This is a genomic window from Collinsella aerofaciens (assembly GCF_015670795.1).
Taxonomy (GTDB): Bacteria; Actinomycetota; Coriobacteriia; order Coriobacteriales; family Coriobacteriaceae; genus Collinsella; species Collinsella aerofaciens_Q.
On sequence record NZ_JADPCJ010000017.1, the window covers coordinates 1 to 49,669 of the forward strand.

The window sequence follows — 49,669 nt, forward strand, 5'->3', positions numbered from 1 at the left end:
GGAGCATGGCCACCGGACCCATCGAAACACATCTCCACCATTCCTTCAACTGGGAAAATGCCGCCCCCGGGGCCCGGATAGGACCTCGGGGGCGTTCGGTTAACTGCGGGAGCGTGCCGTCAGCTCAATGTGTTCGGTTGGGATCGGAAATCAACCGCCTTGATCTTCCTGAACCGCGCCAAATACAACCAGGTGCCGTGCTTGAGGGTTGGCTTGCTTACGAGCTGATTGACGAAACGACGCCGGTTGAATGTGAAGCTGGCGGCCAAACCACATCCTCTGGTGATGAAAATCCTTTCTACGGCTTGACCAATCCGCAGACAATTGATTTGAGCACTCTTTAATCCCTGCTCATAGTATAAAAGCTGTCGTAATCCTCGCGAGGGGTCGCGCTTGAGCCCCGTCGATTGTGGTTTCCGCTTGGGAGGCCGCGGTTGGCGGGGCTTTTTGTTGAGTAGGGGAGTTGCCGGCGGCGTTGTGCTTGGATTGGCGGATGTGCGTCCGAAATCGGCAACAAAAAAGCCGCCATAGGCGGCTATCTTGTGCAATGGAGCCAGCGACCGGGCTCGAACCGGTGACCCCCGCTTTACGAGAGCGGTGCTCTACCAACTGAGCTACGCTGGCGGCCATGTGGTGACGCAACTGAGGCGTCAACGGCTGTCTATGATACGGGACATCGCACATCCGCGCAAGTGTTCTGACGGCTTTTCTCACTTTAAATGCACTAATATTGGAGACGCGATGTCTTGCTCTTACGGGTCTCAAACAGAATGGGGCAGCGATGGCACAACCCAAGATTCTTCTCACACGCATCGACGATCGTTTCATTTACGGGCAAGACGTTGAGCTGTGGAACGAAGCCGTGGGTTCCAACCTTGTCTTAATCGTCAACGACGAGATTGCGGCGGATTCGCGCCAATGGGCACCCATGAGGGTGGCGGCGCCAGAAGGCGTTTGGACACGGTTTTTCTCGGTGCAAAGGACCATCGACATCATTCATACCGCAACGCCGCGTCAATGGATTCTGATCATGGTGGCCTCACCCACCGATGCGCTCGCGCTGGTTAAGGGCGGTGTGCCGATCACCAAGATTAGCATTGGCCATATGCAGGCAGGGGATGGCAAGCGTCCCGCGACGCCCGCAGTCGCCGTAGACGATACGGACATCGCCGCCTTCAAAGAGTTGCAAGAACTCGGCAAAGAGCTAGAAATCCGTTATCTCCCCGGCTCCGACCCCGATCCCATCGAGAACCTGCTTACGTGTTCCCCTGGGGGCGGAGGAAAAACGGATCATTTAGCCCACATAGAGGGCCTGTGTTGCGCCGCCTGCCAAAACTATGCCGGTTTACTACGGTGAATTGTCAATCGCTGAGCACGCTGAATATGCGAATAATAAAACCGCAGGTAGACGTGGTGTTCATTTCCTAAGAACCAGCGTGTGGTCGGATATCGCGGGTTTATCGTAGTAAACTGGCATAGTTTTGTTATGCCATCAATTCAGTAGCAGCAATAATAAGCCAAAAGAATGAAAAAGCGCCCGTCGGTGGTGCCGGCGGGCGCTGCTGTGCGATATGTCGCGTTGTGGGCTTAGTGCCTCATAAAGTGATATTCGATCACATTGCTATAGGGGTGACCTGGGCCCACGATGCCCTGCGGGAACAGCGGCTGGTGCGGCGTGTCGGGGTACATCTCGGCCTCGAGGGCAAAGCCGGCGCCCCAGCCATAGTTGGCATCGTCTTTGGCGTGCTCGTCGCCCAGCCAATTGCCGGTGTAGAGCTGCACGCCCGGGGCGGTGGTGTAGTAGTCCAGCTCGCGACCGGTCCACATCTCCTCGACATGTAGGGCGCGACGCAGGTTGCGGCCGTACTGATAGCCATCGATGCACAGGCAGTGATCGTAGCCACGGGCCTGCTTAATCTGCGGGTCGTCGGCCTCCATGCCGGGTGCGATGGGGCGCAGCTCGCGAAAGTCAAACGGTGTTCCCTCGACCGGAGCGATTTCGCCGGTGGGGATGTTCTGCTCGTTAATGGGCAGGTAGTGGGCAGCGTTAGCAACAAAGAAGTGCTCACAGTCCATGCCGGCGTTATGACCGGCAAGGTTAAAGTACGTGTGGTTGGTCATGGACACGTAGGTGGCGCGGTCGCTCTCGCAGCCGTATTCGATACGGAAGCAGCCGGTGCGCGTCACGGTGAACACGGCCGTAAAGGTGCGGTTGCCGGGCAGGCCCAGCTCGCCATCTTCAAGCGAGGTGGTCATGCGCACGGCATTGTGGACCTCGTCGAGTTCAACGTCCCACACGCGCTTGTGTAGGCCGTGCTCAAGATCGCTGTGCAGGTTGTTGATGCCTTCGTTGGTGGGCATATGCCAGTCCGTGCCGGCGATGGTGATCGTGGCGCCCGCGGTGCGGTTGGCCACGGGGCCGATGGTCGCGCCAAAGCAGGCGGGGTTGTCAAAGTAATCCTCGAGCTTATCGAAGCCCAGCACCACATCGCGCACGTTGCCGGGAATGTCGGGCACATCGATACCCAGCACGGTGGCGCCATAGTCCATAATGCGAACGCAGATCTCGGGCCCGTTGAGGGTGTAACGATGAACGGGGGTACCGCACGGCGCGGTGCCGAAAAGCTCGGAAGTGATCATTTGGTTCCTAACATCGAGATATTTCGGACAAACTGTAGCGCGAACAGGTGAGATTATCACTACACCCCACTAAAGCAGGGAGTATTTTTCTCAAAAAAGTGATGATTGGAGCTGTGCGGGCGTTCATTTCTGACGCGCGCGAGTCTGATACAATTTGTTCGTTATTGTTTGAATTGACGTGAGCGTGGAACAGCGAGGACTCATCGTGATTAAAGCGGAGCGACAGGATAAGGTTCGGCAGCTGCTCGAGGAACAGGGAACGGTCTCGGTCAAGGAGATTTCGGATGCGTTAGGTGTCTCGGATATGACGATCCGCCGTGACCTTGAGGAGCTTGCGAGCCTGGGCGAGATCGAGCGCGTGCACGGCGGAGCCCGCAGTGCGCAGGGCCGTCCACACGCTATGCTGCGCCATGAGTATTCGCACAGCGAAAAGCGCACGAAGCATGCCGAGGAAAAGTTGCAGATTGCGCGCCGTTCTGTGGAGCTTATCGAGGAAGGCTCGACCATCTTTTTGGGCACGGGCACCACGGTTGAGCAGATGGCCTCGATGCTGCCGGCGTTTCGCCTGCGCATTGTGACCAATTCGCTTTCGGTGTTTAACCTGCTCGAGGCGCGCGAAGACTGCGACCTGTGCCTGGTGGGCGGCATGTACCGTCGCCGCACCGCCGCTTTTGTGGGACCAACGGCCGAGGATACCCTGCGTGCGCTGGGCATCGACGCGGCGTTTATCGGTGCCAACGGCATTCTGGACGGCGACGTGTCTACATCCAATATGGAAGAGGGCCGCATCCAGCAGCTCGCCTTTAGCAAGGCCGACTCGCGCTATCTGATCGCCGACTCCAGCAAGATCGGCAAGCGCGACTTCTACACCTTCTGCCGCCTGGACAATTTGGACGCCGTGGTGTGCGAGCCGGGTATCTCGGCCGAGGACCGCACTGCCATCGAGGAACACACGCAGGTCATCTGTTAGCTAACGCTGCAGACGATACTTCTGTCCTCTGCCGGCGCGGGGATTATCGCTTCACAATGACGCGCAGAATGACACGTAAGAGTAAAAACACCATTTGTGCGACAAATTTGATGACGCGCAAATCCGTTTGGGCTACAAGGAGGGGCCATTCTAAGGCAGGGTCAGATTCCGTATTTCGCTTTGATATCTCTTGAGAATGAATCGTAGTCTTCGTAGAGTTCGTCTCTGCTTTCATCTTCGGCGCGGTTCATGCGTTCAAGGAGTTTGTCCTTTGGGGACTCTTTTGTAATTTCTGACCTGCCGTCGGGTATTGTGGATTGCAAGAATAGTTCTAGAGCATGGACGTCTTTGAGTATGTAGCCCGTCGAACGGCCCGCTCCTGTTTTTTCGATTGCGCTGCAACTAACAAGCTGACCGAGGGTTCGTTTAACGGTTACCTCGCTGATATCGGGGCAGTTGGACCGGATGTCGGATTTCTTAATGACGCCGGGTCTCTGTTGAAATAGAACAGCGATGCGCGCTTGCTTCGACATGGGACGAGTGCTTGATTCAATTAAGGTACGCTGCTCGAGCTGTCGGTAGGCGGCTAGGGTTGTTCCGAGCATGAAACGGATAAAAGGTGCTTCGGTGTTTTGATTTTCATTCCATCCAGTGGAGCTTGCAGCGAGGGCGTTGTAGTAGAGCGCCTTGTTGTCTTCAATAAGTCGTTCGATGCTGATGTAACGCGCAACGTCGTATCCAGTCTTTTCGAGCAGCAGCGTTGTAAGGAGCCGGCTCATCCTGCCATTGCCATCGTTGAAGGGATGAATGCTAACAAAATCGAAGATAAAGCGGAGCGATATAAGGAGGGGATCGCAAACTTGGCGAGATACAGCATCGTTGAGGGACTGGCAGGCTTCTTTAATAAGTCCCGGGGTTGCTAGAGCCGAAGGGGGCCTAAAGCGCACAAATCGATTACCTTGATCGTCAATGGAGACGATTTCGTTATCGCCATCTTTCCAATGGCCTCCATACGAGATTGCCGTGTGCGCCATGAGGTCACGATGCAACTGCAGAATGACCGATGGCGTTACGGGAATGGAATCGTGTTGCTCGTGAATAAGTGACAGCACATCTCGGTATCCAGCGATTTCTTCCTCTGCGCGGGAGCTTGGCTTGGCGGAATACGCCATGATTGCTTTGAGTCTTTTTTGGGTGGTAACAATTCCTTCAAGTTCGTTGGAGGATTGGGTGCTTTGGATCTTAGCTTCCTCCATAAGTGACGATAGAAGTTCGGGTTTGACTTGACTCAGAGCAAGCTGTCGGCCTTTATGCTCGCGTATCGAGAGGAGGAGGTTGGTGATTGGAGTTGCCTCGAGTTCCGCTGGGACTGTGGTGTAATCGAACTGGCGCATGCGGCTCCTTTCGGTATCACGAACATACTTTCGATATCATAATACTATTAAATGATACCGAAAGTATGTTCGTGATACCGAAAACTAGAAACCATGCTTCATAACTGCTTGGAAAGTTCGGATTCGACTATCTTATTGTCTTGATCTGTAACAGGTAGGGCCGAAATACTCGACTAGATGTTACAGATCGAGACAAACGTGCGGCGCGGCTCGGTTAAAAACAAAAAGGCCGCATGCGAACCCGTGGAGGGATTCGTATGCGGCCGACGGGTGGCATGCGGCGGAAACTAGGCCATGAGCAGGCCGGTCTCCGCGACGTTCTTGTACCAGTACGCGCTCGCCTTGGGGTAGCGCTTCTGGGTCTCAAAGTCGATGTAGAACAGGCCGTAACGCTTGTTATAGCCGTTGGTCCAGGAGAACTGGTCCTGCAGCGACCACACAAAGTAACCGTCGACGTTTACGCCGCCGTCGATTGCCTTGAGGATCCATGCGAGATGCTGGCGCATGTAGTCGATACGAGGGGCGTCGTCGATAAAGCCATCCTCGAAGTCGTCCTTATAGCCCATGCCGTTCTCGGTGATGTAGATCTTCTTGTAGTTGGGGTAATCGTTCTTAATGCGGAGCAGCAGGTCGTAGAGGCCCTCGGGATAGATGATCCAGTCCCAATCGGTGGTGGGTATGCCTTCGCGCACGCATGACTCGCCCACGCCCTTGAGGAACCAGCGCGAGGAGCCCTTGTCGCCGGTGCCATTGTGGTTGATGTCGTTTTCGCCCTCGGCGGCACGCAGGAACTGGCACTTGTAGGTGTTGACGCCCAGGCAATCGTTGTAGGGGAGCGCGGCGGTCAGCGCGGCGATGTCCTCGTCGCGGACGTCGAGCTCGCCGCCGGCGATATGAGCCAGCTTGGTCGCAGCCTCCATGGTATCGGCTGCATAGTGGCCGCGGAAGGTGGCGTCGAGTACCCAGCGGTTGTTGATGACGTCGGCCATGCGAGCTGCCTCGCAGTCGGCGGCGTTGTTGGGGTCGAGGGGATACTTGGGCTCCAGGTTCTGGACAATGCCGATCTCGCCCTCAAAGCCGCCCTCATGGAAGGCGACGACAGCCTTGGCGTGGGCCACCATCATGTTGTGCATGAGCTGGAAGGCCTTGTCCAGGCGGTACTTCTCGCCGTGCGGCCAGTTGCCGACGATAAAGCTGCCCTCGGCGGTTGCGGGAATCTCGTTAAAGGTAAACCAGTGCTTGACCTCGGTGAACTCGGCAAAGCAGAACTTGGCGTACTCGACGAAGGCGTCGATGGTCGTGCGCGTCAGGAATCCCTCGCCGCCGTTCTGGTAAAAGGCCTCGGGCGTATCGAAGTGATCGAGCGTGACATAGGGGATAACGCCAGCTTTGTTGCAGGTGGCGAAAAGCTCGTGATAGAAAGCGACGCCCTCAGGGTTAATCTCACCGGTGCCACTGGGGAAGATACGGCTCCAAGCGATGGAGACACGGATGCCGTTGATGCCGAAGCGCTGGCACAGGTCGATATCGACCGGATACTTGTTGTAGAAATCGCTTGCGGGGTCGGGGGAGAAGCGACCCTGGGCAGCCAGGAAATCGTCCCAGGGCACTTTGCCCTTGCCGTGCGTACGGGTCTCGCCCTCAACCTGGTAAGCGGCGGTGGCGCCGCCAAACACAAAGCCGTCGGGGAACTGCATGGGGTTGGTCATGAGTCATCCTTTCTGTGGGATACGAATAGGGAGAGGTGCCCGAACTGGGGATCCGGGCACCAACAGAGGGAGGAACTAGTCGAGGTTCTCGCGGAGCCACTTGATGGCGCCAGCGGGGTCGCGGGTAAGGTCGATATATTCCTTACCGCGGGGAGCGAGCAGCTTAATGCCCAGACGATCGGTGTCGGCCTTCATGTCGTTGTAGTAGCTACGAACCTGCGGGGCGAGCACGATGACGTCGTACTGATCCATGATGGCAGTGTGCTGGCCATAGGCGCCTGCGGAGGAAGCGATGTTCTCTCCGGTCTGTGCGGCACCTTCCTTGATGGCGTTGGCGAGCATGGCAGAGGTGCCGGCGCCGGCGCACAGGACGAGGACCTTCAGACCATCGACATCCTTCTTAGCGGATGCGTCGGAGGCGGGCTCGGGCTGATCGGCGACAGGCTTGCTGTCGGCGGCAGCGGCGGTCGGCTCGACGGCAGCGGCGGTCTGCTCGATGGCGGGCGCAGAGGTGCTGGCGGCGATGGAAGCGGCACCATCGGACTCGAGACCCAGCTCGGCGGCGCGCTCGGCCTCCTGGTCGCAGAGCAGCTTATCGTATGCCTTCAAGAACGGCAGGTAAATGATGGCGTCCAGCAAGATGATGATTGCGACAAACACCAGGGCGATAAGCTGGAAGTTCGTGGTGATGAAGATACCGATGGGGGCAGGGGTAGCCCAAGGCACCACGAAGGAGAAGCCGTTCATGCCCACATTGTCGATAAAGAACTTGGCAACACTCACGTTGACGCAGCCGGCGGCAACAAAGGGGATGAGCATGTAGGGGTTAAGAATCATCGGCGCGCCAAAGAGCAGCGGTTCGTTGACGGCGAAGGCAACAGGAACAATCGAGGCCTTACCGACGGCTTTGAGCTGCTTGGACTTCATAAAGAGAATCAGCAGAAGCGGTACGATGAACGTGGCGCCGGTGCCGCCGAACTCACCCACGAGCGACATGTTAAAGGTGAGGGAATGGGCGGGGTGACCACCGGCCAGCAGAACCTGCAGGTTCTCAGCCTGGTTGGCAAGACGGATGGGGTCGATGCCCGGCTGGACAATCGAAGGACCATGGACACCGATGAACCAGAAGAACGCAGTGGCTGCCTGGATAAGGATAAGGCCAGGATAGGTTTCTGCAGCGGTAAAGAGCGGGGAGAGCAGTTTGATAAGCAGCTCGGAGAACGGAACGCCCATGAGGTTGCGCACGACGACATCGATGATGCCGCAGATGATGACGGCGCCGCCAAAGGGGATGATGTCGCGGAAGTTCTGAGCGATGGCGCCCGGAACCTCCTTGGGCAGCTTAATGGTCAGATCGCGCGAGACGCAGAACTTATAAACCCACACGGTAATGAACGCGGCGATATAGGCCGAGAACAGACCGCGCGTACCCATGCTGGTGCAATCGAAGACCGAAAGCTCGGAGCCGTCGAACTTGGTGGTGAACTGCGTAACAGCGAGCAGCAGCATGCTGCACTGGGCAGCCACCATGGTGGAGCCGTCGTTGAGCACCTTGCCGGCGGGCATGCGACGGTTCATGGAAGCCGTAAAGTTCTTGGCGGTGGTGCCGGCAACCATGATGCCCATGACGCCCATGGTGAAGTTGTACAGCTTGTTGCACCAGTCGATGAGCGGCTGGGGCAGCGTGATGCCAACTACGCCGGGAAGGGTGGCGATCAGCAGAAAGATCGAAGAGGTAAGGACGATGGGCATGCACCCAAGGAATCCGTCTTTGATGGCCTGGAGGTAGATGTTTCTCGAGATCTTCTCGAAGAACGGTTGATGCTTTTCGAGCATCTTTACGATGGCGTCCATAGAGCTCCTTTGCTGCTCGATGCGCGATGCATGTGGATGGAACTGGTCGTCGATGGATGGTCAGGACTGCCCGGAAACCTTCCTGCTTAAGGAAGGCATTGCGAAATGACAACGTTGTCATTTCGTTAATGACAACGTAAGACATTTTTGGAAGAGCAACAAGGATATACGGGTGAGCGGTCGATATTGTCCGGTAAACGGTTGATTTGTCAGTCGAGCAGGTAGTGTATGCTAGAACACAAAAAAACAAGCGATAGAGAACCGAGTGGAGAAGCAGTGGCAACGATGGACAAGAAAAATGTCTCAATGAATGATGTGGCAGTTGCCGCAGGCGTTTCTCTCAAGACGGTTTCGCGTGTGATCAACGAGCCCGATAGCGTGCGAGAGTCGACACGCGATAAGGTTCATTCGGCCATGGAGGTGCTCGGGTTTCGAACCAACTTTGCCGCGCGTTCGCTCAAGTCAGGCCGTTACGGGTGCATCGGCGTCGTGCTGTTTCACTTGTCGGGCGGTGCCGTGGACATGATTGCCGGTATCGCCGATGCCGCCGAAGAACGCGGCTTTGCGCTCACGATGATCAAAAAGCGGGCAGGGGAGAAGATGACCCTTGCCGATGCGGCGCGTAGGATGTCGCAGCTGCCTGTTGATGGCATGATCTTCAACCTGCGTCAGATGGTCGATGACTTTGATACCTTTGAGGCACCGAAAGACCTCAAGACGGTGATTATCACGCCGATGGAGCATCCTGCCTGCTCTACCGTTAGTGACGATCAAGAGGGCGGTGCGCGCATGGCGTGCGAGTACTTCTTAAATCGTGGGCACAAGAACGTATACTTCGTCTCTGGTAAGAAAGAGGCGCTGTCGAGCCAGTGTCGTATGAAAGGTTGGCGTGCGGCACTCGAGGCGCGTGGCATTGAGCCGCCCGAGCCTCTGCAAGGCGATTGGAATGCGGATAGTGGCTATGCCGCGGGCCTTGTGCTTGCCGATAAGCCCGATTGCACGGCGGTCCTCGCTGCTAACGACTGCATGGCAAACGGCGTGATGATGGCTCTACGTGATAAGGGTTTGAGTGTGCCCGATGATGTGTCCGTGATCGGCTTTGATGACGAGCTATACAAGACGATACCTAATTCGATTTTGACCTCAGTAAAGTTTCGCCATCGCGAGTTGGGTGTTCGTGCGCTCAACGAAGTCGTTGCAGGCCTTGAGGCTCCGAGCTCAAGAAGCCGCACGCTTGTGTCGGGCGTGCTGATCGAGCGTTCCAGCGTAAAGGACTTGCGGGCGTAGACGTGCTCGGCCTATTCCGTTTGTCTCAATCTGTAACAGCTAGGACCCAAAAACTCGGCTAGATGTTACGGATCGAGATTTTTGGCCCGGCTTATTCCGTTTGTCTCGATCTGTAACAACTAGACGGTCAAAAGTGGTCTACATGTTACAGATTGAGATTTTCGGCTTGGCCTGTGCGTTCATCTCGATCTGTAACAGCTAGGACCGAAAAACTCGGCTAGATGTTACAGATTGAGATGAACAGGAGGACGGGTGCGGTCTAAACAAAATGGCCCGCGCATCACACATCGATGCACGGGCCATTTATTGTCTGCAAGCGGCAGGTGGTGTCAGCGTCTTATGCCTCGAGGTTTTCCTCGATCCAGGCGACGGCACCCTTGGGATCCTTAGTGAGGTCGATGTACTGTTTGCCCTTGGGCGACAGCAGCTTGATGCCCAGGCGGTCGGTGTCGGCCTTCATCTCGTTGTAATAGGTGCGAACCTGCGGAGCCAGGACGATGACGTTGTACTGGTCCATGATGGCGTAGTGGCTGCCGTAGGCACCGGCGTTGGCGGTAATGTCGATGCCCAGCTCGTCGGCGCCTTCCTTAAGCGCGTTGGCGAGCAGTGCAGAGGTGCCGGCGCCAGCGCACAGAACCAGAACCCTCAGATCCTTGCCCTTAAGGGCGGACGGAGCTGCGGAGGCCTCAGTGGCAGAAGCGGTCTCGACAACAGGAGTCTCAACGGCGGGGGCGGCAGCGGTCTTGACGGCCTTGGTCTCCTCGGCCTCTTCTTCGGCCAGGGTCTCGGCCTCCTGCTTGCACAGGACGTTGTCGTAGGCCTTGCAGAACGGGTAGTAGATCAAGAAGTCAACGACCAGCAGGACGACAACCAGGACCAGAGAGATCGGCTGGAAGTTGGTGTCGATGAAGGTGCCGATCGGTCCGGGGAGTGCCCACGGCATGGCATAGACAAAGCCGTTCATGCCCAAAAAGTCGATGAAGAACTTACCAATGAGGACGTTGGCCACGGGGGCAAACAGGAACGGGATCAGGAAGTACGGGTTGAGGATGATGGGCGCGGCGAACAGCAGCGGCTCGTTGACGGCGAACATCACGGGCACGACAGAGGCTTTGCCGACGGCCTTGAGCTGCTTGGAGCGCATAAAGAGCAGGAAGATGATCGGGACAATGAACGTGGCGCCGGTGCCGCCGAGTTCGCCGATGTAGTTACCGAAGTTTTCGGTCAGGGCGAGGGCGGGGTGACCGCCGGCCTGCAGCGTGGCGAGGTTGGTGGTGATGTTGCCAAACAGCGCGGCGTTGAGGGCAGGCTTAACGACCGAGGGGCCGTGGATGCCCATGAACCAGAACAGCGGGATCATGAACCAGATGAGGGCGAGGCCGGCGTAGGAATCGGCAGCGGCGAACAGCGGGCTCACCAGCGTGGAGATGACGTTGGCAAACGGGACGGCCAAGCAGGTGCGGCAGATAACGTCGATGACGGCGACAAACAGGATGGAGAAGCTGAAGGCGAAGATGTCGCGGAAGTTCTGGGCGATGGCGCCGGGGACTTCTTTGGGCAGCTTGATGGTGATGTCTCGCTTAATGCAGAAGGCATAGATGTTGACCGTGGCAAATGCGGCGACAAAGGAGCTCAGCAGGCCCTTGGTGCCCATGTTGTCGGTAAAGAACACCGAGACATCGGCGCCGTCGATCTTGGCACTCGTCTGGGTAACGGCCAAGATGAGCATAGCGCACATGGCGGCGACCATGGTGCTCGTGGCGTTGATGGCCTTGCCGGCAGGCATGCGGCGGTTCTTGGAGCCGGTCAGCGCGCTTGCGGTGGTGCCGGCGACCATGATGCCCACGACGCCCATCGTGAAGTTGTAAACCTTGTTGCAGAAGTTCACGACGTCGACGTTCCACCAGTCGGGCAGCGTAAAGCCGCCGACCGTGGCGACAACGCCCGGCAGGGTCGAAATAAGCAGGAAGACAGAAGAAGACAGGATGATGGGCATTGCTGCCAAAAAGCCGTCTTTAATGGCCTGAAGGTAGATGTTCTTAGAGACCTTGTCGAAGTACGGCTGACCTTTCTCCAAGAACTTAACGATCGATTCCATAGTTCACGCTCCTCTTTGCATGAAATCTTAATGGCATGGACGTTGAAAACCTATATGGTCTCCCGCTTGCTAAAAGCCCGGGTGCAGGCGGGGTCGGTCCCAGGGGGAGAGAGGGGAGCGGCTGGGTTTGTATCGCATAGGGCCGCTCCCTTCTCGGGGGAAAGCGAGGCGATGCGCTACTGCGCGTCCGCCATAGTGTCGGCGAGCTCCTTGTACCAGAGTGCCGACTGCTTGATGTAGCGTTTTTGCGTGTCGAAGTCGATGTAGAACAGGCCGTAGCGCTTGTTATAGCCATTGGCCCACGAGAACTGGTCCTGCAGGCTCCAGATAAAGTAGCCCTGGACGTCGACGCCCTCGGCGCGCGCCTGGAGCACCTTCTCCATGTGCTGGTCGACAAAGTCGATGCGCTCGGGATCGGCGACGATGCCGTTTGCGTCGGGCTCGGGGTCCTTGTGGCCCAGGCCGTTTTCGGTGATATAGATGACGGGGAGGTTGGGATAGGTGGCGCTGATGTGCTTGAGCGTGTCGTAGAGGCCTTGCGGGTAGATGAGCCAATCCCAGTCGGTGGTGGGGATACCCGGCATATCGACCTGCTGCCCGACGCCCTTAAACTTAAAGCACGAGGTGCCCTTGTCTCCGGTGCCGTTAAAGCTGTTGGTTGACTCGCCATCGTAGGCGGCGATAAACGCCGACTGATAGTAGTTGAGGCCGAACATATCGTTGCGGGGCGCCGCCTTGGCGAGCTCCTCCATGTCGCTGTCCTCAACCGTAAGTGTGGCGTTGTTGGCACGCAGAATCTCGTTGATGAGTGAGAGGGTGCGCGCGGAGTAGTGACCCAGGAAGGCGCCGTCCATGATGAAGTCGGTGTAGAAGGCGTTGTACAGGTCGGCGGCGTGCTGGTCGGCGGGCGAGTCGGTGGCAGGATATGCCGGCGTCAGGACGTTGACCATGCCAATGCGTCCGCCCAGGTGCTCGGTCTCGTCAAGATCCTTATACAGGTTGACGGCGCGGGCGTGGGCAACGAGCTCGTTGTGCTGGCTCTGGATGCCGCTCGTCACATCAAAGTGATGGTTGGGCGGGAAGTTGCCTTGGATGTATTGGGAGTGCGAGAGGCTGATGAGCTCGTTGATGGTGAACCAATTCTTGACCTCGCGGAACTCGCGGAAGCAGAACTCGGCATAGCGCACATAGGCGTCGACGGTCTTGCGGTTGAGCCAGTCGCCCTGGTTGAACAGGGCGGCGGGGGAGTCAAAGTGATGCAGGGACACATAGGGCTCGACGCCATACTTTTTGCAGCAGGCGAACAGCTCGTGGTAGTGCTTAACGCCCTCGGCGAGGGGTTCGGCATCGTCGCCGTTGGGGAAGATGCGGGTCCAGGCGATGGACACACGAATGGCGTTGAGTCCATGCTCGGCAGAAAGGCGGATATCCTCCTCGTAGCGGTTGTAGAAATCACTGGCCGGGTCGGGCAAAAAGCGACCCTGGGCGACAAGGTAATCGTCCCACATGGTCTTACCCTTGCCTGCCACCTTCGTGGAACCTTCCGTTTGGTACGCGGCGGTTGCGGCGCCCCAAACAAAGCCCTTCGGCAGCTGCTGTACGCGGTTTAGCAAAGACATATGCATACACCCTCTCGTCTCGCTGTTCGATATTGTGCGTTTGCGCTCAGGAGGCTCCCTGGTTAGCGTTCAGCGGTGAAAAAGCCCGATAAACACTATCTTAAAATGATTAGAACCAAAATGAGCACGTGAACATTTGACAATGAGCACGTTAACATCCGGCTGGGATGTATAGAAACAAAACAACTTCAAACAGCCGCGAACGGTTGTATTTGTTCGGTAAGCGGTTTTGATTGACAGAAGTTTTCATGTTGTGGTATATGGCTCGGGTATCATGAGCACGTTATCAATGTATGTACGATGCGCCATGGGCGCGGGGAATAGTTGGGAAGCAGGTTAGCGTGGAAGGCATGGATCAGCAGACAAGGAATGGTCGTTCGGCGAGCGCGGCAGAGGTTGCGGCGCTCGCTGGCGTGAGCCGCCAGACTGTGTCTCGCGTGGTCAACGGTATGCCCAACGTGACGGAAAAGACGCGCAAGCGTGTGCTGGCCGCCATGGAAGAGCTGGGCTTTCGTCCCAATTTTGCTGGAGCGGCGTTGCGCGGCGGGTCGTATCGTTCTATTGGCCTGTGCATGTACAACATCACACGTGTCGGTAACCTGGCGACGCTCGAGGGTATCATGCAAGCGGCGCGCGAGCACGATTTTGCCGTCACTATGATCGAGATGGGCGGCGACAAGCCCTATGCACTTGCCGATGCCTCGCGCCGCATGGTCGAGCGACCCGTCGACGGCATGATTCTCAACATGAACCGCATGGCTCCCGATTTTGAGGAGTTTGTTCCCCAGCCGGGAGTGCGAACGGTCATCCTGTCCATGTATGCGCATCCGCGCTGCACGACGATCGACTCCGACCAGTATGGTTCGTGTGAGCTGTTGACCAATTATCTGCTGGAACATGGTCACTCGAATATGCGGTTTGTGGCGGGTCCGGAAAACTCGATTTCCTCGCGTTTTCGTGAGGCCGGTTGGCGCGATACGCTGGGTCGTGCTCATGTCGATGCCGCTCCGATGCTGCGTGGCGATTGGAGCGCGGACAGTGGGTACGCCATGGGCGAGCGGATTGCGGCCGAGGTGCTTGCCGGCGGGTCGCAGGCGCCGACTGCCGTGCTTGCGGCAAATGACCAGATGGCGCTGGGCGTTATCGCCGCGCTCGAGAACGCGGGCCTGTCCGTGCCCGACGACGTGAGCGTGGTTGGTATCGACGACGCACTCGAGGGACTTGTTCCTCACAATCGGCTGACGACGCTGCGATTTGATTTGCGCGGTGTCGGTAAGCTTGCGTTTGAGGCGGCGATTGGAGAGAGCTCGTCTATCGAGGCGATTCATGTGCCGAGCACGCTGGTCGAACGCTCGACTGTTAGGGACATACGGGGTTAGGTCCTACTCCGTTTGTCTCGATTTGTAACAGGTAGACGGTCAAAAGCGGGCTACGTGTTACAGATTTAGATTCTTCGGAAAGAGCAATCCTGTTCGTCTCAATCTGTAACAGCTAGGACCAAAAAACTCAGCTAGATGTTACAGATTGAGACGAACGGCTTCCGACCTGAACAAAAAGGTCGGGGGCGGCTCGCCGTGTGACGTGCCGCCCCCGGCTGAGAAATGGGGACAGGTTATGTGGGCGGTGCAATTCCGCCAACCGCTCGTCGCAAGCCGCTAGTCCAGACGACGGGTCTGCGCCACGTGCTTATACCAGTATGCGCTTGCCTTGGGCGTGCGCTTCTGGGTTTCAAAGTCAACGTAGAAGAAGCCGTAACGCTTGTTGTAGCCATTGGTCCAGGAGAACTGATCCTGCAGGCTCCACAGGAAGTAGCCGCCTACGTTGACGCCAACCTCCATGGCCTTGAGCAACCAGCGCAGGTGCTGCTCGATGTAGTCGATGCGCGGCTGGTCGTCCACAAAACCGTCCTTGTAGGGGTCCTTGTAGCCCATGCCGTTCTCGGTGATGAAGATCTGCTTGTAGTTGGGGTAGCGCTGCTTAATGTAGACGAGCAGATCGAACAGGCCCTCGGGATAGATGATCCAGTCCCAGTCGGTGGTGGGGATACCAGGCTTGTTCACATGCTCGCCAATACCCTTAACGCGCCAGCGGCCGGTGCCCTTCTCGCCCGTACCGTTGTGGTGCAGGTCGTTCTCGCCATCGTAAGCCTTGAGGAAGCGGCACTGGTAGTTATTGACGCCCAGGTAGTCGTTGTAGAGCGCTGCCTTGCGCATAATCTCGAGGTCCTCGTCCAGGATCTCGATGGTGCCGCCCGAGACGGCAGCCAAGCGGTTGGCGCACTCGAGGGTGTCGGGCGCGTAGTCGCCGCGGAAGGTGGCGTCGAGCAAGAACTGGTTCTGCAGCACGTGCTCGTTGTTGGCGGCTTTGATGTCGGCGGGGTCGTTCTCGTTGAGCGGATACTTAAACTCCAGCGACTGGATGACGCCGATCTTGCCCTTAAAACCGCCGTTGTGGAAGGCCAGTACTGCCTTGGCGTGGGCGAGCATCATGTTGTGCTCGCACTGGAAGGCCTCGGCCAGATGCGCCTTAACACCACCGGGGAAGGTGCCCTCGATGTAGGTGTTGGAGGCGTCGGCCCAGATCTCGTTAAAGGTGAACCAATAGGTCACCTGGTCGGCGTACTCCTTAAAGCAGAAGGTGGCAAAGTCCACAAAGGCATCGATGGTCTCGCGGTTGAGGAAGTCGCCCTTCTCAAAGAGGGCAAGCGGCGTGTCAAAGTGATGCAGCGTGACGAACGGCTCAACATGGTGCTTATGGCACTCGGCGAAAAGGTCGTGGTAGAACTGAACGCCCTCGGGGTTAATCTCGCCGGTACCGTTGGGGAAGATGCGGCTCCAGGCGATGGAGAGGCGAATGCCGTTGATGCCAAACTCCTCGCACAGCTCCAGGTCGACGGGGTACTGGTTGTAGAAGTCCGAAGCGGGATCGGGGGAAAAGCGCCCCTGGGCCTCCAGGAAGTCGTCCCAGGCAACCTTGCCCTTACCGTGAGTGCGGGTCTCGCCCTCTACCTGGTAGGCAGCAGTGGCGCCGCCAAAGACAAAGTCCTCGGGAAACTGCGCGGGCGGGTTGGTTACGCTAGCAGGGTTAACGGACATGATGATCCAATCGTCTAAATCGAAGGGCCAGCCGGTCTCGGATAGTCGGCTGGCCCTGAGCGTTACTTACTTCGAAAGTTGTTCGGCGACGAAGGCGAGAGACTTGTCGCCGTTCTGGGAGAGCTCGATGTACTGCTTACCACGGCAGGCGACGCACTTGTTGCCCACGCGCTCGCAGTCCTTCTGCAGGTCGGCCAAGTAGCTGGCAGCCTGCGGGGCCAGGACGACCAGGTCAAAGTCGGGGAGCATGTCAACGTGGTTGCCATAGGCCTCGGCAGCGGTCTCAAGATTGATGCCGCGCTCTTTGGCGGCCTTGGCCAGCGCGTTGGCGAGCAGGCCCGAGGTGCCGCCACCCTGGCAGAGCACGAGCACACGCTTGCCGTTGAGGTCACTGGCGGTCGTTGTCTCAGTGGCGACAGCGGCGGGAGCGTCGGCCCTCACGGCCTCGGCAGCAGCGCCGGCGGCAACGCTCTTGGCGTCAGCCTTGCCCTGGAAGGCATCGTTGAGCTTAGCGGCCTTCTCGGCGTTCTTGGCGGCGAGCTCCTCCTGGGAGATCTCGGCCTCCTCGGCGCACTTCTGGGCGTCATAGGCACGGAAGAACGGATAGTACAGGACGAAGTCGACGACCAGGATAAGGGCGAGCATCACAAAGGCGAGCGGCTGGAAGCCCAGGCCCATGATGGTGCCGATGGGGCCGGGGACGGTCCAGGGCAGGGTGTACATAAAGCCGTTCATGCCCAGGAAGTCGATAAAGATCTTGAGGATCCAGATGTTGGCGATCGGGGCAAAGACAAACGGGACAAAGAAGACGGGGTTGAGCACGATGGGTGCGGCGAACAGCAGCGGCTCGTTGACGGCAAAGCACACGGGAACGATAGCGGCCTTACCGACGGCGCGCATCTCCTGGGACTTGGCCAGGAAGCAGAACATAAAGACCAGGACGAGCGTGGCGCCGGTGCCGCCCATGCAGACGACGAAGTACTGGGCACCCTGGGTCAGGACAGCGGAAGCGTGCTGGCCAGCCTGGAACGCAGCCAGGTTGTCGGTCATGTTGGCAACGAGCGCGGCGGCGATGGCTGGCTCGACGATCGAGGGGCCGTGGACGCCCACGAACCAGAACAGGCTCATGGCGCCGTAGATCACAGCGAGGCCGATGTAGCCATCGGCAGCGGTGAACAGGGGCTGGAACACCTGGATGACGCCCTGGGCAAAGCAGAAGCCAAAAGCAGCGCGGAAGACGATGTCAAAAACCCAAAAGACGGTGATGCAGACGGAGAAGGGGATGATGTCCTTGAAGGTCTGCGAGATGTTGGGCGGAACCTGCTCGGGCATCTTGACGGTGATGTTGCGCTTAATGAAGAACTTGTAGATGATGCCGGTCACAAACGCAGCGATGAAAGCGGTCAGCAGGCCCTTGGAACCAAGGTAGGTGGTGTTGAAACCGCTGGCGGCGTCCGTGGCGATCGTGTCGCTCGAAAGGAGCAAGAAGCCGATGATGGCCGCGCACATGCACGAGATGAAGTTGATCTGGTTGTTCTTGGGCAGATCGCGGTTTTGAGCGTCGGCGAAGTGCTTGGCCGTGGTGGCGGCGCAGGCGATGGCCAGGATGCCCATGGAGTAGTTGTAGCACTTCCACAGGGCGTTGTTGATGTCATCGGGCCAGTAGAAACCCCAGATGTTGGGGACCGAGGCTACCAGGCAGAAGATGGACGAGAAGATGATGATGGGGATGACGGAGATAAAGCCGTCGCGAATCGCCTTGAGGTACTTGTTGCGGGCGATCGCGTTGAAAAAGGGCTGGCCCTTTTCGATGATGGCGATAAGTTGCTCCATGCAATGCTCCTAAGAGTCGGTGGGTTAACAACGATGGTAGCTTTTGGCGTTCGGTTGCCAAAATGTTGACGTTGCCATTTTGCGACACAAAAAAAGACGCGAACCGGTGGTTCCTGTGCCTGCGAACCGTCGATTCCCTATGCGTAAACGTTTGAGCCGCCCGGTGGCTCTGTGTTTGCACAATGGCAACGTTAACATTTGGGTGACAAAAGCCGTTCGGTGAAGCAAAAATGTCGGTGAACGGTAGGTTTTGGGTGGTGAGCGTATGGTGGGGGAGGCGTTGGATATACTTGAAGGCGGTAAAAATGACTGCGCAAGGTGCCACCAATGGCATCGTTGACATAGAAAGATCGACCTATGGCCGCTGTTAAAAAATCGGTATCCGTTAAGGATGTGGCGCGTCTCGCGGGCGTCTCGGAGCAGACGGTCTCGCGTACCGTGCACGATTCTCCCAGCGTGCGCCCCGAGACCAAGGAACGCGTGCGTGCCGCCATGCGCGAGCTGGGGTATCGCCCCAATTTTGCCGGTCGATCGCTGCGCCGTGGCAAGTTTAAGACCGTCGGCGTCGCCATGTTCAACATTACCGGTACCGGCAACCTCGACCGTATGGAGGGCTTTGCCGCCGCGGCCGACAAACATGGCTATGCCATCACCCTTACTAAAGTAGACGGGCATCCGTATACCCTCGAGAGCGCATCGTCGCGCATGAGCGCACTGCCAGTGGACGGTATGGTTGTGATCATGAATCGCATGCCGGCGGACTTTGGCACCTTTGAGCCGCTGCCTGGTATGCAGACGGTGCTCGTTACCATGCTGGAGCACCCGCTGTGCTCGACGGTCGATAACGATCAGTTCGATTGTTCGCGCCAGGTTGTCGAGTACTTGCTGGGGCAGGGGCACAAGACCGTGCACTTTATCTCGTGTCCCGAGCGCTCGCTTTCGGGCATGCAGCGCGAGGAGGGCTGGCGCGAGACATTGCGCGCGCATGGTATTGAGCTGCCGCGACTCATCCGTGGCGATTGGACGGCGCAGAGCGGATATGCCGCAGGCCAGGCTCTGGCGGACGATCCGACCTGTACTGCCATCTATGCCTCCAACGACGCCATGGCCTACGGCTGCATTCGCGGGCTCGAATCGCGCGGAAGGCGTGTGCCCGAGGACGTGAGCGTGGTGGGTGTTGATGACAGCCTGGGCGATATCGTGCCCGACCGTCGCCTGACCACGGTGCGCTTTGACAACAAGCGCGTCGGCATGTGGGCGGTCGACAAGATTGCCGGCGCCGATGGGGGTGCGTCTGGCGTGGAGCACATGCTGATCCCCGGTGTGCTTGTAGAGGGCGATACGGTGCGCGATTTGCGTTAGGGTGCGGCCCTGTTTGGGTTGCCGCTAATTGTGTTCGATATTGTTCAGATTGGTTTAAAAACCGTTCACGGGCGAAAAGTGACCGTTCATAGTTCGAAATTACGTTTTGAGCTGTTCTTTTTTGTTTGAATGTTATTGTTTCTGTCATACACAACGCAGCGCGTATGCCCGGACGCGATGCTCTCCATTGGTTCATATGTGAAAGGAACGCAATATGGCAACCAAAGAAGAAATCTCGATGGTTGGATTCGAGATCGTCGCATACGCAGGTGACGCCCAGACCGATCTGCTTGCAGCGCTCGATGCTGCTCGCGAGGGTGACTTTGAGAAGGCCGAACAGCTGCACAAGGATGCCAGCGATGCGCTCATCGGTGCCCACGACACGCAGACCAAACTGCTTTCGCAGGAGGCCGGCGGTGGCGAGATGGAAATGACCTTCATCATGGCTCACGCTCAGGACACCCTCATGACCACTATGATCCTGGAGAAGCAGACCCGCTTTACCATCGATGCCTACAAGCGCATCGCCGAGCTCGAGGCCAAGCTCGCCTAACGAGCCCTCACAACCAAGTCCCCTTCCAAAAGCTCTGCCGCTACCCGCGGCAGGGCTTTTTCTGTCCTCCTCCAAGTTGCGGTGAAATGGGGACTGAATAGGGGCCGGCGGGCGCAAAACAATCCCTATTCCACCGCAACTCATTCCGTGATAGTCATTGGGGACAGTCTTGGTGCGCTCCGTTCGTCTTGCCGTTCGGTTTTTCGCTGGGTGGGTATACTTCCATCCGCAATACAGGCCGGACTGAGGAGGTATCCAAATGCCGGGTAACGGGTCAATACAAAAAAGAGACGCGCATGAGATGGCTCATGGGCGTCCTGTCCAGATAACCGAGCACACGGCGGTAACCGAGCTGCAGCCCAGTCTGTCCGATGTCGTGTGCGCAAACAAAAAGCTGCAGATTGGCTTTATCGTTGCGCTCGTGGTACTGGCGCTGCTGTCGGGCTTTGTAGCTCGTCCGCATTTCGCCGATACCAAAACATGGGACTCCACCATCGAGGTTATCGACCAAAAGAAGGGCAACGTTTTGGCGCTCACGACCTCGTGCGTTGCCCTATCTGCGGGTATTACCGCGCTGCCGGGCGATACGGGAACGCCAGTCGCCGAGCAGCTCGCGCAGCTTTCAGGCAACCTTGGTATCGTGCTTGCCGTGCTATACCTCGAGAAATACCTGCTAACCATTTTGTGGTCGGTTGGCTTGGGCATCTTAATCCCGTTTGCGTTGGTGCTCTTTGCGGTGTCGCTCGGCATTCACGGGCGCTGGAGCACGAGCACTGTCCTGCGCCGTGTGGCGACACGCGTACTGGTGGTTGCCGTGATCGGCATGGCGCTCGTGCCCGCGAGCGTATGGGTGTCGCAAAAGGTCGATGAAACGTATCGCGTAAGTATTGAGCAAGCTGAGCAAAAGGCTGCGGACGCTGCGGACGCGGCCGACACCACGGACAAGTCAGCCGAGACCAGCTCAAAATCGAACAAGAAAAAATCCGAGACCACGGCGTCCAAAAACGTGCTCGAGCAGTTGACCGATGGGGCATCGAGCCTTGTTACGTCGGTGACCAGCGGCGCCAAGCAGATGACCGATGAGATCGTGCGGCAGGTGACCGACCTCATCGAAGGCGTCATCGTGATGATCGTGACTTCGTGCGTTATCCCGCTGCTGGTGCTCGTGGCGTTCCTGTGGCTGGGACACGTACTGCTGGGGATCGATATTTCCGGCCCGGCGAACTATTTGACGGGCCACTTTCTGAGTGCTCCGTCCAAGCACGCCAAAAAGGGTGGGCAGTCCGAGTAGCTAAAACAGCTGTATATACCGGGGAATACCGCCGAAGGGCGGCCGAGACACGTTCTTGGCCGCCCTTTTGTTTGTTGAACACATGGTCGCTACGTCCGCGCCCGGCTCAAACGGTCAGCAATCATCCGTGAACGATATTTGTTCAAAAAAGAACAAAGATAAACAAATAGTTGTTGCAGTTACTGTTCGAATGTGTTCAAATAAACATGAACAGTGAAGAACCGCACATTCAGATGCCCGGACCTGAACGCGATTCAACACTTCCAAACAGAAACTACGCACCTGCGTATCTCTCAAGGAGGATGTCATGAGGGTTGTAATCGCTTCCGATGCCGACGGTATGTCGATGAAGGAGTCCATCAAGGAGATGCTCATCGCCGACGGTCACGAGGTCGTCGACTATTCCGAGACCCCTGCCGCGGACTTTGTCGATTCCGCGACCGCCGTTGCCAAGGACCTGCTGGAGCACAAGGATTCCCAGGGCTTCGCATTCGATAAGTACGGCGTCGGCTCCTATATGGCCGCCGTCAAGATTAAGGGCATGGTCGTCGCCAACATTTCCGACGAGCGTTCCGCCTACATGACCCGCGAGCACAACGGCTCGCGCATGGTCACCATGGGCCCGGGCGTTGTGGGCACCGAGGTCGCCAAGAAGATCGCCCGCGAGTTCCTGCGCGCCCAGTACGCCGGCGGCCGTCACCAGATCCGTGTCGACATGCTCAACAAGATGGCCTAACGAGAGCCACCGAGAACTCGAACTTCTACCTCAACTTGTGAATTCAGACGAAAGGACGTTCTGATGAAGAAGACCATCGCAATCGGTTGCGACCATATCGTTACGGACGAGAAGATCTATCTGGCCGACCGCCTGGAGCAGGCTGGCTACAAGGTGCTCGACTGCGGCACCTACAGCCACACCCGTACGCACTATCCCATCTACGGTAAGGCCGTGGGCGAGGCTGTTGCCAGCGGCAAGGCCGACTTTGGCGTGGCCCTGTGCGGCACCGGCATTGGCATCACCAACGCCGTCAACAAGGTTCCCGGCGCCCGCTGCGCCCTGGTTCGCGACATGACCTCTGCCCTGTACGCTCGTCGCGAGCTCAACGCCAACATCGTGGGCTTTGGCGGCAAGATCACCGGCGAGTTCCTGATGGCTGACATCATGCTTGCCTTCCTGGAGGAGCCCTACGAGAAGACCCCCGAGCACGATGCCCTGATCGCCAAGATCGATGCCTGCAACAAGGCCGACGCCGAGGCTCAGACTGATCCGCACTTCTTTGACGAGTTCCTCGAGAAGTGGGACCGCGGCGAATACCATGATTAGCGGGTATCCGGCGTAATTAACTAGTCCGTTGACGGCTCGCGTTTCTGTGAGGGGGCGCGGGCCGGTTTTCTATCAGCCCCACTGACTTGGCGGGCTGGCGTACGAAAGGGAAGGCTCCTATGGAGTTTGTTCTTGATAACGGTTCTATTCGTGTGGCACTGAGCACGGCTGGCGGATCGTTCACTTCGATTAAAGCCAACGGTCGCGAGTACCTGTGGCAGGGCGATCCTTCGGTCTGGTCGGGCCAGGCACCCATTTGCTTTCCGATTTGCGGCGGCCTTCGCGACGGTCACGCAATGACCATGGGCGGCCGCGAGGTTAAGCTCGCCCGCCACGGCTTTGCGCGCAAACAGGAGTGGAAGCTCGAGGAACAGAGTGACAACATGGTTGCGCTGAGCCTAAGCTCTGCCGACCATGCCGAGTTGCTCGAGCAGTACCCGTATCCGTTTAAGATCGTTGCTCGTTACACGATTGATTCGGAAAAGGTGGCCGTGTCGTACGAGGTGACCAATGAGGGCACCGAGGACATGCCGTTCTTTGTGGGCGGTCACCCTGGCTTTAAGTGCCCGCTCGACGAGGGCGAGTCCTATGACGATTACGAGCTCCGTTTTGAGCAGCGTGAGGCCGCTGAGCTCTGTACTGCCGTTCCCTCGACAGGCCTGATTGATGTTGAGCATCGCAGCAAGAACCCCATGATCGGCCAGAACCTGCCGCTTACCCATGAACTCTTTGACTTCGCGGAGACCATCTTCGACGTGCTCGAGAGCCACGTGGTTACGCTGACCAAGAAAACCGAGGACAAGGGCGTGCGCCTGACGTTCCCCGATATGCCATACCTGATTGTGTGGAGCAAGCCCGAGGGCGACTTTGTGGCCGTGGAACCGTGGGGTGGTCTGTCCACCTGCTCCGACGAGGACGATATTCTGGAGCACAAGCGTGGCTGCCTGGTTGCCAAGCCGGGGGAGATCGTCACCCGCGGCTTTGAGATCGAGATCCTTTAACGAGCTATCGTATGTTTGGGGTGGGTCATGCCGCCCCGGAACAGGAGTTCAATATGATTCTGACCGTTACCATGAACCCGTCGATTGATACGCGCTATCAGCTCGACAAGTTGATTATCGACGATGTTAACCGTGTGACGCCCGAAAAGACCGCTGGCGGCAAGGGCCTCAACGTGAGCCGTGTGCTGCTGCAGTTGGGCGACGATGTGCTCGCGACCGGTCTGCTCGGCGGACACATGGGTGCCTATATGGCCGAGCTTATGGATGCCGATGGCGTCAAGAACGACTTTGTGCCCATTGCCGGCGAGACGCGCATTTGCCTGAATATCCTGCACGAGGGTAATCAGACCGAGCTGCTGGAGAGCGGCCCGCAGATCACCCCGGCCGAGCTCGAGGCCTTCACGGCCAAGTTCGCCGAGCTTGCAGCGAAGGCGGACGTTGTGACGCTTTCGGGCTCGCTGCCGCGTGGCGTCGATGCCGGCTACTATGCCGAGCTCGTCAAGATCGCCGAGGAGGCGGGCGCCAAGGTGCTGCTCGACACCTCGGGTGCATCGCTGGAGGCCGCGCTGGAGTCCGACGCTAAGCCTGAGCTCGTAAAGCCCAACCTGACCGAGATTAACGGCCTGCTGGGTACGTCCTTTACGACCGATGATGTCGATGCCCTGCGCGAGGCGCTCGCCGTCGATGGCCGCTTTGCCGGTATTCCCTGGGTTGTCGTTTCGATGGGCGCTGCCGGTTCGGTGGGCTTCCATGAGGGTCGCGCGTTCCGCGCCAAGACGCCCACGATTGCGGCTGTGAACGCGACGGGTTCCGGCGACTCGACTATCGCCGGCTTTGCGCATGCCATTGCTGCTGGTGCCGACGACGTCACCGTGCTCAAGACCGCCAATACCTGCGGCAAGCTCAACGCCATGGATCCCAAGACCGGCCACCTGGTCATGGATCGCTGGGACGAGGTCTACAACAGCGTTGTCGTGACTGAACTGTAGGGTTACGGCGTTTTACCAAACGCCGTAACGGCTCAACGCTGCAAACGCCCCTAAGCGGCAATCTGACGTTCAATCGTCGGGCATGACCAGAAGGTCAATGCCCTCCTCTTTCACGTCACCTTGCTCGCTTAGGGGCGTTTTCGCTGACAATGCCAAGACATCGGCGTTGCCTTGGTCGCAAGTAGTCATTGGGGATGTTCTTGTTTGACTAGTCGTTTAAGAACGTCCCCAATGACTAGCCAATAAAACGGCGCCCGCTGGCGATGTTGCTGGCGGGCGCCGTTGTCTTGAAGACGAAGCGATCCGTTTTCCTCCGTCCCCAAGGGATCATTACAGTGAGTCGATAAAGCGCTGCTGGGCGGCGCGGCCGGCTTCGTCCCACTTAAAGACGCCGGCGTTGTCGAGCACGTGGCCAAACACCACGCCGACCTCCTCGTGCAGGATATCGATGGCGTTGTCCGCCGTAAGCTCGTCGGCACGGCGGGCATAGACATCCTCGGCCCACGCGGCATGGCTGCGGCAAAGATCATCGCCCTCGAGCGCGCCGGCAAGGTCGTAGCTGGCATCGGCCTTGGCTGCCAGCAGGTGCTCGCGAACGGCACCAAGCTCGGGAACCAAACGCGGCGGTAAAATGGCCAGGCCCATGACCTCGATCAGGCCAATGTTCTCCTTCTTAATGTGGTGGTATTCGGCATGCGGGTGGAAAACGCCCAGCGGATGTTCGTCGGTCGTGATGTTGCAGCGAAGCGCCAGGTAGGCCTCGTAGATCTCGCCGCCGGCATTGCCGCGGGAGTCGACGCGGCGGATGACGGGCGTCACGGTGTTGTGTGCCACGCCGTCGGCCGTGTGCGCGATGACGCCAACCGATTCATCGGTCCACTCGCGCCAGGCGAGGATAATCTTCTCGGCGGCATCGAGCAGCTCGCCGCGGTCGTGCGAGCGCAGGCGCAGTACCGAAAGCGGCCACTGCAGCACAGAGCCGGTAACCCGGTCAAAGCCGGGCACGCTAAACTGCGAGACCTCGGCTGCGTGCATCATGGGGAACTCGTGCGCGCCGCCCTGGAAGTGGTCGTGCGACAAGATCGAGCCGCCCACAATGGGCAGGTCGGCGTTGGAGCCGATAAAGTAGTGCGGGAACAGGTCCACAAAATCGAGCAGGCAGGTCAGCCCCTTGCGGTCGACGTGCATCGGGCGATGCTCGGAGCTCATAGCAATGCAGTGCTCGTTAAAGTATGCGTACGGGCTGTACTGGAAGCCCCAGCGCTCGCCGTTGAGCTGGATGGGGATAACGCGCAGATTCTGGCGAGCGGGGTGGGCGCCGCCGTCGGCTGCGGCGGAGCGTCCGGGGTAGCCCTCGTTTTCGATGCAGAGCTGACAGGCGGGATACTTCTCGCCCGTGTTTTTGGCGGCGCCGGCCGCGGCAATATCGCGCGGGTCCTTCTCGGGCTTCGACAGGTTGATGGTGATCTCCAGGTCGCCCCAGTTGGTGGGGGTGCTCCATTTGATGTTGCGCGCGATGGCGGCACGGCGCACGTAGCCGGCGTCGCAGCACAGACCGTAGAACCAGTCGGTCGCAGCGCGGGGCTCGTTGACGCCCATACGTCCGTTGAACTCCTCGTTTACAACCGAAGGCCTCGGCATGAGCACGCCCATGATGCGCATAGCGATGCGGTCGCGGCCCGACGTCGTGTCCTCGGCGGCGCCGTTGGCAACGGCAGCCTCGGAAAGCGAGGCAAGCGTGCCCTCCAGGTCAAAGTCGGGCAGGGTATCGGGGTGCAAGAGCGAGAGCTTCTCGTTCTGCAGCGCCCAGGTCATGTCGAGCGCGGGGCCCGTGGCGCCGATGCACTCCAAAATGGTGTTGTATGCCCAGATGCGATCGTCCTGTCCGATCATCGATCGGTGGATGGCATATTCGATAAGGCCCTGGGCAGCCTCGCGCACGTCGGTCATTACAGCCATGCCGCGTAAGCCCCCTTGTCAGAAATTGCGTAGTGGCGGGCAGAGCCCTCGCCCAGCCAGTCGTTCATCTTGGTGATAAAGGTGTCGACCAGGTCGAGGGGCACGAAGGCCTGGATGGTGCCACCAAAGCCGCCACCGTGGATGCGGACGGCGCCGCGGCCGTCGAGCACGTGCTCGGCCAGCGCCAGGGCATACATGGAAGGCTGCTCGGAGCCCAGCTTGGCAACGACATTCTGCAGGTACATAGCAGAGCTGGCGCCGGACTCGCGCGTCAGGATCAGGAACTGGTCGATGTCGCCGGCGTTCAGGGCGGCCCAGCGCTTGTCGACCAGGCCATTCTCGTACCAGTAGTGAACGGCGCGTAGGCAGGCACGGTCGCCCAGCTTGGCACGCAGTTCGGGGAGTTTGGCGTCAAAGTCGGCAACGTTTACCTCGCACAGGCGTGCCTTGCCAAACTCGGCGGCAACGTCCTGCATCTCGCGCGGAACGGCGGCGTAGTCGTCGGTGGCTGCCACGTGGTCGGCGCCGACCTTGACGAGCACGAGCGCGTAGCCGTGATCCTCAAAGTTGAGCTCGAGCTTCTGGGTCTTAGGCTGGGCCTGATCCTCAAAGTCCATGTAGGCGAGGCCGCCCAAGCAAACGGCGGCCTGGTCCATCAGGCCGCAGGGCTTGCCGTAGTAGTTGTTCTCGGTGCGCTGGCTCATCTGGGCGAGTGCGACGGGCTCAATGGCGGGCGCTCCCCAGAGCGTCTCCATGGCACGACCGTATGCCGCCTCGACGGCAGCGGAGCTCGAAAGACCGCCGCCCGAGGGGACGGAGCAGGTGAAGGCGAAGTCGAAGCCCTGGGGCTCAACGCCAAGGGCTGCAATCTCATGGGCCATGCCGCGGACGAGGCTTGCGGACGTGCCCTTCTCGGACTCTTGAATATCCAGCGTGTCGAGCGTGATCTCAAAGGTGGGGTAGCCCTCATCGGCAACGCGGACCTTGTTGGTGTCGGTCGCTACGGCGATGCCGTCAACGGCGACATCGAGCGAGCCGGCGATGACGTGGCCGCCCTCGTGGTCGGTGTGGTTGCCACTGATCTCGGAACGGCCGGGCGCGTGCACATAGAGCACCTGGCGATCGCCGATGGTGCCAAACTCCTCCTCAAACAGCTTGGTGAGCGTGGCGAGTGTCTTTTCGTCGGGGGTGGTCATGGGGGGTCCTTTCCTTGACGCGGGAGAGACTGGTCCGTGTCATTATGAGTACGTTAACAATTTTGAGCACCACAAACCAGACGGTCGCGGTGCCGCACGTTAATGGGTATGTTAACGTACTCATAACACAACGCATATCTATTTTTGAGAATCTGGTAATCGGTAGATTTTCGGCCGTGAACGGTGTGGCTGTATGGACATATGGAGCAAAAGAACCGCCGATAGAAAAAGTAGAGTACGTTAACATGCGTCCGACGATAGCGGGCCTCGGCGCGGGATGTATTTCTGCCCGGGCCGGCATTCACGCTATTCAAATCTCGCAAGGGTGAAGGTGATCCTGTGGCAAGGCGCCCGTCCAACGATACCAGTTCGCGTCCGGTCTCCATGGCCGACGTCGCCCGCGCTGCCGGCGTTTCGCAGCAGACGGTTTCGCGCGTCGCCAACGGCTTGCCCAACGTTAACGAGCAGACGCGCCAGCGCGTGCAGGCCGCTATGCAAGAGCTCGGCTTTCGTCCGAGTTATGCTGGTCGCTCGCTGCGCGACGGCCGTTACCATTCGGTCGGCCTGTGCGTCAACGATGTCACCAAGTTTGGCAACCTCTCAATGATCGATGGCATCGCCAGCGCTGCTCGCGAGCATAATTGCGCCATCACGCTGGTCGAGATGTCCAAGACCGAGGAATTCTCGCTTGCCGAGGCCACGCGTCGTATGGCCGCATTGCCGGTGGACGGCATCATCATCGGTATGAGTCGCATGGCGCCCGATTTTGAGACGTTCGATCCACTGCCGGGCATTGGCACGGTCATCGTTACCATGTATGCGCACCCGCGGGTGACCACGGTCGATTCCGACCATTACGGCTGCTCGCTGTTGCTTATGGATCACCTGTTTGAGCTAGGGCACGAGCAGATTCGCTATATTGGCGGCCCGTCATTCTCGGTCGACGAGCAATTTCGTCGCGCCGGTTGGCAGGATGCACTCGAGCGTAAACACATCGAGCCGGCAGAGCCGCTCGAGGGCGACTGGTCTGCCAACAGCGGCTACGAGGCCGGCAGGTACCTGGCCGAGCACGATCGCACCATGACGGCGATTTACGCGGCAAACGACCAGATGGCAAATGGCGCGATTGCAGCGCTGCGCGATAGCGGTCTGCGCGTGCCCGAGGACGTGAGCGTGGTGGGCGTCGACGATTCGCTCGATGATTTTGTAGCACACAACGAGCTCACGACCGTGCGATTCGATTTACATCAGCGTGGACGCGAAGTATTCGAGCATGCGGTTCCCGAGGCGGGTACGGCGGGCAAAACCGTTGCCATTCGTATTCCCGGCCAGCTTATCGTTCGACATACCACGGCAGCTCCGCGCACATAGTTTTTGCAGGTTAATGGCGATATATTCCGCCTCAATAACAATCGATAAGGATGCTGGCAGATAGCCGTGGCTATGAAGACGAGTGCTATGATAGACGGGCTCTTTTGTCTATCTAGGAGGCTTTGCCTGATGGAGATCACCAAGGATATCCGCTACATTGGCGTTAACGATCACGACATTGACCTGTTCGAGGGCCAGTACGATGTGTCCGAGAACGGTATGGCATACAACAGCTACGTTATCTTGGGCGAAAAGATCGCTGTCGCCGATTCAGTCGACGGCGGTTTTGTTGACGAGTGGCTCGGCAACCTCGAGGCCGTGCTCGATGGCCGCACGCCCGACTACCTGATCGTCCATCACATGGAGCCCGATCACTCCGCCGGCATCGCCGCCTTTATGGAGCGCTATCCCCAGGCGCAGATTGTTGCCAGCATGGGCGCCTTCCGTATGATGGTCAACTACTTTGGCACCGACTTCCCCGAGCGCAAGATGGTCGTCAAAGATGGCGACGTGCTCGACCTGGGCGGCCACAGCCTAACCTTTGTCGGTGCCCCCAATGTTCACTGGCCCGAGGTGCTCTTCTCCTACGAGTCCACCGACAAGGTGCTCTTTAGTGCCGACGGTTTTGGCAAGTTTGGCGCCAACGACATCGAGGATCCCGAGGGCTGGGCTTGCGAAGCGCGCCGTTACTACTTTGGCATCGTCGGTAAGTTCGGCAAGTTCGTGCAGGCCGTCCTCAAGAAGGCCGCCGACCTGGACTTCCAGATTATCTGCCCGCTCCACGGCCCCGTGCTGACTGAGAACCTGGGCTACTACCTCGACACCTATAACACCTGGTCGAGCTATCAGCCCGAGGACGAGGGTATCACGATTGCCTATGCGAGCGTGTACGGGCATCTGAAGGCTGCCGTCGAGGAGCTCGCATCTGCGCTTGAGGCTCGCGGCCAGAAGGTCTCCGTCTTTGACCTGGCTCGTGACGACATGGCCGAGGCCGTTGAGGATGCGTTCCGCTACGACCGTCTGGTGCTCGCCTCCATCACCTATCAGGGCGAGATCTTCCCGTGCATGAGCACCTTCATCCATACGCTCGCCGAGCACGCCTACCAGAACCGTACGGTGGCGCTCGTCGAGGCCGGCTCTTGGGCACCCGCGGCTGCCAAGGTTATGACCAAGGAGCTCGAGGGCATGAAGGACATCACCCTGACGCAGAACAAGGTGACTGTGCTGGGCTCGCTCAACGAAGCCTCGCGCGCCCAGATCGAGGCCCTCGCCGACGAGCTGTCCAAGTAGCGACACGTTCACTTTTGACGCTCAGCCATCACAACCACCACAAAGGGGACAGGCACCTTTGTGGTGGTTTTTGTTTAAGCGCCGGCGATGATGAGGGCTGGACGTGCGCTGTCGGTGGCCTCGGCGATTGAGGTGGCGACGGCATGATCGGGGTCACGGTCCATCACGATGGTGTCGACATCAGTCAGCTCGGCAAAGCGGTACATGCCGCGTCCGTTAACCTTGCTAGCGTCCATGAGGGCGACGCTTTGATGGGCTCCGGCGATCATAGCTGTTTTGGTCTCGGCCATCTGGGGAAAGTCGGTCGTAAAGCCGCAGCCGGGAACAAAAGCGCCAGGGCACATGACGGCAAGATCGGCGTGGACCATTTGGAGAGCCTGCATGGTAAGTGGGCCGTACAGATAGCGATGACCTTTGCGCAGTGCCCCGCCCAGCATGACGACATCGACCGAGGGCATGCTCTCGTCAATATAATCGGCGATGGTAATGTCGGCCGTGATAACGGTGATGCCGTCGCGCTGATCAAGGAGCCGGACGAACTCGAGCGCCGTGGTGCCCGAGTCGACGAGCAGCGTGTCGCCGTCATTGACGAGCTCGATGGCGCTTTGCGCGATGGCCTGCTTGGCGGCGACGTTGACATTGATGCGGCGATCCTGCGTGGAGACGGTCAGGCGCTTGTGAAGCGAAACGGCACCACCATGTGTGCGGCGCAGCTTGCCTGCTTCGGCGAGCGCGTCCAGGTCGGCGCGGGCGGTGACGGAGGACACGCCAAAGGTCTGGGCGATTTCTGCTACCTGCACCGAGGCGTTGTGCTCGAGCATTTCCATGATGGCGGCGCGGCGTTCGTCGGCAAAAGCACGGTTGGTAGCTTGGGTCATGTCTGCTCCATTCTCGGCTAAATTTGCAGGAATTGTGTTGACTCTATTTTCGTTCATTTTCTTTTTGAGTAAGAAAACACCTTTCGATTACTTATCTTTTCTATAAAAGAAAGACGCTCAACGCCCAAAATTCAATATCGAACACGCCCACTCGGCTCCAATTCCTTCCGTTTACTTTTCAAAAACGACGGTATTGACCTGCATGGGCTCAATATCTCGCACGTGCAAAGACGCTGAATTTCATACAATGAGCGCAGTAAAACGCAAGGTAAAACGCCTTGTGAACAACTACGCCCGATGTCCAGATGCGGGCGAGGGAGAGGAGCAAACGCTCATGGCACTTGTTACCACCGAAAAGATGCTCAAGGACGCTCAGGCCGGCCACTACGCCGTCGGCGCGTTCAACGTCGAGAACCTCGAGTTTGTTATGGCCGTTCTGGCTGCTGCCGAGGAGACCAAGTCCCCCGTCATCATGCAGACCACCCCGGGCACCATCAAGACCGCTGGTCTGGACTACTTCTACGGCATGGTCAAGGCTGCCGCCGAGCGCGCTTCCGTGCCCGTCGCTCTGCACCTCGATCACGGCGATGGCTATGACCGCTGCATGCAGGCTTTCCGCACTGGCTACACCTCTGTCATGATTGACGGTTCGCACGAGTCTTTCGAGGACAACATCGCTCTGACCAAGTCCGTCGCCGACGCTGGCCGCGCCATGGGCGTGCCCGTCGAGGCTGAGCTCGGTAAGGTTGGCGGCAAGGAGGACGACGGTCCCGCGGTTGAGGGCGAGAGCCCCTACACCGATCCGGCCGAGGCCAAGGAGTTCGTCGAGCGTACCGGCTGCACCTCCCTCGCAATTGGCGTTGGCACCAGCCACGGTGTGTACACGAGCGATCCGCACATCGAGCAGTCCGTGGTCAAGGCCATCCGCGACGCCGTCGACGTGCCGCTGGTCCTGCACGGCACCTCCGGTGTGCCCGATGAGCAGGTTGCCGAGGCTGTGAAGAACGGCATCTGCAAGGTTAACTACGCCACCGAGCTGCGTCAGGCCTACACCAAGGGCTTCATGGCCTACATGGCCGAGAACCCCGCCTGCTTCGATCCCAAGAAGCCGGCCAAGGAGGGCATGCGTGAGATCACCGAGCTGGTTAAGATCCGCATGACCAACCTCAACTCTGTGGGCAAAGCAGAGTAACAGCAAGGGTACTCTGATCCCACCGGACGGCTTGGGCGGGTCCCCGTACTTAGTTTCCAAAACGTCCTCGCGCATGAAGGCCCCCGTTGCCTCGCTTCTACGAAGCGTTGGCAACGGGGGCCTTCGCGCTGCGGAATGATTTTGGAAACTAAGTACGGGGACCCGCCCAAGCCGTCCTGCTCGATCGCCCTTGTGGCGTTAGGGCGGAAAGGATGGGGCGCGAGGGGCGCTTTGTTGATGAGGGGTTAGTATGCCCGGGCTTGGTTGGGGAAGGTTTTGTCTAGAGATGCTTGGAGCTTTTCGAACGATGCTCGTAAGTTGTGGCTCTGGTCGGTTGAGCGTTTGGCTTTTGTGGTTGGGGAGTCGAGGAGGCCGTTTCTCTGTGTCGGGGGGAAGGAGAAAAGGTCTGCATGTGTTAGGGATGACTGCTGTGCTGCGTCATTGGAAGAATGCATGCTTATGCGGCCTCCTCGATGTCCACCAAAAGGTTGCGCACGGGGTGTGCTGCTAGGTCCCGTGCGTTGGCAGTATTATGCCGCGGCTGCTGCAAAGAAGTGCTAAAGAAAGGCTTAATGAGGTTTGACGTTGCGATGAAACCGCAGGTAAAAGCTATCGAGTAACACTCTTGAAAGGTTTTGAGCTTAAGGGCTTTCTAAGGTTTGTGGCGCGGATGTGGCTTGCCTGTGTGGGGCGTGTGGACGGCTCGTTCCTAGCGCTGCGGTGCGGCGGCGCGTACTTGTTCGATGACCTTTTCCATCGTGGCGTCGATGTGGTCTTTTTTGAGCTCGCATTCCCAGATGGTTATGGGCGTCCAGCCCATTTGAGTGAGTGCTGCCACGGCAGCGTGGTCGCGCTCAACGTTGCGACGGAACTTTGCCTCCCAAAACTCAACGTTGCGCTTGGGCTGGCTAGGGTTGCACTTGGGGCAGCGGTGCCAAAAGCAGCCGTTGACGAAGATGGCGATCTTGCGCCCGGGGAAGGCGATGTCGGGTTTTCCGGGCACCTTCCATTCCAGACGGTATCCCGTAAGGCCTGCGGCGCGCAGGCGCTGGCGAACGAGCAGCTCGGGCTTGGTGTTCGCACGCTTGTTGCCCTTCATGGACTTTTTGATGGCGGCGCGACGGCGCACGAGCTCACGCTCGTCAGCGGAAAGGTCCGAGGTGTCGATGCCGTCCAGCAGGCCGGGCTTGGGGCGCTTTTTGCTGCGGCGCTTGGCTTTGCGCTTGGGCTTGGTAACGGGCTCGTCGGCTGTGGTGGACTCGGTGTCGTTGGCGCCGTTAGCCTCAAGCCGATCTTCCTTCAACTCAATCAGGGCATCAATGAGCCCTTTGTCGGCGGGCATCCACTCAACGGTGGCAAGCGAGGTGCGCGGAATCCAGCGGATATCGAGCTGGCGGTCATGCTTCTGGGGTTCATCGGATTCATCGGCAAGCGAGCAGTAGTAGCACTCCATGGAGAGATGAAAATCGGGGTAGTCGTACTCAACGGTGTAGAAATCGCGCAGGTTGGTGACTTTTACCTGCAGCTCTTCCATGAGTTCGCGTCGCACGGCGTCTTCGGGTGTCTCGCCGCGCATGAGCTTGCCACCGGGGAACTCCCAAAGTCCCTGCATGTCGCCATAGCCGCGCTGTACGGCAAGCAGCTCGTCAGATCCTTCCTTGCGAATGATCCCAGCGGCAACATGAACAGTCTTCAACAGGAGTCCTCTCTCAACATCAACACGTGGCAGGGTAGCTATCCGTACCTTACACAACGGTAAGGCAAGCGTAAGCCATATCGATGGTAGCCGACTCGTCTTCTTGCGACTATAGATGCCGTAGACTAATCGCAAGAAAGGACTCGGTATGCAAACCACGCACATGGCGACCCCGGTACTGGAGGTCGCGCATCTCGAAAAGGTATATGGAGCGCTGGGCAACGTGACCCGTGCGCTCAACGACGTCAGCTTTACCGTCAACCGCGGCGAATTTGTTGGCATCATGGGCGCCTCGGGCTCGGGCAAGTCGACGTTGCTCAACTGCGTTTCGACCATCGATAGCGCCACGAGCGGCACGATCCGCATCAACGGGCAGGACGTAACACGCATGAAGCAGGCTAAGCTTTCGCAGTTCCGCCGCGAGGAGCTCGGCTTTATCTTCCAGGACTCCAACCTGCTCGATACGCTCACGGCACGCGAGAACATCGCCCTGCCGCTCACCATCGCCCGCACAAACTCGGCAGAGATCTCAACCCGCGTGCAGGATGTGGCAGCGCGCCTCTCCATCAGTCAGGTGCTCGACAAGTATCCCTACCAGATGTCCGGCGGTCAGCAGCAGCGCGTTGCCGCGGCTCGCGCGCTCGTCACCGACCCCACCATGATCATGGCCGACGAGCCCACCGGCGCCCTCGATTCCAAGAGCGCCCGCCTGCTGCTCGAGAGCCTGGAGGCCCTCAATCGCCGCCTGCGCGCCACCGTGCTCATGGTCACGCATGACAGCTTTGCTGCCAGCTACACGAGCCGCGTGTTGTTTATCCGCGACGGCAAGATCTTCACCGAGCTGCGCCGTGGCGACACCGACCGCCGAGAGTTCTTCGACCGCATTATGGAGGTCGTTGCCATGATGGGCGGTGAGGGCTCCGATGCTCTGTAAACTCGCTTGGGGCAACGTTCGCCGTGCCGGCCGCGACTACCTCGTCTACCTTTTGACGCTCACCCTGGGCGTCACGGTCTTCTATGCCTTTAACACCATCTCGATGCAGGTCGACATCGCCGGCATCGATGAAAAGGGCTTGGCACAGGTTATGGGCAGCATGCTCGGCGACCTGACGTACTTTTTGGCCGGTGTCATGGCCTTTTTGATGGTGTATGCCAATAACTTCATCATGAAACGCCGCAAGAAGGAGTTTGGCCTGTACCAGGTGCTCGGCATGGGGCGCGGGCGCGTCGCCACGATTATGGCGCTCGAGACGGTGATCGTTTCGGTCGTGGCCTTTGTCGCCGGCATTGTGCTGGGTGTGGGACTCTCCCAGCTCATGACGTTCTTTACGGCCTCGCTCTTTAAGACGCAGATTGCCAATTTCCACTTCTTTTTCTCGGTGCATGCGTTCAATCTGACCCTTGCCTGCATGCTCGTAATGTTTGTGCTCACGCTACTGCTGAACCTTCGCGCCGTGCGTCGTACCAAACTCATCGAGCTTATGGGTGCCGAGCGTCGCAACGAGAGCATCAAGACACGCAACCCCTGGATTGCGATTGCCATCTTTGCCGTGGGCGTGGTGCTTGTGGGCGTGGCCTATTACCGTCTGCTACGTGATGGGTTCCCGCTAACCGCGACGGACAGCAAGCTGCAAGAGGCCATGAACCAGTTTGGTATTACGACCGCTATGGTTACCGTGGGCACCTTTGCCCTGTTCTGGGGACTCTCGGGCATGCTCATCAAGCTGCTGCAGAGCCTGCGCGGCGTGTATTGGCGCGGCCTCAACATGTTTACCGTGCGCCAGCTTGCGGCCAAGGTCAACACGGTGTGCTTTTCGATGGGCGTCATCGCGATGCTCCTGTTTTTGGCCATCACCTCGGTGACGTGCGGTATGTCGATTGCCAACGTGATGAACGAAAACCTGGAGCGCTATAACCCTGTTGACGTGTCTCAGACGTATGCCTATTACACGCCCGATACGCTCGACTACTACAAAGAGTATGTCAATCCGTCTGAAGCCGATCGCATGGTGCTGGCCGATAGTACGGTCGATTTGTACCCCGCATGGCACGGTAAGGGCAAGTCGGCGGGCAACAACGACGAGACCGGCAAGAAGGTCAATATCGCCGATGTTGCCGGTGAGCATGTGCAGATCGATTCGTATCTGAGTTACCCAGTTGGCGGCTCGAATCCTTCGGTGACCCCAAGTGAGATGTGCAAGATCATGGGCGAAAAGCTTCCCAAGGCGTTCGGGGGTAGCAATGCCGATGCGATGGGTCTGTATGTGACGCCGGCGAGTCAGTACAACAAACTGCGTCAGATGATGGGCGAGGAGCCGGTGCACATCGGTCACGACCAGTATCTGCTCACGTGTGATATGGGCGGCGAGCTGGTCGACATGTACACCAAGTATATGGCTGGCGGCCATGCCCTTACCTTGGGCGGGCATGAGCTCAAGCCCGCAACCGATAAGTCGGACGAAGATACGGCGGCCATCGCCAACTCGGCGATGGGCAGCAATCCGGGTACCGTCGTCGTTTCCGACGAGCTGTTGTCCCAACTTAATCTGCAGCCGTATTCCAGTAGCCTGCTCGTTAACTACAAACAGGGGATGGATACGACTGAGGCAGACGAGAGCATTAAATACACTGTGCTCGACAATCTGCTCGTTGACGGCAAGGAGCCGGGGTCGTGGGGAACCTTCATCACACGCTCCGAGATGTACGCGCAAGCAGCGCAAATGAACGGTCTTATTAGCTATCTAGCCATCTACATCGGCTTTGTATTGGTCGTTGCATGCGCGGCGATTCTGTCGATCCAGCAACTCTCCAACGTGGCCGACGGCAGCCGCAGCTATCGTGTACTGGCACAGATCGGCTGCGACGACCGCCAGATTCGCCATTCGGTGATGGCGCAGCAAGCGGTATTCTTCCTGTTCCCGCTGGCAGTGGGCCTGGCGCACTCCTTTGTGGCACTTAAGGTGATCATCGAGTTGGTGAGCATTTTCGGAAATATGAGCATTGGCGGTACCGTGGGCCTCACCTGTGCAATCTTCCTGGCAGCATACGGTGGCTACTTCCTGGTGACCTACCTCATGAGCACCGGCATGGTACAAGCTGCCATCGCCACCCGCTACAGCGAGTAACAAGCGGGCAAAACCGTCGCAAAATTAGAGGTGTATGACCGCCGCGAAGGGACCAGGGGCCCTTTCGCGGCGGTTTTTGCCAATCTGGTGCGTCTCAGATACAAGTGAGTAGACTTTTTTGAACCTGCCGAGCACATCGTGACAAATGATCTATAAAACTGCAGGTCAGAGCTGTGGCGTTTTGGGGCGTGCTCGGCCTCCTGCAAAAAGCCTACTCACTTGGTTTTTCTGCTAGAAGACCGCCACGAGGGAAGGCAACTCCCCCGGGTAGTCGTTGGGGACGTTCTTAAACGACTAGTCAAACAAGAACGTCCCCAATGACTACCCCAAGGAATGTCCCTGACTGCCGGCAGAAAAGGAGCGTCCCTAACTGCCACATCAAACGAAAGGGCGCCGACCTTCTGGTCGCGCCCTTGAAGTTGAACGTCAGATTGTCCAGGTGCGGCCCGCGCAGCGTCGAGCCGTTACGGCGTTTGGTAAAACGCCGTAACCTACACCCGCTCCGCGATCTCGTGGATGAGGTAGTCGGTCTTTTCCCAGCCCAGGCACGGGTCGGTGATCGACTTGCCAAAGACGCCGCCGTCGACCGGCTGGTTGCCGTCCTCCAGGTAGGACTCGATCATAAAGCCCTTGACCAGCTTAGAGATGGACTCGTTACGGCGGCAGCTGTCGAGCACCTCCTTGCAAATGCGGTACTGCTCCAGCGGGCGCTTGCCCGAGTTGTCGTGGTTGCAGTCGATGACCGCCGCCGGGTTGGCGTAGCCGGCGTGCTCGGTATAGCGCTCGGCCAGGCGCTCCAGGTGCTCGTAGTGGTAATTGGGGTAGGTACGACCATCGAGACCGATGTAGCCACGCATAACGGCGTGTGCGAGCGGGTTGCCGTCGCACTCGACCTCCCAGTTGCGGAAGATGAAGCTCTGGTGCGCCTGCGCGGCGTAAATGGAGTTGAGCATAACGGTGGTAGAGCCGGCAGTGGGATTCTTCATGCCGACGGGTACCGAAATGCCGCTCGACACCAGGCGATGCTCCTGGTTCTCGACCGAGCGTGCGCCCACGGCAACATAGCTCAGCAGGTCGACGAGGTATTGGTAGTTGGACGGGTAGAGCATCTCATCGGCGGTAAAGAAGCCCGTTTCCTCAATAACGCGCAGGTGCATGTGGCGGATGGCCTTGACGCCCTCGAGCAGGTCGTCGGGCGCCTCGGGGTTAGGGTTGTGCAGAAGACCCTTGTAACCGGTGCCCTTGGTACGCGGCTTATTGGTGTAGACGCGCGGAATGATGATGAGCTTGTCCTTGACCTCCTCGGCGGTCTTGGCCAGTCGGTTCATGTACTCAAGCACCGAATCCTCGCGGTCGGCAGAGCACGGGCCGATGATGAGCACCTTGCGCGCGTCCTCGCCGGTAAAGACTTTGGCGACCTCGGCGTCAAATGCCTGCTTTTTGGCGGTAAGCTCGGCAGAAAGCGGCATTTCCTCGCGGATCTCCATAGGGATCGGCAGCCTGCGTTTGAATTCCATGGCCATAGGGGCCTCCTCAATCAATTGATGGCAACGAGAACATTGTCGAATGCTCGGCATTATCCGCTGTCGCACGCTAAAGTGCAAGCCCTTGTCACCCCGAAACCTACCAAAAAGAGACAGGTTTATTTTGGCAGGTTTTATCTGGGCAAACGTCGGCGAATGCCGGGAGGGAGCGGCGCCGCGCGGGACCCTAAGGCTGTTGTCAGTTCCCCAGGAAATACCCTGTGGGCAAAAAATGCCAAATATGAGTACGGTTGCTATCTTGGTATCATATTGCCTTCGCAAAATAATAGACATAACAGCAAAATATGTTTATTAACGCAAACACATATAAGTCCGCTATAGGGCTGTTTGATCAATTTAGGGACGCGTGTAAGCCGTGAAAACGGCATTTGGGGCTGTTTTGGCTGTTACTAAAAAGGTAACAGTACTCATATTTGCCCTTTTTTGCCCACGGGGCCTCGAAGGGGCTGCCAATCAGGTCCCAGGGGAGACGGTTTGAGGGCCGCAGAGCAAAAACGGGGGCGCAGGTTGTCCTGCGCCCCCGTTCTCGGGCGTTATTCGTTCCCCGCGGCAGAATTTACGCCGCCTCGTCGAACTGCGAGTTGTACAGATCGGCGTAGAAGCCGCCCTGGGCGAGCAACTCGTCGTGCGTGCCCTTCTCGACGATATCGCCGTCGCGAATTACCAAGATCACGTCGGCGTTGCGGATCGTGGACAGGCGGTGCGCGATAACAAAGCTGGTACGGCCCTGCATCAGCGCATCCATGGCACGCTGAATAAGCTCCTCGGTACGAGTGTCAACGTTGGAGGTTGCCTCGTCCAGAATTAGCGCCGGGCGGTCGGCCAAAATGGCACGGGCAATGGTCACGAGCTGGCGCTGGCCCTGCGACAGGTTGGTGCCTTCCTCGTTGATCATAAAGTCGTAGCCGCCGGCGAGCGTATGGATAAAGTGATCGCAGCGTGCGGCGCGTGCAGCGGCCTCGACCTCGGCATCGCTTGCATCGGGGCGTCCGTAGCGGATGTTCTCGCGGATGGTGCCGTTAAACAGCCAGGTATCCTGCAGCACCATGGCAAACTCGCCGCGCAGCGCCGCGCGGTCCCAGTCGCGCACGTCGACACCCTCGACGCGCAGCGAACCGCCGTCCACATCGTAGAAGCGCTGCAGCAGCTTAATGAGCGTGGTCTTGCCGGCGCCGGTAGGACCGACGATGGCGATGGTCTGGCCGGGCTGCGCCTCGCAGCTAAAGTCGTGGATGATGGTCTTGTCGGGCGTATAGCCAAACTTGACGTGATCAAACTCCACATGGCCGGGGCGCTTTTCGGGAATCTGCGCGTCGGCTTTCTGCTCCTCCTCGGGCGCGGCCAGGAACTCAAAGACGCGCTCGGTGGCGGCTGCCATCGACTGCATCGTGTTGCTCACGTTGCCCAGTTGCTGCACGGGCTGCGTAAAGTTGCGAACGTACTGGATAAAGCTCTGGATGTCGCCGGGCGTGGCGTTGCCGGTCAGTGCGAGCTGTGCGCCCACCACGACAACGCCCACGTAGCCCATGTTGCCCACCAAACTCATGAGCGGCATCATCAGGCCCGACAGGAACTGCGAGCGCCAGCCACTAATAAAGAGGCGGTCGTTTTGACGGTCGAACTCCTCGATCGAGGCCTCGGCGCGGTCGAACACCTGAATGACGTTCTGGCCGGCAAAATCCTCCTCGATAATGCCGTTGACGGTGCCTAGGACCTGCTGCTGCTCGCGGAAGTACGGCTGCGAGAAGTGAATCATCACCATTAAGATAATCGCGGCGGCCGGCAGCGTGAGCACGGTGACACCGGTGAGCGGCAGGCTGATCGACAGCATCATGACGAGCACGCCGATAATCTGCGTCACCGACGTGATGAGCTGCGTCACGCTCTGGTTGAGCGACTGACCCAGCGTATCGACGTCGTTGGTGATGCGGCTGAGCACGTCGCCCTTGCTGTGGCCGTTGAAGTAGCTCATCGGCACGACGGCAATCTTGGCGGCAATCTCCTTGCGCATGCGGTAGCAGATCTTTTGCGTGACACCGGTCATGAGCCAGCCCTGGATCAGGCTGCAGGCAGAGCTCGCCAGATACAGGCAGAGCAAAAAGCCGAGCGTCTTGGCGATCCAGTTAAAGTCGACATCGCCGGTGCCGTTGACCTTGGCAACCAGGCCCTCGAACAGCTTGGTCGTAACCTGGCCGAGTACCTTGGGTCCCACAATGTTAAAGATGACCGAGCATACGGCAAAGGCGACGGCGACAAACACGGCAACCTTGTGCTGGCCGATATAGCCGAGCAGCTGCCTCATGGTGCCCTTAAAGTCCTTGGCCTTTTCGCCGCGACGCATGCCGCCCATGCGGCCCATGGGTCCACGCTGACGGGTGGGCTTGGGAATTTGGGTCTTGGTCTCGTCTGCCATTAGCGCTCGCCTCCTTCCATGACGGCTGCAATCTCTTCTTGGGTAAGTCCCAGCTCCTTGGCGGAAAGCTGCGACTGTGCGATTTCCAGGTACGCCGGGCAGCTGCGCAGCAGCTCCTCATGCGTACCGGTGCCCACCACGTGGCCGTCGTCGAGCACGATGATCTGGTCGGCGTGCATGATGGTCGCGATGCGTTGTGCCACGACCACGAGCGCGGCGTCGGTGACGTTTTTGGCCAGCTCCTCGCGCAGGCGCGCGTCGGTCTTGTAGTCAAGCGCGCTAAACGAGTCATCGAACACCACGACCTCGGGCTTTTTGGCCAACGCGCGGGCGATGGCCAGGCGCTGGCGCTGACCGCCCGAAACATTGGAGCCGCCCTGGCTGATGGGGGAGTCGTAGCCGCCCTCGCGTTCGGCGATAAAGTCCTCGGCCTGGGCGATGCGCGCGGCCTGGCGCATGTCGTCATCGCTTACCATGTCGCCGGCAAACTTGAGGTTGCTCTCGACAGTGCCCGAGAACAGACGCCCCTGCTGCGGGATGTAACCAATGCGACGGCGCAGCTCGGAAAGGGTCATGTCGCGCACGTCAATGCCGTCGAGCGAAATGCTGCCGCCCGTGACGTCGTACAGGCGCGGAATCAACTGCACGAGCGTGGACTTGCCCGAGCCCGTGGAGCCAATGATGCCGAGCATCTGACCGGCATGCGTGGTGAAGTTCACGCCGCTGATGACATCGGCGCGGGCATCGGGATACTGGAAGCTCACGTCGCGGAAGGTGAGCTCACCGCGCGGCGCGCTGGCCACGGGCAGTTTGGGCGAGACAGGGTCGTTGATGCTCGTGGGGCAAGTGATGACCTCTTCCACACGCTCGGCTGCGACCTCGGCGCGGGGCAGGATAACCGAAACCATGGTGAGGATCATAAACGCCATGACGATCTGCATGGTATAGGAGATAAACGCCATCATGTTGCCGACCTGCATCACGCCGTCGGACACGCCCTGCGCGCCAAACCAGACGATAAGCACGGTGATGCAGTTCATGACAAGCATCATGAGCGGCATCATAAAGCTCATGGCGCGGTTGGTGTAGAGCTGCGTGGTCATCAGGTCGAGCGAAGCCTTGTCAAAACGCTCGAGCTCATGTTCCTCGCGGTTGAACGAGCGGATGGGCATAAGGCCGTCGAGCAGCTCGCGGGCGGTAAGGTTCACGCGGTCCACAAAGCTCTGCATCTTTTTGAACTTGGGCATGGTGAGGCCCATGAGCACGCCGACAACGGCCGAAACCGCGATGATGGCCACGGCGATGGTCCACTCCAGACCGGTGTGGTTGGCCAGGACGCGCATGACGGCGACGATGCCCATGACGGGGGCCATCAGGCACATGCGGATAAACAGGGTTGCGGCCATCTGGATCTGCTGAATATCGTTGGTGCAGCGGGTGATGAGCGAGGCCTGGCTAAACTTGCCCACCTCGGCCGGCGAGAAGTGCATAACCTTGTTGAAGGTCTCGCGGCGCAGGTCGCGGGCGATGGAGCAGGCGGTGCGCGACGCCACGGCACCGGTCAGAATGGTGGCGACGAGCGACACCAGGCACAGCCCAAACATCGTGGTCGCCATGTGGCTCAGGTAGGCGTTCTGCACGTCGGCGGGGTCGATGCCCTGCGCCTTGTACTCGTCTTGCACATAGCTCACGGCGCGTTGGGTCACGATGGAGCCCGACATGGAGCCCATTTTGTCCGCCATATCGTTGGCGCCCTCGACGAGCTTGCCCTGGTCGATTAGGCCGCCTTCAACGCCTAGACGCAGGCTCTTCATGGTGATCTTGCCACCGTCGGCATCAATCTGTTTTTGCATGTTCTGCGCCGCAGCGGCCTTCTGCTGCATCTCGGCGAGTTGCTCGGGCGTCATCGCCGCCATCTGCTCGGGCGTGGGCATGGCCTGAGCGGCGCCGCCATCGCTTGCCTCGGTAGATGCGCCGGTCATGTCGCCCATGGAGTTGGCATCGATGCCCTGGTTGAACGAAAGGACGACAGTCTCGGGGAGGCTCATGATGTCGGCAATCTTGCCGCCGTCGGCGCGCTCCTCCTCGGTGCCCTTGTACGTTCGAATGCCGTTATTGTCCGCCTTGCCAAACACGGCCTCCACAGCTTTGGCGTCCTTGGTGCTCATAAAGAGTTCGAGGTCGTCGAGCGATTTGGCGCGAATGGTGTCGGGCACGGGCGAGGCGATGCCGCCTTGCTGCACGCCCACGTCGACGATGTCGCTCATATAGGTAGGCAGTGCCAGATCGGCGTTGCAGCTGATTACGATAAGTACGATAGCTGCAAACAGTGCCGGGACATGTTTTTTAAAGAGCTTGAGAATCCTCACTCGGCATCTCTCCTTTCTTGATTGCGGTCGATAATTTCGTTGGCACGTCTAAGAAGGCGCACCATCTCTTGGGTATCTGTTTCGCCAAGCTGCTCGAGGAAGGCCGCGGTGCGGTCCTCGAATTCCCGACGTTTGATTTCGAGATCCTGGAATCCTTTGTCGGTCACCGTGACGTGTACGCGACGACGGTCGGTCTTTGAGTGCTCGCGCTCGATCCAGCCCTTGGCCTCGAGGGCGCGCAGGATATTGGCGATGCGGGCGCTCGAGACCCAGGCACGATCGGCGAGTTCGCTCGGCGTGAGCGAGCCGCCGGCGCGCATGAGGGCGCGCATGACGGCCATCTCGCCGCCGAGGGCTTTGTCCGCAAAGCGCGAAATGCGCTGATGCATGCTGCCGAACTCGGTAAGGAGCTGACGCCCAAGCTCACGGAAATCGGTATCTTCCACCGAAAACCCCTAACACTAGAAACTATTTTCGGTGGAAGATGATACCCCAATACGCGGGCCTCATACAGTGGGCAATATTAAGAGCTCATTAAGACTTAAAATCATTCAATTGATGAAGCGTTTCAAATAACTATTATACACGCGGTTAGGCGAGGGGTTGTCACCACCATGACGACTGGGACTCATATAATCGCCACGTGCGATGCTCCAACTTCCCGCAAGGAGACACCTAAATTAAAGGGGGATGGAGTCATGGCATTTGACTTCACGGGCAAGACCGCGATTGTCACGGGCGGCACTCAGGGCATTGGCCTCGAGATCGCCAAGGGCATCGTCGCGGGCGGCGGACACGTCGCGCTCATCGCAAGGAACGCTGCTAAGGGCGAGGCCGCGGTGGCCGAGCTTGGCGAGGGCAACAAGTTCTATCAGCTCGATGTCGCTGATGCACCCAAGGCGCGCGAGACCGTCGAGCAGATTTTTACGGACCTGCCGCAAACCAACATCCTGATCAACTGCGCCGGTGTCATCAGCACCAAGAAGTTCGACGAGATCGATGACACCGAGTGGCGCCGCACTATCGATATCAACCTCAACGGTACCTTCACTATGATGAACGCCGTGTACCCGCACTTTAAGGCGGCGCATGCCGGCACTATCGTCAACGTGAGCTCCGTTGCTGGCAAGATCGGCGGCGGCCTGCTCGGCACAGCCGCCTACGCCAGCTCCAAGGCCGGTGTCAACGGCCTTACCAAGGCGGTCGCCAAGGAGGGCGGCAAGTTTGGCGTTCGCTGCAACGCCGTGTGCCCGTCGCTCACGTTGACCGATATGACCTCGATTCTCTCTGACGAGAACTCTCAGCGCATCATCAACGGTATTCCTCTGGGCCGCGCTGCCCAGGCCAGCGAGCCTGCGCAGATGGTGCTGTTCTTCGCTTCCGACCTCGCCAGCTTCGTGAACGGCGAGATCGGTGACTGCGACGGCGGCATCGTCCTGGACGGGTAATACCCCGCGATGATTATTCGGCGACGGCTCCTGCGACTCGGGACCGTCGCCTTCTTTCTGACATAGGCGCGTGCGGCTACGATTCGCATGCATCCAAAGGAGATATATATGAGTGAATCGACTGCGGTGGAGGCGCCGGCGGCAAAGGAGCCGTTCTTTAAGATGTCCTCCATCCCGGGTGCCAATATTTTGGTGCCGCTTTTGCTGGGCTGCCTGCTCAACACGCTATTCCCCGACCTGTTCAAAACGCTCGGCAGCTTTACGCTTGGTATGACCCAGCAGGGCGCAGGCCCGCTCGTGGGCGCTTTTTTGCTCATCGTCGGTACGACGATTTCGTTTAAGAGTGCTCCTGCCGCCGCTGCACGCGGCGCCATCATCATCGCCGTCAAGCAGATCGTGGTCGTTGCCGTGTCGCTGCTCATCCTTTATGTGTTCAACGACAACCTGTTTGGCATCTCTGCTATGGTGATGCTGGCGGCTTGCACCGGCGCCAACAACGCTATGTACGCTGGTCTGATGGGCACCATGGGCAATGAGGCCGAGCGTGGCGCCGTCGCCATCACCACGCTGGTTGTCGGCCCTCCGGTCACGATGATCGTGCTCGGCGCTGCCGGTCAGGCTCCGATCGGCTGGTCGCTCGTGGGCGCCATCCTACCGATCGTCGTCGGCATTATTCTGGGCAACCTCTTCCCGAGCTTTAAGAAGATGATGGCACCGGCACTTTCCGCCGTCATCGTGCTCGTCTTCTTTGCCATGGGCTCGACCATGACCTTTGGCCAGCTCATTAATGGCGGTCTCCCCGGTATTCTGCTCGGCGTGATCTGCTCGGTGGTCTTTGCAATTCCCGTTATCGCGGTCGATAAGCTCACGGGCGGTACGGGTGTCGCAGGTGCGGCCATTTCGAGCTGCGCCGGAGCCAATGTGGCCACGCCTGCTGCCATGGCAAGCGTCAACGAGGCCTTGTATGGCGGTGCGGTGCTCGCGACGGCTACGGCACAGGTTGCTGCCTGCGCAATCGTGACGGCTATTTTGACCCCGCTGGTCACCAGCTGGTGCTACAAGCATTTTGAGGGCCAGGGCAACGGCGATAGCAAGACAACGACCGACAAGGCCGCCGCAGCCGCCTAATGCCAAGCGGCAATCAAAGCTAAAAACTAGCTACGCCACAGGGCGGCCACGGGGGATCCCGTGGCCGCCCTGCAGTTTCTGTAGGGTCTCTGGGACACTTTACCCTGCTAAAGCTGGCATAACAGCTAGAGTGAACGTCGTACAAAGGCAAGGAAAAATACCAAACAAATCGGTGAACGGTAGTTGTTCGCGCTCGCATTTCCTGCGGATTTGTTAAAAACGTCCTAATGGTAGAAAAAAAGGAACATATAACAGCACTGATGAAGGGGGTGGCTATGTTATCCTTCTCAAACGGGTGAAATCTTGGGTTTTGGGTTGTAGTTCCAAGGTGGACAAACGTTTTTCCTGCACCAACGTGTGGTGAAGAACGGAAGAAGCCGGTAGTGCAAGCCGAAAATTCAAGAATTCAATAAGCAGCGGTGTGAGAGAGCGCCGCATTACACGTAACTAGGAGCGTGGTTACACAATGCAGGAGGCATGGGAAGGCTTCAAGGAAGGTATCTGGACGGGAGAGGTCGACGTCCGAGACTTCATCCAGAAGAACTACACCCCCTACGAGGGCGATGAGTCGTTCCTCGTAGGTCCGACCGAGCGTACCAAGGAGCTGTGGGGCGAGGTTCTCGACCTGCTGCTTAAGGAGCGCGAGCAGGGTGGTGTCCTCGATATGGACACCAAGACCGTCACGGGTATCGTGAGCCACCCCGCTGGCTACATCGATAATGCCCATCGCGACAAGGAGACCATTGTTGGCCTCCAGACCGACAAGCCGCTCAAGCGCGCGCTGCACGTCAACGGTGGTATCCGCATCGCTTGCCAGGCTGCCAGCCAGCACGGCTACAAGGTCGACGAGAACGTTGTCGAGCGCTACACCTTCGAGCGCAAGACCCACAACGCTGGCGTCTTCGATGTTTACACCCCCGAGATGCGTGCTTGCCGCTCGGCTCACATCATCACCGGTCTGCCCGATGGCTATGGCCGCGGCCGCATCATCGGCGACTACCGTCGTGTTGCCCTGTACGGCGTCGACTACCTGATCAAGGACAAGGAGGCCCAGAAGGCTTCCACTCCGACGGTCATGACCGCCGACAACATCCGCGATCGCGAGGAGCTGCAGGAGCAGATCCGCGCCCTCGGCGAGCTCAAGATGATGGCCGAGACCTATGGTTTCGATATTTCCAACCCTGCTACCAACACGCAGGAGGCCATCCAGTGGATGTACTTCGCCTACCTTGCTGCCGTCAAGGAGCAGAACGGCGCCGCTATGTCCATCGGCCGTACCTCCACGTTCATCGACATCTACGCTGAGCGCGACCTTGCCAACGGCACCTTCACCGAGGAGCAGATCCAGGAGTTCGTGGATCACTTCATCATGAAGCTCCGCATGGTCAAGTTTGCCCGTACCCCCGAGTACCAGGCCCTGTTCACCGGCGATCCGCAGTGGGTCACCGAGTCCATCGGCGGCATGGGTGTTGACGGCCGTACGCTCGTTACCAAGATGAGCTACCGCTACCTGCACACGCTCGAGAACATGGGCACCAGCCCCGAGCCCAACATGACCGTTCTGTGGTCGACCCGTCTGCCCGAGAACTTCAAGAAGTTCTGCGCCAAGACTTCTGTCGCCAGCTCCTCGATCCAGTACGAGAACGACGACCTCATGCGCGTCTATCATGGCGACGACTACGGCATTGCCTGCTGCGTGTCCTCCATGCGCATTGGCAAGGAGATGCAGTTCTTCGGCGCTCGCGCCAACCTTGCCAAGTGCCTGCTGTATGCACTCAACGGCGGTGTTGACGAGGTCTCCAAGAAGCAGGTCGGCCCCAAGTATCGCGCCGTCGAGGGCGATACGCTCGATTACGACGACGTTGTGGCCAAGTACAACGACATGATGAAGTGGCTCGCTGGCGTGTACGTCAACTCGCTGAACATCATTCACTACATGCACGACAAGTATTGCTACGAGCGCATCCAGATGGCTCTGCACGACAAGCACGTGCACCGCTGGTTCGCTACGGGCATCGCTGGCCTTTCCGTCGTGGCTGACTCCCTGTCCGCCATCAAGTACGCCAAGGTCCACCCCGTCCGTGATGAGAACGGCATCATCGTCGACTTCGAGACCGAGGGCGAGTTCCCCAAGTACGGTAACGACGACGACCGCGTCGACCAGATCGCTCACGACGTTGTGCACCAGTTCATGGAGTACATCCGCATGAACGACACCTACCGCAACTCCGTGCCCACGACCTCGGTTCTGACCATTACCTCCAACGTCGTGTACGGTAAGAAGACCGGCTCCACGCCCGACGGCCGCAAGGCTGGCCAGCCGTTCGCCCCGGGTGCTAACCCCATGCACAAGCGCGATAGCCACGGCGCCATCGCTTCGCTGTCTTCGGTTTCCAAGCTCCCGTTCCGCGATGCTCAGGACGGCATCTCCAACACCTTCTCCATCATCCCGAGTGCGCTCGGCAAGGAGGACCAGGTGTTCTTTGGCGATATCGACCTTGATCAGCTGGGCGAGTAACTATTGTTAGTGCTATACTAACAATAACGATTACTGATTAGTGCGCCGGTTTCGGCCGGCGCCTATCGATCGAAGGAGACACATTATGAAGGTTTCTGAAGTTTCCGAGACTCAGGCCGATAACCTGGTCCACATGCTCGACGCTTACGCCGAGAAGGGTGGCCACCACCTGAACATCAACGTCTTCAACCGTGAGACGCTGCTCGACGCTCAGGCTCACCCCGAGAAGTACCCGCAGCTGACCATCCGCGTTTCCGGCTATGCCGTGAACTTCCACACGCTCACCAAGGAGCAGCAGGACGAGGTCATTGCGCGTACCTTCCACGACAAGTTCTAAAGGGACTCAACTCCCGCAGGATTGCCGGGCCGCTTTGGGTTACTTTCCAAAACGTCCTCGGACATGCAAAGGGCTCCGCTGCGCGCTTCGCGCGGCGGAGCCCTTTGCGTCCTGCGGAAATGTTTTGGAAAGTAACCCAAAGAGGCCCGGCGGGGGTCCTGTGTAGTCACCCTGTAGGCGGAACTC

At 58.7% G+C, this 49,669-nt stretch carries 37 protein-coding genes and 1 tRNA gene; 21 read left to right on the forward strand and 17 right to left on the reverse strand.

What is annotated here, in order from left to right:
• On the forward strand, positions 1-344 hold a 344-nt coding region (locus I4W09_RS10455), incomplete at its 5' end, for a DUF4352 domain-containing protein (protein WP_230318712.1).
• Between the two features lie 204 nt (positions 345-548).
• Here the strand turns inward: I4W09_RS10455 and I4W09_RS06380 are convergent.
• Positions 549-624 (reverse strand) — tRNA-Thr (locus tag I4W09_RS06380).
• A 157-nt stretch (positions 625-781) separates the two neighbouring features.
• Here I4W09_RS06380 and I4W09_RS06385 point away from each other — a divergent pair.
• Positions 782-1,357, forward strand: a complete 576-nt coding sequence (locus tag I4W09_RS06385) for a PTS sugar transporter subunit IIB (protein ID WP_196032954.1) — start codon at positions 782-784, stop codon at positions 1,355-1,357.
• A gap of 230 nt (positions 1,358-1,587) precedes the next feature.
• Here I4W09_RS06385 and I4W09_RS06390 read toward each other — a convergent pair whose 3' ends face one another.
• Positions 1,588-2,640 (reverse strand): aldose epimerase family protein, encoded by a 1,053-nt coding sequence (locus I4W09_RS06390; protein WP_196032957.1) that lies wholly within the window; start codon positions 2,638-2,640, stop codon positions 1,588-1,590.
• Positions 2,641-2,845: 205 nt separating this feature from the next.
• On the opposite strand from I4W09_RS06390, the gene I4W09_RS06395 reads away from it, so the two are divergent.
• Positions 2,846-3,610: a DeoR/GlpR family DNA-binding transcription regulator gene (locus tag I4W09_RS06395; protein ID WP_271756691.1), complete on the forward strand. Its 765-nt coding sequence runs from the start codon at positions 2,846-2,848 to the stop codon at positions 3,608-3,610.
• 161 nt (positions 3,611-3,771) lie between these two features.
• Here I4W09_RS06395 and I4W09_RS06400 read toward each other — a convergent pair whose 3' ends face one another.
• From I4W09_RS06400 to I4W09_RS06410, 3 genes are all read right to left on the reverse strand, one after another.
• On the reverse strand, positions 3,772-5,004 hold the full coding sequence (locus I4W09_RS06400; protein ID WP_196032960.1) for a Fic family protein: 1,233 nt from the start codon (positions 5,002-5,004) through the stop codon (positions 3,772-3,774).
• Positions 5,005-5,291: 287 nt separating this feature from the next.
• Positions 5,292-6,713, reverse strand: a complete 1,422-nt coding sequence (gene lacG, locus I4W09_RS06405; RefSeq protein ID WP_230318713.1) for a 6-phospho-beta-galactosidase — start codon at positions 6,711-6,713, stop codon at positions 5,292-5,294.
• Positions 6,714-6,788: 75 nt separating this feature from the next.
• Positions 6,789-8,567 (reverse strand): PTS lactose transporter subunit IIBC, encoded by a 1,779-nt coding sequence (locus tag I4W09_RS06410; protein WP_196032963.1) that lies wholly within the window; start codon positions 8,565-8,567, stop codon positions 6,789-6,791.
• A 285-nt stretch (positions 8,568-8,852) separates the two neighbouring features.
• Here I4W09_RS06410 and I4W09_RS06415 point away from each other — a divergent pair, with 285 nt between their 5' ends.
• Positions 8,853-9,854 carry a LacI family DNA-binding transcriptional regulator gene (locus tag I4W09_RS06415; RefSeq protein WP_196032966.1) on the forward strand — a complete coding sequence of 334 codons (1,002 nt, stop codon included), beginning with the start codon at positions 8,853-8,855 and terminating at the stop codon, positions 9,852-9,854.
• Positions 9,855-10,191: 337 nt separating this feature from the next.
• Here the strand turns inward: I4W09_RS06415 and I4W09_RS06420 are convergent, their stop codons facing one another.
• Together I4W09_RS06420 and lacG (I4W09_RS06425) are read right to left on the reverse strand one after the other, a co-directional pair.
• Positions 10,192-11,952 (reverse strand): PTS lactose transporter subunit IIBC, encoded by a 1,761-nt coding sequence (locus tag I4W09_RS06420; protein WP_196032969.1) that lies wholly within the window; start codon positions 11,950-11,952, stop codon positions 10,192-10,194.
• 176 nt (positions 11,953-12,128) lie between these two features.
• Entirely contained in the window at positions 12,129-13,571 is a 1,443-nt protein-coding gene (gene lacG, locus I4W09_RS06425; RefSeq protein WP_022094683.1) for a 6-phospho-beta-galactosidase, read from the reverse strand.
• A gap of 350 nt (positions 13,572-13,921) precedes the next feature.
• On the opposite strand from lacG (I4W09_RS06425), the gene I4W09_RS06430 reads away from it, so the two are divergent.
• Positions 13,922-14,950, forward strand: coding sequence for a LacI family DNA-binding transcriptional regulator (locus I4W09_RS06430; RefSeq protein WP_040358938.1), 1,029 nt, complete (start codon positions 13,922-13,924; stop codon positions 14,948-14,950).
• Between the two features lie 276 nt (positions 14,951-15,226).
• Here the strand turns inward: I4W09_RS06430 and lacG (I4W09_RS06435) are convergent, their stop codons facing one another.
• Both lacG (I4W09_RS06435) and I4W09_RS06440 read right to left on the reverse strand, forming a co-directional pair.
• Positions 15,227-16,666: a 6-phospho-beta-galactosidase gene (lacG, locus tag I4W09_RS06435; protein ID WP_196032972.1), complete on the reverse strand. Its 1,440-nt coding sequence runs from the start codon at positions 16,664-16,666 to the stop codon at positions 15,227-15,229.
• Positions 16,667-16,732: 66 nt separating this feature from the next.
• Positions 16,733-18,499, reverse strand: a complete 1,767-nt coding sequence (locus tag I4W09_RS06440) for a PTS transporter subunit EIIC (protein WP_196032975.1) — start codon at positions 18,497-18,499, stop codon at positions 16,733-16,735.
• Between the two features lie 357 nt (positions 18,500-18,856).
• Here I4W09_RS06440 and I4W09_RS06445 point away from each other — a divergent pair, with 357 nt between their 5' ends.
• The 7 genes from I4W09_RS06445 to I4W09_RS06475 all read left to right on the forward strand — a co-directional run bounded on the left by I4W09_RS06445 (position 18,857) and on the right by I4W09_RS06475 (position 25,019).
• Positions 18,857-19,861: a LacI family DNA-binding transcriptional regulator gene (locus tag I4W09_RS06445; protein ID WP_196032978.1), complete on the forward strand. Its 1,005-nt coding sequence runs from the start codon at positions 18,857-18,859 to the stop codon at positions 19,859-19,861.
• Between the two features lie 214 nt (positions 19,862-20,075).
• A complete protein-coding gene (locus tag I4W09_RS06450; protein ID WP_006234827.1) occupies positions 20,076-20,414 on the forward strand; it encodes a PTS lactose/cellobiose transporter subunit IIA in 339 nt (112 codons plus the stop codon).
• Between the two features lie 301 nt (positions 20,415-20,715).
• Positions 20,716-21,705, forward strand: a complete 990-nt coding sequence (locus I4W09_RS06455; protein WP_196032981.1) for a hypothetical protein — start codon at positions 20,716-20,718, stop codon at positions 21,703-21,705.
• Positions 21,706-22,012: 307 nt separating this feature from the next.
• Positions 22,013-22,441, forward strand: a complete 429-nt coding sequence (lacA, locus tag I4W09_RS06460) for a galactose-6-phosphate isomerase subunit LacA (RefSeq protein WP_006234830.1) — start codon at positions 22,013-22,015, stop codon at positions 22,439-22,441.
• Positions 22,442-22,504: 63 nt separating this feature from the next.
• The gene (gene lacB, locus I4W09_RS06465) at positions 22,505-23,029 is read left to right on the forward strand and encodes a galactose-6-phosphate isomerase subunit LacB (protein ID WP_196032983.1); all 525 of its coding nucleotides are present in this window, start codon (positions 22,505-22,507) and stop codon (positions 23,027-23,029) included.
• A 119-nt stretch (positions 23,030-23,148) separates the two neighbouring features.
• Positions 23,149-24,030, forward strand: coding sequence for an aldose 1-epimerase family protein (locus tag I4W09_RS06470; RefSeq protein ID WP_196032986.1), 882 nt, complete (start codon positions 23,149-23,151; stop codon positions 24,028-24,030).
• 53 nt (positions 24,031-24,083) lie between these two features.
• A complete protein-coding gene (locus tag I4W09_RS06475) occupies positions 24,084-25,019 on the forward strand; it encodes a hexose kinase (RefSeq protein ID WP_196032989.1) in 936 nt (311 codons plus the stop codon).
• Between the two features lie 330 nt (positions 25,020-25,349).
• On the opposite strand, the gene I4W09_RS06480 is transcribed toward I4W09_RS06475, so the two are convergent.
• Positions 25,350-26,978 (reverse strand): UDP-glucose--hexose-1-phosphate uridylyltransferase, encoded by a 1,629-nt coding sequence (locus I4W09_RS06480; protein WP_230318714.1) that lies wholly within the window; start codon positions 26,976-26,978, stop codon positions 25,350-25,352.
• A complete protein-coding gene (locus I4W09_RS06485) occupies positions 26,969-28,174 on the reverse strand; it encodes a galactokinase (RefSeq protein ID WP_196032992.1) in 1,206 nt (401 codons plus the stop codon). The genes I4W09_RS06480 and I4W09_RS06485 overlap by 10 nt, the downstream gene beginning before the upstream one ends.
• Before the next feature lie 384 nt (positions 28,175-28,558).
• Between I4W09_RS06485 and I4W09_RS06490 the strand changes: the two genes are divergently transcribed.
• Together I4W09_RS06490 and I4W09_RS06495 are read left to right on the forward strand one after the other, a co-directional pair.
• Entirely contained in the window at positions 28,559-29,545 is a 987-nt protein-coding gene (locus I4W09_RS06490) for a LacI family DNA-binding transcriptional regulator (protein WP_196033022.1), read from the forward strand.
• Between the two features lie 129 nt (positions 29,546-29,674).
• A complete protein-coding gene (locus I4W09_RS06495; protein ID WP_196032995.1) occupies positions 29,675-30,835 on the forward strand; it encodes an FprA family A-type flavoprotein in 1,161 nt (386 codons plus the stop codon).
• Between the two features lie 74 nt (positions 30,836-30,909).
• On the opposite strand, the gene I4W09_RS06500 is transcribed toward I4W09_RS06495, so the two are convergent.
• Positions 30,910-31,713: a DeoR/GlpR family DNA-binding transcription regulator gene (locus I4W09_RS06500; RefSeq protein WP_196032999.1), complete on the reverse strand. Its 804-nt coding sequence runs from the start codon at positions 31,711-31,713 to the stop codon at positions 30,910-30,912.
• A gap of 334 nt (positions 31,714-32,047) precedes the next feature.
• On the opposite strand from I4W09_RS06500, the gene I4W09_RS06505 reads away from it, so the two are divergent.
• Positions 32,048-32,905 carry a class II fructose-bisphosphate aldolase gene (locus I4W09_RS06505; RefSeq protein WP_022095149.1) on the forward strand — a complete coding sequence of 286 codons (858 nt, stop codon included), beginning with the start codon at positions 32,048-32,050 and terminating at the stop codon, positions 32,903-32,905.
• Between the two features lie 709 nt (positions 32,906-33,614).
• Here I4W09_RS06505 and vsr read toward each other — a convergent pair.
• Complete coding sequence (gene vsr, locus I4W09_RS10460; protein ID WP_230318715.1) at positions 33,615-34,601, reverse strand: DNA mismatch endonuclease Vsr; 987 nt, start codon at positions 34,599-34,601, stop codon at positions 33,615-33,617.
• 148 nt (positions 34,602-34,749) lie between these two features.
• On the opposite strand from vsr, the gene I4W09_RS06520 reads away from it, so the two are divergent.
• Positions 34,750-35,535 carry an ABC transporter ATP-binding protein gene (locus I4W09_RS06520; protein ID WP_006234847.1) on the forward strand — a complete coding sequence of 262 codons (786 nt, stop codon included), beginning with the start codon at positions 34,750-34,752 and terminating at the stop codon, positions 35,533-35,535.
• Entirely contained in the window at positions 35,525-37,726 is a 2,202-nt protein-coding gene (locus I4W09_RS06525; protein WP_196033002.1) for an ABC transporter permease, read from the forward strand. Before I4W09_RS06520 ends, I4W09_RS06525 begins: the two co-directional genes overlap by 11 nt.
• A 491-nt stretch (positions 37,727-38,217) precedes the next feature.
• Here the strand turns inward: I4W09_RS06525 and I4W09_RS06530 are convergent, their stop codons facing one another.
• The 4 genes from I4W09_RS06530 to I4W09_RS06545 form a co-directional block, all read right to left on the reverse strand.
• Positions 38,218-39,249 carry a 3-deoxy-7-phosphoheptulonate synthase gene (locus I4W09_RS06530; RefSeq protein ID WP_022094323.1) on the reverse strand — a complete coding sequence of 344 codons (1,032 nt, stop codon included), beginning with the start codon at positions 39,247-39,249 and terminating at the stop codon, positions 38,218-38,220.
• 577 nt (positions 39,250-39,826) lie between these two features.
• The gene (locus tag I4W09_RS06535; protein WP_196033005.1) at positions 39,827-41,683 is read right to left on the reverse strand and encodes an ABC transporter ATP-binding protein; all 1,857 of its coding nucleotides are present in this window, start codon (positions 41,681-41,683) and stop codon (positions 39,827-39,829) included.
• Entirely contained in the window at positions 41,683-44,052 is a 2,370-nt protein-coding gene (locus tag I4W09_RS06540) for an ABC transporter ATP-binding protein (protein ID WP_196033008.1), read from the reverse strand. Before I4W09_RS06540 ends, I4W09_RS06535 begins: the two co-directional genes overlap by 1 nt.
• On the reverse strand, positions 44,049-44,498 hold the full coding sequence (locus tag I4W09_RS06545; protein ID WP_196033011.1) for a MarR family winged helix-turn-helix transcriptional regulator: 450 nt from the start codon (positions 44,496-44,498) through the stop codon (positions 44,049-44,051). Before I4W09_RS06545 ends, I4W09_RS06540 begins: the two co-directional genes overlap by 4 nt.
• Before the next feature lie 252 nt (positions 44,499-44,750).
• Between I4W09_RS06545 and I4W09_RS06550 the strand changes: the two genes are divergently transcribed.
• The 4 genes from I4W09_RS06550 to grcA3 all read left to right on the forward strand — a co-directional run bounded on the left by I4W09_RS06550 (position 44,751) and on the right by grcA3 (position 49,483).
• A complete protein-coding gene (locus I4W09_RS06550; protein ID WP_006234857.1) occupies positions 44,751-45,500 on the forward strand; it encodes an SDR family NAD(P)-dependent oxidoreductase in 750 nt (249 codons plus the stop codon).
• Between the two features lie 108 nt (positions 45,501-45,608).
• A complete protein-coding gene (locus I4W09_RS06555; protein WP_230318716.1) occupies positions 45,609-46,628 on the forward strand; it encodes a 2-keto-3-deoxygluconate permease in 1,020 nt (339 codons plus the stop codon).
• Between the two features lie 466 nt (positions 46,629-47,094).
• Positions 47,095-49,146, forward strand: coding sequence for a formate C-acetyltransferase (gene pflB, locus I4W09_RS06560; protein ID WP_195543963.1), 2,052 nt, complete (start codon positions 47,095-47,097; stop codon positions 49,144-49,146).
• Positions 49,147-49,231: 85 nt separating this feature from the next.
• Positions 49,232-49,483 (forward strand): autonomous glycyl radical cofactor GrcA3, encoded by a 252-nt coding sequence (gene grcA3 / locus I4W09_RS06565; protein WP_006234861.1) that lies wholly within the window; start codon positions 49,232-49,234, stop codon positions 49,481-49,483.
• Positions 49,484-49,669 lie beyond the last annotated feature (186 nt).

What these genes read in the sequence shown, in the direction of transcription:
- I4W09_RS06530 (WP_022094323.1), bottom strand. Translation starts at nt 39,249, where the DNA reads ATGGCCATGGAATTCAAACGCAGGCTGCCGATCCCTATGGAGATCCGC.
- I4W09_RS06500 (WP_196032999.1), bottom strand. Translation starts at nt 31,713, where the DNA reads ATGACCCAAGCTACCAACCGTGCTTTTGCCGACGAACGCCGCGCCGCC.
- I4W09_RS06470 (WP_196032986.1), top strand. Translation starts at nt 23,149, where the DNA reads ATGGAGTTTGTTCTTGATAACGGTTCTATTCGTGTGGCACTGAGCACG.
- I4W09_RS06550 (WP_006234857.1), top strand. Translation starts at nt 44,751, where the DNA reads ATGGCATTTGACTTCACGGGCAAGACCGCGATTGTCACGGGCGGCACT.
- I4W09_RS06485 (WP_196032992.1), bottom strand. Translation starts at nt 28,174, where the DNA reads ATGACCACCCCCGACGAAAAGACACTCGCCACGCTCACCAAGCTGTTT.
- I4W09_RS06410 (WP_196032963.1), bottom strand. Translation starts at nt 8,567, where the DNA reads ATGGACGCCATCGTAAAGATGCTCGAAAAGCATCAACCGTTCTTCGAG.
- I4W09_RS06480 (WP_230318714.1), bottom strand. Translation starts at nt 26,978, where the DNA reads ATGGCTGTAATGACCGACGTGCGCGAGGCTGCCCAGGGCCTTATCGAA.
- I4W09_RS06390 (WP_196032957.1), bottom strand. Translation starts at nt 2,640, where the DNA reads ATGATCACTTCCGAGCTTTTCGGCACCGCGCCGTGCGGTACCCCCGTT.
- I4W09_RS06385 (WP_196032954.1), top strand. Translation starts at nt 782, where the DNA reads ATGGCACAACCCAAGATTCTTCTCACACGCATCGACGATCGTTTCATT.
- I4W09_RS06450 (WP_006234827.1), top strand. Translation starts at nt 20,076, where the DNA reads ATGGCAACCAAAGAAGAAATCTCGATGGTTGGATTCGAGATCGTCGCA.
- I4W09_RS06420 (WP_196032969.1), bottom strand. Translation starts at nt 11,952, where the DNA reads ATGGAATCGATCGTTAAGTTCTTGGAGAAAGGTCAGCCGTACTTCGAC.
- I4W09_RS06400 (WP_196032960.1), bottom strand. Translation starts at nt 5,004, where the DNA reads ATGCGCCAGTTCGATTACACCACAGTCCCAGCGGAACTCGAGGCAACT.
- I4W09_RS06505 (WP_022095149.1), top strand. Translation starts at nt 32,048, where the DNA reads ATGGCACTTGTTACCACCGAAAAGATGCTCAAGGACGCTCAGGCCGGC.
- I4W09_RS06555 (WP_230318716.1), top strand. Translation starts at nt 45,609, where the DNA reads ATGAGTGAATCGACTGCGGTGGAGGCGCCGGCGGCAAAGGAGCCGTTC.
- I4W09_RS06415 (WP_196032966.1), top strand. Translation starts at nt 8,853, where the DNA reads ATGGACAAGAAAAATGTCTCAATGAATGATGTGGCAGTTGCCGCAGGC.
- pflB (WP_195543963.1), top strand. Translation starts at nt 47,095, where the DNA reads ATGCAGGAGGCATGGGAAGGCTTCAAGGAAGGTATCTGGACGGGAGAG.
- I4W09_RS06430 (WP_040358938.1), top strand. Translation starts at nt 13,922, where the DNA reads ATGGATCAGCAGACAAGGAATGGTCGTTCGGCGAGCGCGGCAGAGGTT.
- lacB (WP_196032983.1), top strand. Translation starts at nt 22,505, where the DNA reads ATGAAGAAGACCATCGCAATCGGTTGCGACCATATCGTTACGGACGAG.
- I4W09_RS06495 (WP_196032995.1), top strand. Translation starts at nt 29,675, where the DNA reads ATGGAGATCACCAAGGATATCCGCTACATTGGCGTTAACGATCACGAC.
- I4W09_RS06445 (WP_196032978.1), top strand. Translation starts at nt 18,857, where the DNA reads ATGGCCGCTGTTAAAAAATCGGTATCCGTTAAGGATGTGGCGCGTCTC.
- lacA (WP_006234830.1), top strand. Translation starts at nt 22,013, where the DNA reads ATGAGGGTTGTAATCGCTTCCGATGCCGACGGTATGTCGATGAAGGAG.
- I4W09_RS06490 (WP_196033022.1), top strand. Translation starts at nt 28,559, where the DNA reads ATGGCCGACGTCGCCCGCGCTGCCGGCGTTTCGCAGCAGACGGTTTCG.
- I4W09_RS06525 (WP_196033002.1), top strand. Translation starts at nt 35,525, where the DNA reads ATGCTCTGTAAACTCGCTTGGGGCAACGTTCGCCGTGCCGGCCGCGAC.
- grcA3 (WP_006234861.1), top strand. Translation starts at nt 49,232, where the DNA reads ATGAAGGTTTCTGAAGTTTCCGAGACTCAGGCCGATAACCTGGTCCAC.
- I4W09_RS06455 (WP_196032981.1), top strand. Translation starts at nt 20,716, where the DNA reads ATGGCTCATGGGCGTCCTGTCCAGATAACCGAGCACACGGCGGTAACC.
- I4W09_RS06535 (WP_196033005.1), bottom strand. Translation starts at nt 41,683, where the DNA reads ATGGCAGACGAGACCAAGACCCAAATTCCCAAGCCCACCCGTCAGCGT.
- I4W09_RS06475 (WP_196032989.1), top strand. Translation starts at nt 24,084, where the DNA reads ATGATTCTGACCGTTACCATGAACCCGTCGATTGATACGCGCTATCAG.
- lacG (WP_022094683.1), bottom strand. Translation starts at nt 13,571, where the DNA reads ATGTCTTTGCTAAACCGCGTACAGCAGCTGCCGAAGGGCTTTGTTTGG.
- I4W09_RS06520 (WP_006234847.1), top strand. Translation starts at nt 34,750, where the DNA reads ATGCAAACCACGCACATGGCGACCCCGGTACTGGAGGTCGCGCATCTC.
- lacG (WP_196032972.1), bottom strand. Translation starts at nt 16,666, where the DNA reads ATGTCCGTTAACCCTGCTAGCGTAACCAACCCGCCCGCGCAGTTTCCC.
- lacG (WP_230318713.1), bottom strand. Translation starts at nt 6,713, where the DNA reads ATGACCAACCCCATGCAGTTCCCCGACGGCTTTGTGTTTGGCGGCGCC.
- I4W09_RS06440 (WP_196032975.1), bottom strand. Translation starts at nt 18,499, where the DNA reads ATGGAGCAACTTATCGCCATCATCGAAAAGGGCCAGCCCTTTTTCAAC.